At 67.5% G+C, this 54,502-nt stretch carries 61 protein-coding genes and 2 pseudogenes (2 of these 63 only partly in view); 38 read left to right on the top strand and 25 right to left on the bottom strand.

The genetic code is table 11. The annotated features are described in order from the left end of the window. On the top strand, positions 1–175 hold the end of the coding sequence (locus E0H75_RS28810; protein ID WP_131516812.1) for an MFS transporter. It extends 1,259 nt beyond the left edge of the window; only the last 175 of its 1,434 coding nucleotides appear in the window; its start codon lies beyond the left edge, outside the window; the stop codon is at positions 173–175. Here E0H75_RS28810 and E0H75_RS28815 read toward each other — a convergent pair. Continuing rightward, on the bottom strand, positions 150–728 hold the full coding sequence (locus E0H75_RS28815; protein WP_131516813.1) for a dienelactone hydrolase family protein: 579 nt from the start codon (positions 726–728) through the stop codon (positions 150–152). The two genes, E0H75_RS28810 and E0H75_RS28815, sit on opposite strands and share 26 nt — an antisense overlap. A gap of 58 nt (positions 729–786) precedes the next feature. Here E0H75_RS28815 and E0H75_RS28820 point away from each other — a divergent pair, with 58 nt between their 5' ends. Both E0H75_RS28820 and E0H75_RS28825 read left to right on the top strand, forming a co-directional pair. Beyond that, the gene (locus E0H75_RS28820) at positions 787–1,365 is read left to right on the top strand and encodes an ArsR/SmtB family transcription factor (RefSeq protein ID WP_131516814.1); all 579 of its coding nucleotides are present in this window, start codon (positions 787–789) and stop codon (positions 1,363–1,365) included. A 1-nt stretch (position 1,366) separates the two neighbouring features. Beyond that, a complete protein-coding gene (locus E0H75_RS28825; protein WP_165554089.1) occupies positions 1,367–2,620 on the top strand; it encodes an acyl-CoA thioesterase/bile acid-CoA:amino acid N-acyltransferase family protein in 1,254 nt (417 codons plus the stop codon). On the opposite strand, the gene E0H75_RS28830 is transcribed toward E0H75_RS28825, so the two are convergent. Further along, positions 2,606–3,442: a helix-turn-helix transcriptional regulator gene (locus E0H75_RS28830; protein WP_131516816.1), complete on the bottom strand. Its 837-nt coding sequence runs from the start codon at positions 3,440–3,442 to the stop codon at positions 2,606–2,608. The two genes, E0H75_RS28825 and E0H75_RS28830, sit on opposite strands and share 15 nt — an antisense overlap. A gap of 70 nt (positions 3,443–3,512) precedes the next feature. Here E0H75_RS28830 and E0H75_RS28835 point away from each other — a divergent pair, with 70 nt between their 5' ends. From E0H75_RS28835 to E0H75_RS28860, 6 genes are all read left to right on the top strand, one after another. After that, complete coding sequence (locus tag E0H75_RS28835; protein WP_131516817.1) at positions 3,513–4,322, top strand: phytanoyl-CoA dioxygenase family protein; 810 nt, start codon at positions 3,513–3,515, stop codon at positions 4,320–4,322. A 22-nt stretch (positions 4,323–4,344) separates the two neighbouring features. Further along, positions 4,345–4,659, top strand: a complete 315-nt coding sequence (locus E0H75_RS43240; protein WP_165554091.1) for a hypothetical protein — start codon at positions 4,345–4,347, stop codon at positions 4,657–4,659. 76 nt (positions 4,660–4,735) lie between these two features. Beyond that, the gene (locus E0H75_RS28845; RefSeq protein WP_131516819.1) at positions 4,736–5,233 is read left to right on the top strand and encodes a sigma-70 family RNA polymerase sigma factor; all 498 of its coding nucleotides are present in this window, start codon (positions 4,736–4,738) and stop codon (positions 5,231–5,233) included. Beyond that, a complete protein-coding gene (locus tag E0H75_RS28850; RefSeq protein WP_131516820.1) occupies positions 5,230–5,892 on the top strand; it encodes a hypothetical protein in 663 nt (220 codons plus the stop codon). The genes E0H75_RS28845 and E0H75_RS28850 overlap by 4 nt, the downstream gene beginning before the upstream one ends. Positions 5,893–5,923: 31 nt before the next feature. Next, positions 5,924–6,403, top strand: coding sequence for a pyridoxamine 5'-phosphate oxidase family protein (locus E0H75_RS28855; RefSeq protein ID WP_202873218.1), 480 nt, complete (start codon positions 5,924–5,926; stop codon positions 6,401–6,403). Continuing rightward, positions 6,400–7,083, top strand: coding sequence for a DsbA family oxidoreductase (locus tag E0H75_RS28860; RefSeq protein WP_131516821.1), 684 nt, complete (start codon positions 6,400–6,402; stop codon positions 7,081–7,083). Before E0H75_RS28855 ends, E0H75_RS28860 begins: the two co-directional genes overlap by 4 nt. Here the strand turns inward: E0H75_RS28860 and E0H75_RS28865 are convergent. Then, the gene (locus E0H75_RS28865; RefSeq protein ID WP_131516822.1) at positions 7,049–7,945 is read right to left on the bottom strand and encodes a LysR family transcriptional regulator; all 897 of its coding nucleotides are present in this window, start codon (positions 7,943–7,945) and stop codon (positions 7,049–7,051) included. The two genes, E0H75_RS28860 and E0H75_RS28865, sit on opposite strands and share 35 nt — an antisense overlap. Between E0H75_RS28865 and E0H75_RS28870 the strand changes: the two genes are divergently transcribed. Next, on the top strand, positions 7,931–8,641 hold the full coding sequence (locus E0H75_RS28870) for a hypothetical protein (protein ID WP_131516823.1): 711 nt from the start codon (positions 7,931–7,933) through the stop codon (positions 8,639–8,641). The two genes, E0H75_RS28865 and E0H75_RS28870, sit on opposite strands and share 15 nt — an antisense overlap. Positions 8,642–8,683: 42 nt before the next feature. Continuing rightward, a complete protein-coding gene (locus E0H75_RS28875; protein WP_131516824.1) occupies positions 8,684–9,076 on the top strand; it encodes a MerR family transcriptional regulator in 393 nt (130 codons plus the stop codon). On the opposite strand, the gene E0H75_RS28880 is transcribed toward E0H75_RS28875, so the two are convergent. Together E0H75_RS28880 and E0H75_RS43245 are read right to left on the bottom strand one after the other, a co-directional pair. Next, positions 9,064–10,035: an aldo/keto reductase gene (locus E0H75_RS28880; RefSeq protein WP_131516825.1), complete on the bottom strand. Its 972-nt coding sequence runs from the start codon at positions 10,033–10,035 to the stop codon at positions 9,064–9,066. The two genes, E0H75_RS28875 and E0H75_RS28880, sit on opposite strands and share 13 nt — an antisense overlap. 49 nt (positions 10,036–10,084) lie before the next feature. After that, positions 10,085–10,225 (bottom strand): hypothetical protein, encoded by a 141-nt coding sequence (locus E0H75_RS43245; protein ID WP_165554093.1) that lies wholly within the window; start codon positions 10,223–10,225, stop codon positions 10,085–10,087. 432 nt (positions 10,226–10,657) lie between these two features. Here E0H75_RS43245 and E0H75_RS28885 point away from each other — a divergent pair, with 432 nt between their 5' ends. Further along, positions 10,658–11,116, top strand: coding sequence for a peptidoglycan-binding domain-containing protein (locus E0H75_RS28885; protein WP_131516826.1), 459 nt, complete (start codon positions 10,658–10,660; stop codon positions 11,114–11,116). Between the two features lie 202 nt (positions 11,117–11,318). After that, positions 11,319–11,732, top strand: coding sequence for a VOC family protein (locus E0H75_RS28890; RefSeq protein WP_131516827.1), 414 nt, complete (start codon positions 11,319–11,321; stop codon positions 11,730–11,732). Here the strand turns inward: E0H75_RS28890 and E0H75_RS28895 are convergent. Further along, positions 11,729–13,540, bottom strand: a complete 1,812-nt coding sequence (locus E0H75_RS28895) for an AfsR/SARP family transcriptional regulator (protein WP_131516828.1) — start codon at positions 13,538–13,540, stop codon at positions 11,729–11,731. The genes E0H75_RS28890 and E0H75_RS28895 overlap by 4 nt on opposite strands. 99 nt (positions 13,541–13,639) lie before the next feature. Between E0H75_RS28895 and E0H75_RS28900 the strand changes: the two genes are divergently transcribed. Further along, entirely contained in the window at positions 13,640–16,399 is a 2,760-nt protein-coding gene (locus E0H75_RS28900; protein ID WP_165554095.1) for an AfsR/SARP family transcriptional regulator, read from the top strand. Here the strand turns inward: E0H75_RS28900 and E0H75_RS28905 are convergent. From E0H75_RS28905 to E0H75_RS28925, 5 genes and pseudogenes are all read right to left on the bottom strand, one after another. Further along, positions 16,335–17,921 carry an alpha/beta hydrolase gene (locus E0H75_RS28905; protein ID WP_131516830.1) on the bottom strand — a complete coding sequence of 529 codons (1,587 nt, stop codon included), beginning with the start codon at positions 17,919–17,921 and terminating at the stop codon, positions 16,335–16,337. The two genes, E0H75_RS28900 and E0H75_RS28905, sit on opposite strands and share 65 nt — an antisense overlap. Before the next feature lie 157 nt (positions 17,922–18,078). Continuing rightward, complete coding sequence (locus E0H75_RS28910) at positions 18,079–19,035, bottom strand: calcium/sodium antiporter (RefSeq protein ID WP_202873219.1); 957 nt, start codon at positions 19,033–19,035, stop codon at positions 18,079–18,081. A gap of 63 nt (positions 19,036–19,098) precedes the next feature. After that, positions 19,099–19,185 (bottom strand): annotated as a pseudogene (locus E0H75_RS45080) (acyl-CoA dehydrogenase family protein); the annotation flags it as partial. Between the two features lie 548 nt (positions 19,186–19,733). Further along, a complete protein-coding gene (locus tag E0H75_RS28920; RefSeq protein WP_131516832.1) occupies positions 19,734–20,255 on the bottom strand; it encodes a type 1 glutamine amidotransferase domain-containing protein in 522 nt (173 codons plus the stop codon). Positions 20,256–20,959: 704 nt separating this feature from the next. Next, the gene (locus tag E0H75_RS28925) at positions 20,960–21,523 is read right to left on the bottom strand and encodes a CGNR zinc finger domain-containing protein (protein WP_131516833.1); all 564 of its coding nucleotides are present in this window, start codon (positions 21,521–21,523) and stop codon (positions 20,960–20,962) included. 65 nt (positions 21,524–21,588) lie between these two features. Here E0H75_RS28925 and E0H75_RS28930 point away from each other — a divergent pair, with 65 nt between their 5' ends. The 6 genes from E0H75_RS28930 to E0H75_RS28955 all read left to right on the top strand — a co-directional run bounded on the left by E0H75_RS28930 (position 21,589) and on the right by E0H75_RS28955 (position 26,646). Then, entirely contained in the window at positions 21,589–22,974 is a 1,386-nt protein-coding gene (locus tag E0H75_RS28930) for an MFS transporter (protein ID WP_131516834.1), read from the top strand. A gap of 9 nt (positions 22,975–22,983) precedes the next feature. Then, on the top strand, positions 22,984–23,355 hold the full coding sequence (locus E0H75_RS28935) for an endonuclease/exonuclease/phosphatase family protein (RefSeq protein ID WP_131516835.1): 372 nt from the start codon (positions 22,984–22,986) through the stop codon (positions 23,353–23,355). Positions 23,356–23,427: 72 nt separating this feature from the next. Further along, positions 23,428–23,613: an alpha/beta fold hydrolase gene (locus tag E0H75_RS28940; RefSeq protein ID WP_131516836.1), complete on the top strand. Its 186-nt coding sequence runs from the start codon at positions 23,428–23,430 to the stop codon at positions 23,611–23,613. Positions 23,614–24,062: 449 nt separating this feature from the next. Then, the gene (locus tag E0H75_RS28945; RefSeq protein WP_131516837.1) at positions 24,063–25,058 is read left to right on the top strand and encodes an NADP-dependent oxidoreductase; all 996 of its coding nucleotides are present in this window, start codon (positions 24,063–24,065) and stop codon (positions 25,056–25,058) included. A gap of 37 nt (positions 25,059–25,095) precedes the next feature. Further along, on the top strand, positions 25,096–25,962 hold the full coding sequence (locus E0H75_RS28950; RefSeq protein WP_131516838.1) for an alpha/beta fold hydrolase: 867 nt from the start codon (positions 25,096–25,098) through the stop codon (positions 25,960–25,962). An 81-nt stretch (positions 25,963–26,043) separates the two neighbouring features. Further along, positions 26,044–26,646, top strand: a complete 603-nt coding sequence (locus E0H75_RS28955) for a TetR/AcrR family transcriptional regulator (RefSeq protein WP_131516839.1) — start codon at positions 26,044–26,046, stop codon at positions 26,644–26,646. A gap of 98 nt (positions 26,647–26,744) precedes the next feature. Here the strand turns inward: E0H75_RS28955 and E0H75_RS28960 are convergent, their stop codons facing one another. The 5 genes from E0H75_RS28960 to E0H75_RS28980 all read right to left on the bottom strand — a co-directional run bounded on the left by E0H75_RS28960 (position 26,745) and on the right by E0H75_RS28980 (position 29,493). Further along, positions 26,745–27,035: an ANTAR domain-containing protein gene (locus tag E0H75_RS28960; RefSeq protein ID WP_165554097.1), complete on the bottom strand. Its 291-nt coding sequence runs from the start codon at positions 27,033–27,035 to the stop codon at positions 26,745–26,747. 188 nt (positions 27,036–27,223) lie between these two features. Then, positions 27,224–27,457, bottom strand: a complete 234-nt coding sequence (locus tag E0H75_RS28965; RefSeq protein ID WP_131516842.1) for a hypothetical protein — start codon at positions 27,455–27,457, stop codon at positions 27,224–27,226. 322 nt (positions 27,458–27,779) lie between these two features. After that, entirely contained in the window at positions 27,780–28,082 is a 303-nt protein-coding gene (locus tag E0H75_RS43720; protein ID WP_202873220.1) for a hypothetical protein, read from the bottom strand. A 330-nt stretch (positions 28,083–28,412) separates the two neighbouring features. Continuing rightward, positions 28,413–28,628, bottom strand: a complete 216-nt coding sequence (locus E0H75_RS28975) for a DUF3072 domain-containing protein (protein WP_131516843.1) — start codon at positions 28,626–28,628, stop codon at positions 28,413–28,415. Between the two features lie 412 nt (positions 28,629–29,040). Continuing rightward, positions 29,041–29,493, bottom strand: coding sequence for an SRPBCC family protein (locus E0H75_RS28980; RefSeq protein ID WP_131516844.1), 453 nt, complete (start codon positions 29,491–29,493; stop codon positions 29,041–29,043). Positions 29,494–30,041: 548 nt separating this feature from the next. Between E0H75_RS28980 and E0H75_RS28985 the strand changes: the two genes are divergently transcribed. From E0H75_RS28985 to E0H75_RS29015, 6 genes are all read left to right on the top strand, one after another. Continuing rightward, positions 30,042–30,578 (top strand): hemerythrin domain-containing protein, encoded by a 537-nt coding sequence (locus tag E0H75_RS28985; RefSeq protein ID WP_238163334.1) that lies wholly within the window; start codon positions 30,042–30,044, stop codon positions 30,576–30,578. Positions 30,579–30,888: 310 nt separating this feature from the next. After that, entirely contained in the window at positions 30,889–31,329 is a 441-nt protein-coding gene (locus tag E0H75_RS28990; protein WP_202873221.1) for a DUF2243 domain-containing protein, read from the top strand. Continuing rightward, on the top strand, positions 31,307–32,221 hold the full coding sequence (locus E0H75_RS28995) for a cytochrome c oxidase assembly protein (protein ID WP_131516848.1): 915 nt from the start codon (positions 31,307–31,309) through the stop codon (positions 32,219–32,221). Before E0H75_RS28990 ends, E0H75_RS28995 begins: the two co-directional genes overlap by 23 nt. Before the next feature lie 536 nt (positions 32,222–32,757). Further along, entirely contained in the window at positions 32,758–33,147 is a 390-nt protein-coding gene (locus E0H75_RS29005) for a GAF domain-containing protein (protein ID WP_238163335.1), read from the top strand. A 240-nt stretch (positions 33,148–33,387) separates the two neighbouring features. After that, on the top strand, positions 33,388–34,758 hold the full coding sequence (locus E0H75_RS29010) for a cytochrome P450 (RefSeq protein WP_131516849.1): 1,371 nt from the start codon (positions 33,388–33,390) through the stop codon (positions 34,756–34,758). Next, positions 34,755–34,946: a hypothetical protein gene (locus tag E0H75_RS29015; protein ID WP_131516851.1), complete on the top strand. Its 192-nt coding sequence runs from the start codon at positions 34,755–34,757 to the stop codon at positions 34,944–34,946. Before E0H75_RS29010 ends, E0H75_RS29015 begins: the two co-directional genes overlap by 4 nt. 344 nt (positions 34,947–35,290) lie before the next feature. Here E0H75_RS29015 and E0H75_RS29020 read toward each other — a convergent pair whose 3' ends face one another. After that, on the bottom strand, positions 35,291–35,740 hold the full coding sequence (locus tag E0H75_RS29020) for a hypothetical protein (RefSeq protein WP_131516852.1): 450 nt from the start codon (positions 35,738–35,740) through the stop codon (positions 35,291–35,293). 302 nt (positions 35,741–36,042) lie between these two features. Between E0H75_RS29020 and E0H75_RS29025 the strand changes: the two genes are divergently transcribed. Further along, entirely contained in the window at positions 36,043–36,309 is a 267-nt protein-coding gene (locus E0H75_RS29025; protein ID WP_272948936.1) for an SDR family oxidoreductase, read from the top strand. Continuing rightward, positions 36,306–37,229: a hypothetical protein gene (locus E0H75_RS29030; protein ID WP_131516853.1), complete on the top strand. Its 924-nt coding sequence runs from the start codon at positions 36,306–36,308 to the stop codon at positions 37,227–37,229. Before E0H75_RS29025 ends, E0H75_RS29030 begins: the two co-directional genes overlap by 4 nt. Positions 37,230–37,409: 180 nt before the next feature. Here E0H75_RS29030 and E0H75_RS29035 read toward each other — a convergent pair whose 3' ends face one another. Then, entirely contained in the window at positions 37,410–38,174 is a 765-nt protein-coding gene (locus tag E0H75_RS29035) for a GAF and ANTAR domain-containing protein (RefSeq protein ID WP_165554099.1), read from the bottom strand. Between the two features lie 757 nt (positions 38,175–38,931). On the opposite strand from E0H75_RS29035, the gene E0H75_RS44315 reads away from it, so the two are divergent. The 3 genes and pseudogenes from E0H75_RS44315 to E0H75_RS45090 all read left to right on the top strand — a co-directional run. Continuing rightward, a complete protein-coding gene (locus E0H75_RS44315; RefSeq protein WP_238163336.1) occupies positions 38,932–39,126 on the top strand; it encodes a hypothetical protein in 195 nt (64 codons plus the stop codon). After that, positions 39,078–39,359 (top strand): hypothetical protein, encoded by a 282-nt coding sequence (locus E0H75_RS45085; protein ID WP_420323306.1) that lies wholly within the window; start codon positions 39,078–39,080, stop codon positions 39,357–39,359. Before E0H75_RS44315 ends, E0H75_RS45085 begins: the two co-directional genes overlap by 49 nt. Then, positions 39,326–39,466: pseudogene (locus tag E0H75_RS45090) on the top strand (Fpg/Nei family DNA glycosylase); the annotation flags it as partial. The gene E0H75_RS45085 and the pseudogene E0H75_RS45090, both read left to right, overlap by 34 nt. 426 nt (positions 39,467–39,892) lie before the next feature. Here the strand turns inward: E0H75_RS45090 and E0H75_RS29050 are convergent. Beyond that, complete coding sequence (locus E0H75_RS29050) at positions 39,893–41,056, bottom strand: acyl-CoA dehydrogenase family protein (protein WP_131516858.1); 1,164 nt, start codon at positions 41,054–41,056, stop codon at positions 39,893–39,895. Between the two features lie 123 nt (positions 41,057–41,179). Here E0H75_RS29050 and E0H75_RS29055 point away from each other — a divergent pair, with 123 nt between their 5' ends. Next, positions 41,180–42,517 (top strand): UDP-glucose dehydrogenase family protein, encoded by a 1,338-nt coding sequence (locus E0H75_RS29055; protein WP_202873222.1) that lies wholly within the window; start codon positions 41,180–41,182, stop codon positions 42,515–42,517. A 3-nt stretch (positions 42,518–42,520) separates the two neighbouring features. Here E0H75_RS29055 and E0H75_RS29060 read toward each other — a convergent pair whose 3' ends face one another. The 3 genes from E0H75_RS29060 to E0H75_RS29070 form a co-directional block, all read right to left on the bottom strand. Continuing rightward, entirely contained in the window at positions 42,521–43,741 is a 1,221-nt protein-coding gene (locus tag E0H75_RS29060) for an MFS transporter (protein ID WP_131516860.1), read from the bottom strand. Between the two features lie 75 nt (positions 43,742–43,816). Next, positions 43,817–44,350, bottom strand: coding sequence for a 5-(carboxyamino)imidazole ribonucleotide mutase (gene purE, locus E0H75_RS29065; protein ID WP_131516861.1), 534 nt, complete (start codon positions 44,348–44,350; stop codon positions 43,817–43,819). A gap of 14 nt (positions 44,351–44,364) precedes the next feature. Further along, the gene (locus tag E0H75_RS29070) at positions 44,365–45,537 is read right to left on the bottom strand and encodes a 5-(carboxyamino)imidazole ribonucleotide synthase (protein WP_238163337.1); all 1,173 of its coding nucleotides are present in this window, start codon (positions 45,535–45,537) and stop codon (positions 44,365–44,367) included. A 142-nt stretch (positions 45,538–45,679) separates the two neighbouring features. Here E0H75_RS29070 and E0H75_RS29075 point away from each other — a divergent pair, with 142 nt between their 5' ends. Together E0H75_RS29075 and E0H75_RS29080 are read left to right on the top strand one after the other, a co-directional pair. Continuing rightward, the gene (locus E0H75_RS29075) at positions 45,680–46,234 is read left to right on the top strand and encodes a GtrA family protein (protein ID WP_131516863.1); all 555 of its coding nucleotides are present in this window, start codon (positions 45,680–45,682) and stop codon (positions 46,232–46,234) included. A gap of 54 nt (positions 46,235–46,288) precedes the next feature. After that, positions 46,289–47,500 carry a GNAT family N-acetyltransferase gene (locus tag E0H75_RS29080; RefSeq protein WP_131516864.1) on the top strand — a complete coding sequence of 404 codons (1,212 nt, stop codon included), beginning with the start codon at positions 46,289–46,291 and terminating at the stop codon, positions 47,498–47,500. Between the two features lie 18 nt (positions 47,501–47,518). Here E0H75_RS29080 and E0H75_RS29085 read toward each other — a convergent pair whose 3' ends face one another. After that, on the bottom strand, positions 47,519–48,142 hold the full coding sequence (locus E0H75_RS29085; protein ID WP_131516865.1) for a PH domain-containing protein: 624 nt from the start codon (positions 48,140–48,142) through the stop codon (positions 47,519–47,521). 143 nt (positions 48,143–48,285) lie between these two features. Here E0H75_RS29085 and E0H75_RS29090 point away from each other — a divergent pair, with 143 nt between their 5' ends. Genes E0H75_RS29090 through E0H75_RS29100 form a run of 4 tightly spaced genes read left to right on the top strand, consistent with a single transcriptional unit; the run spans position 48,286 to position 51,290 of the window. Further along, the gene (locus tag E0H75_RS29090) at positions 48,286–49,680 is read left to right on the top strand and encodes an OFA family MFS transporter (protein ID WP_202873223.1); all 1,395 of its coding nucleotides are present in this window, start codon (positions 48,286–48,288) and stop codon (positions 49,678–49,680) included. Next, on the top strand, positions 49,677–49,784 hold the full coding sequence (locus E0H75_RS45095; protein ID WP_420323307.1) for an MFS transporter small subunit: 108 nt from the start codon (positions 49,677–49,679) through the stop codon (positions 49,782–49,784). Before E0H75_RS29090 ends, E0H75_RS45095 begins: the two co-directional genes overlap by 4 nt. A gap of 52 nt (positions 49,785–49,836) precedes the next feature. After that, positions 49,837–50,745, top strand: coding sequence for a helix-turn-helix transcriptional regulator (locus tag E0H75_RS29095; protein ID WP_131516867.1), 909 nt, complete (start codon positions 49,837–49,839; stop codon positions 50,743–50,745). Further along, a complete protein-coding gene (locus E0H75_RS29100; protein ID WP_131516868.1) occupies positions 50,745–51,290 on the top strand; it encodes an MOSC domain-containing protein in 546 nt (181 codons plus the stop codon). The genes E0H75_RS29095 and E0H75_RS29100 overlap by 1 nt, the downstream gene beginning before the upstream one ends. On the opposite strand, the gene E0H75_RS29105 is transcribed toward E0H75_RS29100, so the two are convergent. Together E0H75_RS29105 and E0H75_RS29110 are read right to left on the bottom strand one after the other, a co-directional pair. Further along, a complete protein-coding gene (locus E0H75_RS29105; RefSeq protein ID WP_131516869.1) occupies positions 51,276–52,082 on the bottom strand; it encodes a biotin--[acetyl-CoA-carboxylase] ligase in 807 nt (268 codons plus the stop codon). The two genes, E0H75_RS29100 and E0H75_RS29105, sit on opposite strands and share 15 nt — an antisense overlap. Further along, positions 52,082–54,502: the 3' portion of a phosphoenolpyruvate carboxylase gene (locus tag E0H75_RS29110; protein WP_131516871.1), read on the bottom strand. It continues 219 nt past the right edge of the window; only the last 2,421 of its 2,640 coding nucleotides appear in the window; the start codon falls outside the window, past its right edge — the gene reads right to left on this strand; its stop codon occupies positions 52,082–52,084. Before E0H75_RS29110 ends, E0H75_RS29105 begins: the two co-directional genes overlap by 1 nt.

The raw sequence follows: 54,502 nt of genomic DNA on the forward strand, positions 1-54,502 counted from the left end.
GGTCGCGGGCGTGATCCTGGCCCAGCTCACCATCACCCTCGGCGGCTACACGCTGCCGTCCCAGACCGGCTTCCGCGTGGTCCTGATCATCGGCGCCGGTGCGGCCCTGTCAGCCCTCGCCATCGCCTCGTTCATCCCGGCCCGCGGTGTCAGCGGATCGCTTCGAGGAAGGTGAGCACCCGGCTCGTCATCAGCTTCGCCGCGGCTTCGTCGTACCCCGGCAGCGAGGAGTCCGCGAACAGGTGCACCTTGCCGGGGTAGAGGAAGAGCTCCGCCTGATCGGTGGCGGCGACCAGGGCGCGGGCAGCGTCCAGGTCGCCGCCCTCCTCGCTGAAGAACGGGTCCTCGTCCATCCCGTGGATCTGGACCGGAACACCGTCCGGCCAGGTCCCGAACTCGGACACCGGCACGCAGGCGTCGAAGAAGAGCGCGCCCTTCGCACCCGGACGCGTCTGCGCCAACTGCTGCGCCGCCATCACCCCGAGCGAGAAGCCCGCGTAGACGAGGCCTTCGCCGAGCCCCTGGGCGGCCTGCACCCCGCGCTCGTTGACCACGCCGAAGCCGGTCTCGCGGGCATAACCCATGCCCTCGTCCAGCGTCGCGTACGTCCGCCCCTCGTACATGTCGGGCAGGTGGACGGTGTGACCCGCCTGCCGTAGCTCGTCGGCGAAGGCCTTCACCCCGTCGGTGAGTCCCTGCGCGTGGTGGTACAGCACGACCTCGGCCATGATCCGCTCCAATGATCCAGATATATCGAACAATCCGTGATGCTAGTCTAATCCGATCATGTCGATCAACAGCCCGGTCCCGGATTACGAGCTCGAGGACACGATCGAGCTGACCACTGCCGAGCAGGTCCGGGCGATCAGCGACCCGCTGCGGACGACGATCCTCGGCCTGTTGCACGAGCGCGCCGCGACCGTGACCGAGCTGGCCACCGCGGTCAAACGCCCGAAGAGCACCGTGGCCCATCACGTGAAGGTGCTCGCGGACGCCGGGATCCTGAAGGTCGTCCGGACCCGGCGGGTCCGGGCCATCGAGGAGCGGTTCTACGGCCGGGCCGCGCGGATGTTCTACGTCGGCCTCGGCCGGCGGATGGACGGGGTCGAGTTGCCGCCGGACTTCAACGACTTCGAGGTCGCCGCCGAGGAGTCCAGAACGGCGTACGACGCGGGTCAGTTGCGGTCGTTCATCCGCCATGCCCGGATCCCGGAGGAGCGCGCGGCGGAGTTCTGGCGTGGGGTCGACCGGCTGATTCACAGCTTCGACAAACTGCCGCGCTCCGGCGACACCACCTATGGCTTCACCGTCGGCCTCTACCCCATCATCGATTACCCGACCCTCCCCCCACCGCCCGAGGACTGACATGCTCCGCCGCGTGATGCTCCTGGCCACAGCCGCCTGCCTGCTGACCAGTGGGTGTACGTCGGGAACGACCGACCACGCGACGATCCAGGTCGACCACGCGACCGCGTTGGCGGATCAGCCTGTCCATCTGACGATCAGCGGACTTTCGCCGCACGCCAGCGTGCAGGTCGGTGCGCAGGCTCCCGCTCGCGACGGCAAGACCTGGCGAGCCGAGGCGACGTTCACGGCCGACGACCACGGTTCGATCGATCTCGACCGGGCCGCCCCGACGGCCGGCAGCTATCAGGGCGTCGACGGGATGGGACTGTTCTGGTCGATGAACCCACCCGACGGCAATCCGGACGCCCAGGCCTACACCCCGCCGGCCGAGGACGGCCACCCGGTCGAGCACGTGGAGATCCGAGTCCTCCAGAAGGGCAAGACTCGTGCGAGCGCCCAGCTGACCAGGCAGTGGCTGGCCGCCGGTGTCACGACCAGGACCCTCACCCTGGCGGCCGACAAGGTGAGCGGGGTGTACGTCGCTCCACCACCCGATGCCTCCAAGCATCCCGCCGTCCTCGTGTTCGGTGGGTCCGAAGGCGGGCTGGGCGTCCAGTCCGTCGCGGCCCTGTTGGCCTCGCATGGGTATCCCACCCTCGCGATCGCGTACTTCCATGCACCGGGGTTGCCGCAGGACCTTCACGACATCCCGCTGGAGTACTTCGCGACCGCTGCCCGCTGGCTGGCCCGACAGCCCCGAGTGGACCCAGCACACCTGATCGCACTGAGCGCGTCCCGTGGCACCGAGGCGGCACTGTTGCTGAGCGAGCACTTCCCCGGCCTGGTGCACGGCGCAGTCCTCTATGCACCGACCGACGTGGTGGTCGGATCGTTCCCTGAGAGAGGCGGCGCAGCGTGGACCCTGGGTGGCAAAGAACTGCAGCGCGACGCCCGGATTCCGGTCGACCATGTCAGCGGCCCGGTGCTCGCGATCGCCGGCGCGGACGACCAGCTCTGGCCGTCGATGACGGCGGCGCCACGGATCGCGCAGGAGCTCGATGACGCCCACAACCGCTTCCCGCATCGCGCGTTGATCTACCCGCAGGCCGGTCACGGTGTCAGCGGAGCGCCGTACCTGCCGATAGGGACGAAAGAGGTGCATCCGGTGACGCGCACACTCATCTCGCTGGGCGGCACTCGCGTGGGCAACGAGGCCGCGCTCCGGAAAGGGTGGACCGCGGTCCTCGCCCTGCTCGAGTCACTGACACCATGAGGCCCGGTACGCCGTGGGGGTGGTGCCGGTGTGGTGGCGGAAGACCCGGGCGAAGTGCTGGCTGGAGCTGAAGCCGAGGGTGAGGGCCAGCGCGGTGATGGTCAGGTCGCTGGATTCGAGGAGTTGCCGGGCGCGGTCGATGCGGCGTTCGTTGAGGTAGCGGTGCGGCGGCTGGCCGAGGTGGTCGGCGAACAGTTCGGCCAGGTACGACGGCGCGAGGCCGACCCGGTCAGCGAGTCGGCGGAGCGTCCAGTGTTCGTGGAACTCCTGCTCCAGCAGGCGTTTCACGGTCCGCACCGCCGGGTGCATCGCCAGTTGTGGTGCGGCGGTCGGCGCCATCGCCCGCGCGACCGACAGCACCAGGTGGTCGACCGCCAGCGCCAGCCCGGTGTCGTTGTACTCGTAGCGGGTGGTGAGTTCGCGGACGAGTTGCGCGAAGGCGTGCGCGACCTCTCCTGCCTCACGATGCGCGACGGCTGCGGGCCATTCCAGGGTCAGCGCGGGCTGGCGTCGTACGACGGGATCGAGGTCGATGGCAGCGAAATAGAAGTGGTGATTACCCGAACGACCAGCCAGGTGATGCACGAGACCCGGAGGTACGGCGAACAGGTGGCCGGGCTGGAGGAGGTAGCTCTGGTCACCCGCCACCCAGCGCGTCACGCCGTGCAACTGCAGGTAGATCTCCCACACCGGATGCTGATGCGGCTCGATCAGGAACTGCTCCGGGACCCACTGCTCACCGGCGTGCACGAGACCGCTGACAGGATCGTGTACGTCGGCGTGGAAGCCCGCGCGCAGCCCGTGAGGCTGGGTCAGAGACACCTGAAGATTGTGTCCAGTTGCCTGAACAACGGCAACGCGGCGAACAGCCCCGATTTCCTACGGTTCCGGCATGACAGAACTTCCCGGGCCTGACGACCTCGCCTTCTACCGTGAGCACGGCTACTGGATCTCGCCGGTGATCGTGCCGCCCGACGTACTCGATGCGGCCGAGCGCGGCATGGAGCGCTTCTACGCCGGCGACCACGACCACATCCTCCCCGACCTGCCGGCGACGCGTGGCTGGCAGCCGTCGGACGGCGACGTACTGCGGAAGAACGACTACTCCTCACTCCGCGTCGACGAACTCGCGGCGCTGGTCCGGCACCCGGCGATCGGTGCGACGGCCGCCGCGCTGTCCGGTGCGGACGGGATCCGGCTGTGGCACGACCAACTGCTCAGGAAGCCGGTGGGCGGCTCGGCTCGAGTCGGGTGGCACACAGACCGGCAGTACTGGCAGTCATGTACGTCGGACGACATGCTCACCGCGTGGGTCGGGTTCCACGACGTCGACGAGGTCAACGGAGGGGTGTCATTCCTGCCTGGCAGTCACCGCTGGGACATCACCGGCCTCGACTTCTTCTCTCAGGACGCCGATGCCCTTGAGGCCTCGATCGTCGCGCAGGGCTTTGACCTGACTCCCGTCGTACCCCGGATGCGCCGCGGCCAGGTCAGCTTCCACCACTGCCGCACGGTCCACGGCAGTTCCGCCAACCGCGGTACGTCGCCCCGCCGCTCGCTGGCCATCCACCTCCAACCCACCACCAACCGCTGGCGCCCCGGCGCAAGCCACCCGAACGACACCCTGGTCCCCAACAACCCCACCCCCGACTACACCGACCCCACAATCCAGCCGTTGCTCTGGCCAACCGATCAGCGATAGCCCCCAACGGCGGACCGGAGTTGTGCTGACCACGTCTGCGGACTTCGACGCGGAGGCGATCCGCACACTGTGGGCGTCGTCGGTGGCCGGCCGGACCACCGCGGCCGACGAGGTGGCGCTGCGGCAGCTCCTGTGGCGGGTCGTCTTCGACGACCACCTCCAGGAGCTCGGCCAGTACGTGACGCGACCGCCCGCCGCGCCGCGGGCTCCGGCTCCCGTTCGCAAGCCGGTCCGGCGCACGCTGCGGGCTAGGGTCAAGCAGCGTGTACGGCGCAATGCCGCCGTACGGCGTCTGGCCCGGTCACGCGCGTGGCGGACGATGAAGAATCGTGAGTGAGTTGTGTGACACCCCCAACGCCCGGCGGCCGCTATTCGTCTGGGCAGGTGACAGGACCGCGGGGAGGAAGGTGCCGATGGCCGACTGGGAACGCGTCTTCAGGGAACTGGTGGCGGTGCGAGGCGCATCACTACGCGCTTACGCGTACCTGCTGACGGGAGAGTCCGCCGCGGCGGCCGACCTCGTGCAGGACGCACTGCTGCGGGTCTTCAGCCGGCTGCGGGTCAGCGGTGACGTCGAGCAACTGGAGGGGTACGTGCGGCGCGCGATGCTCAACCAGTACGTCGACGGCCGCCGGCGCGCACGGCTGTGGCGGGCCAATCGACACCTGCTGGTGGACCCGGTCGAGCACCACGACGACGATCAGGCCGTCGCCGACGAAGTCCGCCAGGCGCTCGCCACTCTGTCCCCCAAGCAGCGCGCCTGTGTGGTGCTGCGGTACTACGAGGACCTGACCGTCCTCGAGATCGCGGACCAGCTCGACTGCGCCGAGGGCACGGTGAAGCGCCATCTCGCCGACGCCCGGGCCAAACTCGCCACCCAGCTCGCCGTACCCGAGGAGACGACGCGATGACCTCCGACGACCTGCGACACCTCTTCAAGACCGTGGCCGCCGAGGGCAGCGACAAGGTCCGGCTCGACGAGCACCGCCTGCTCCCCCGGATCCGTCAGCGGCGCCGCCGGCGGATGGCCGTCACCGGCCTGAGCGGCCTGGTCAGTGCCGCGGTGATCGCCGTGGGCGCGTACGCCGTACTGCCCGGTGGAAGCGGCCAGGCCCCGGTGGCCGGCTCGCCCTCGCCCTCGCCCTTGCCGACGAAGCCGACGGCAGCGGTGGGCGACGGACCCAAGTGCGGCGGGAAGATCGACGCGAGCTTCCCACTCGGCCGCAGCTCGGGGCGCGAAGGTCTGGTACTGCCGGACCAGACCATCCCGAAGTCCGCGGACGGCTGGGGCGGAGAACTGCGGCTCGAGGTCGGGGACCCGCGGCAGGTCGACCGGATCGACGCGTGGATCGGCGCGAAGTCGACGTTCGTCGTGACCCGGAACCACGTGGTGATCGGCGACGCGACCGTCACCGTCGAGAAGCCGGTGACGTCGCAAGCCCTGACGGCGTCCATCAGCCTTCGCCACTGCGGAGCGACTGTTCCCGCCGCCGGGCGCGTCGACCTGTACGGACAGCTGTTCCCGGGTCAGCATCCGATCACCTTCCTGTCCCTGCAGCTGTCCGATTGAGAAACGGACCATGGTCCGTTAGATTCGGGACATGGAACTGCAGGCGGGACTCGAGGTGGTCAAAGAGCTCGGTGGTCAGGATTACTGGCTGGCTGTGCTTGTCGTTCGTGGGCGGTCCGGGGAGCCGGCTGTTTCGGTGGTGAATGCCGGCGTACTGCCGCATCCGCTCACCGGGGAGCCGGTCGTCGCCCTCGTCGCGCGGGGCCGGACGGCCAAACTCACCTATCTGCGCCGGGATCCGAACGCGACGCTCGTGTTCCGGGCGGGCTGGCGGTGGATCGCCGTCAGCGGGCCGGTCGAGCTCGCCGGGCCCGATGACGCGCTGCCAGGTCTCGACGCGGAGCAGTTGCGGGTGCTGTTGCGCGACGTCTACCACGCGGCGGGTGGCCAGCATCCGGATCTCGACGAGTACGACCGCGAGATGGTCGCGGACCGGCGTACGGCGGTCCTGCTCAAGCCTGAGCGGTTCACCAACAACCCATCTGGTGCCGACCACGTGGAGGACGAATGATCGCGCCGGGGACAATCCAGGTCTGGTCGGATTTGCTGTGTCCGTTCGCGTTTGTAGCCGTTCATCGGCTCCGGGCGGCGCGGGAGCGGCTCGGTCTCGACGACCAGGTGCACATCGATCACCACACGTTCGCGCTCGAGTTGTTCAACGGACCGCACTCGAGGCCAGGCACCGACAGCGAGGCCGTCGGGCTCGGGCAGGTGGCGCCGGAGCTCGGGTTCCGGCTGTGGACGCAGCCTGAATGGACGTATCCGTCGACCGTGATGCTCGCGGCCGAGGCTGTGCACGCGGCGAAGGAGCAGGGTCTGCGCGAGTCGGAGGATCTCGACTACGCCTTGCGCTGCGCCTTCTGGCAGGAGTCGCTGTCGATCGGGCACCGCCAGGTGATCCTCGACGTCGCCAAGGGGGCCGGCTCGGTCGACGTGACCGCACTCGCCGAGGCCCTCGACGACGGTCGCGCCCGAGCCACCGTCATGGCCGACCACGCCGTCGCCATCACCGACGCCATCCAAGGCAGCCCTCACCTGTTCCTCCCCGACGGCACCAACATCCACAACCCCGGCATCACCGTCCACTGGGAGGGCCCGTACGCCTCCGGCTACCCCATCGCCCACAACACGGACCTCACGTGGCCCGACCAACTCCTCACCCAGGCCGTCGCCGCGTCTCGGGGTGAGTGACGTACTCGCGGAAGCGGCCGGCGGCTGGGGATGCGGCGGGGCCGGTGGGGAGGACCAGGTCTACTCGGCGGACGAGGTCCGGGCCGGCTAGCGGGACCAGGCGTACGGCAGAGGTGTCGAGGGCCAGCCCTTCGGGGATGAGGGCGATGCCGACGCCGGCCGAGACGAGGTCGAGGAGCATGGTCCACTCGTTCACCTCGCACACGACGTCCCGCTCGACGCCTGCCTCCTCGAAGGCGGCGTTGAGCACCTGACGGATCGCCCACTCGGGAGGCGTTTCGACGAAGCGCTCCGTGGCGAGATCGGTGAGCTTGACGGCGTCGGTTGAGCTGAGCAAATGAGTCGGCGTACAGGCGAGCACCAGCGGCTCGGCAACGAGCGGAACGACCTCGAGACCGGGGACCCGGTCCGACACCAGTGACACCAGCGCACAGTCAAGGTGGCCGTCGGCAACCATCTCCACCATCGCCAGCGCGGAAAGCTGCTGCACGCGGATCCGCACCGCCGGGTGATCGACGGCGAACGCGGCCAGCCAGGACGAGACCGGCAGCGTGTGCCCGGCAGTCTGCAGGGCGCCGATCCGCAATTCGCCGGCCAGCACGCCCTGCGTGTCCTGCACCGCTTGCCGCGCGTTGACCGCCGCCTCCAACGCCAGCCGCGCCGCCGGCAGCATCGCGAGTCCCTCGGCCGTCAGCCGGACCGGACGAGTGCCGCGCACGAAGAGCGGCGCACCGACTTCCTTCTCCAGCGCCCGGATCGACGTCGACAGACCGGACTGCACGATGTGCTCACGCTCCGCAGCCCGGGTGAAACTCCGCTCCTCCGCGAGCGCGACGAAGTGCCGCAGATGCCGAAACTCCATCCTCCGACTCCGCTGCGGACGTCGTACACGGTCTTCGGCGCATTGATGATCGTGCTGCTCCTGCTGGTCCTGTCGACGCCGGAGACGGTGGACATCGAGGCCCGAGGCAACGATCGGCCGGCCCGGTTCGCGCTGCGTCCCGGCGCGGGTGCGGCCTTCGGATCCGCTGCTGCCGTGGGGTTCTTCGCCTTCGCGGTGATGGGGTTGTTCTCGTCACTCGGCGCGATCATCGTCCGCGGTCAGCTCGGCATCACGTCGTACTTCGTCGCGGGGCTGGCTCCGTTCACGGCCTTCGCGGCCTCGGCCCTTGCGCAACTCGCCCTGCTCCGCGCGAGTCAGGCCGTCGCGCTCGTGACTGGCACCATCACTTTCCCGATCGGGCTCGCCCTCACCGCGGTCTCGCTCTACCACCCGATGCTCTGGCTGGCGCTCGTCGCGGCGGCCTTGAGCGGTGGCGGCGCCGGCCTGCTCTTCAAGAGCGCGGTCGCCGAAACCGTCGGTGCGGCCGCCCCGGCGTCACGCGCCGGCGTACTGGCGACGTTCTTCGTCATCGCCTACCTCGGCATGGGCCTCCCGTCGATCGCGTTCAGCATCGTGATCCGCCACGTCGCCCTGCAGCCCGCGATGATCGGCTTCGCCGCCGTCCTGTCCCTCGGGGCGATCGCCGCCGTCGTCACCGCACGCCGGCACAAGTGATCGCTTGACCTGGACCGCACTCCAGATCGGATGATGGACCGCATGACGTCATACGCACCGGCCGAGGCGTCCGAGCGCACCGGCCTCAGCCTGGACACCTTGCGCTACTACGAACGCCTCGGCCTCTTCGGCCCGGTACGGCGTACGACCGGGGGCAAGCGGATCTACAGCGACCACGACGTGGCCTGGCTGCGGCTGCTGATCTGCCTGCGCCAGGCCGGCCTGGGGATCACCGACCTGCAGCGGTTCATGGGCAGCCTGCGGAACCGCACAAACGGCAACGCGGGCGTGGTCGAGCTGCTCGAGAGTCACCGCGACCGGCTGCGCGAGGAGATCGCGAAGATGAACGTCGCGCTAGGTGTACTGGACGACAAGCTCGACTACTACCGTACGGCGGACGCTCGTGAAGCCACCGCGTCCGCTCAGAGGAAGTAGGGGTAGGGCAGCTCCGGCCGGCTGGCGGTGTCCAGCCGCTCCAGCTGTTCCGGCGTCAGCGACCATCCGACCGCGCCGAGGAGATCGTCGAGGTACTTCGGCAGCCGCGGACCGATGATGGGCGCGGTGACGCCGGGTTGCTGCAGCAGCCAGCGGACAGCCACCTGCGGCATCGTCCGTCCGGCGTCCTTCGCGACGGCTTCCAGCTCGTCGATCACACCCCAGGTGTGGTCGTTGGCGTACCGCTCCCAGGCATGCGTTCCAGGCCCCGCGGCCTTGCTGCCCGGGGGCGGCGCCGTCATGCCACGCCGGAAGGCGCCCGACAACCAGCCGGAACGCAGCGGGGACCAGGTGATCACACCGAGGCCCTCGTTCCGGCAGACCGGAAGCAGTTCCCACTCAGGACTCCGGTCGAGCAGGGTGTAGAGCGGCTGCAGACTGGCGAAGGACTCCCAGCCGTTCTGCCGGCAGAGCTCGATCGCCTTCTGCAGATGCCAGGCGTGGAAGTTGCTGGCGCCGAGGTAGCGGACCTTGCCGGATTTCACCAGAGTGTCGAGGGTCGACAGCGTCTCGGTGAGCGGCGTGCTGTCGTCCCATCGATGCAGCTGGTAGAGATCGATGTAGTCCGTCCCGAGACGGCGCAGGCTCGCGTCGACGGCATCGAGGATGTGCTTGCGGGACAGGCCGCGGTCGTTCGGCTGGGAGCCCATCGGGCCCCAGACCTTCGTCGCGATGACGAGGTCCTCCCGCCGCTGTGTCTTCAGCCAGCCGCCGAGCACTTCCTCCGACCGCCCGGCGCCGTACACATCGGCGGTGTCGATGAACGTTCCACCGGCGTCCGTGAACTTGTTCAGGACCTCCGCGCTGTCCTGCTCGTCCGTCTGGCCGCCGAACATCATCGCGCCGAGACACAGTTCACTGACCTTCAGCCCGGTTGCTCCGAGGTTTCTGTAATCCATGTCCCGACGCTAAGACCTGGAGTGCACACCAGCTCAAGTCCTTTTCTCCTCACATCGCTGGTGCCTGGCGGCGCCGGTACAGCCACATCCCGCCGAACGCGAGGCCGGCACCGGCGAGTGCGGAAGCGCCTGCTTGCACTGCCTCGGCGCCGCTGTCGTCCGACAGACTTGCAGCGGGCTGTGACGGCACGACAGGTGCCACCTCGGGGGCCGCACCGCACCTGGGGTGCGGCGGGTAGTAGCAGTCCGAAGTCGTTGTGGGTCCGGAGCCTGACCCCGGTTGCGGGTCTCGCACCAGTGCCGACACCTCGGTCGCGGTGAATGCCCCAGCGCCCACGGCGAGTGCGGATGCTGCGATGGCTGAGTACATGCGGTTCATGACATCTCCCCTGAAGACCGGCGGCCGGCTGGCCGCTCACTTCCACAGTCGTCGCGCGGGCGGGCCGCCACATCGACATCGCCCCCTCAGATCACCGGCTCAACCCCCTCAGATCCACCGATCGGGGGACGGCGGATCGGCCGGGTGATCGGCCGGTTGGTGGATCGTGGTGGCGGCCGGACGGGCGCACTGTTGCTTCATCGGGACGGATCAGCCGGACCAACAGCAGAAAGAAGAACCGAAATGCCCAGCACGACCGCAGCCGGCAGGCCGAAGGCCTGGATCATCGCTACCGTCGCCGCCAGCTGCCTCGCGGTGGCGGGTATCGCCACCGCCGCCGTCATCGGCTTCCAGGGCCCCGCGCAGGCAAGCGCCGCGACCCCGCCGGCCGGCTCCAGCTCGTCCGGCCAGTACCAGCCGGGCGCCGGCGACCACGGCCTGACGCCGGCGAACACCCCGAAGACCCCGACGACTCCGGTTGTGGTCCCGTCGGCTGCCGTGAAGTCACTGCAGCAGCAGCTCGCGCAGCTCAATTACTACGACGGGCCGATCACGGGGGTTGAGAACGCGAACACCGTGCACGCCATCCAGTACCTGCAGCGCGACGCGCACCTGTCCCAGACCGGCCAGCTGAACAGCGCGACCCGGGCCGCGCTGAACTCGATGCTGGTCCACGGCAACAACCAGATGGCCGGCAACTGACCACACCCAAAGACTTGCGGCCCGCACCAGGCGGGCCGCAAGTCTTTGCATCTGAAGAACTTCAACGCATTCAGATTCTGAGTGCCGTTCCAGCGCACCGAGGATGGCTTCGAGCTCACGTTCGGCACCAACCATCTCGGACCCGTCCACAGAAGGCGACGTAGGATCCAGCCGGTTGGCAGCAGTGAACCGAGGAGAGCCCATGACCGATCGACCGAGCACCGACGAGGACCGCAGTACGTCGTCCTTACCTGTGCCGGTGATCGACGCAGTGGCCTTCGACGCATCGGACCCGGACGCACTCAGCCGCTTCTGGCAGTCGCTCCTCGGCGGCGAACTGCGCCCGGCCGAGGACGGCGTCATCGAGCTGCACGGCGCCGCCGTCCGCCTCGACTTCGTCCAGGTCCCGGAGGCCAAGCAGGCGAAGAACCGCCAGCACCTGGACCTCTACGTCCCACCCGCCACCCGCAACCAGTCCATCGAGCACGCCGTGGCACTGGGCGCCTCCCGAGCCGACGACATCTACGACGGCGGCCTCTGGCAATGCCTACGAGACCCCGAAGGCAACGAATTCTGCCTCGTCTGGGGCGCAGGAACCCCCTCGACCAGCGACTAGAGGTCCTCGGCGGCGTAGCTGCGGAGTAGGGCGTGCATTTCGAAGTGGTTGGAGCCGTGGCTGATGAGGAGGTGTTCGTCGACGAGTCGGCGGAGGCTGCGGGCCGCGTCGGGCTCGTCGGTTCCCGCAAGTGCGGCGGCGGTGCGGACGCTGATGTCTGATCCGGTGTGTTGACCGAGCATCCGGAACAGTTGAGCGGTGTCGCTGTCGAGCGCGTGGTAGGACCAGGAGAAGACCGCTCGAAGGCTGGTAGTGGGGTCATCCGGTGAGTCGAACGCGTCGAGTCGGGGTCGACTGGCAGTGAGCTGGTCGATCAGGTCGCCGGTCGTCGCCCACGGCTGCCTTGCCAGCTGCTCACCTGCGATCGCGAGCGCCAACGGCAGGTGCCCACACAGCCGTGCGAGCTCAGCCAGGTCAGCTGCGCGCCGATGGTGCGGCGTCTCGCCGAGAGAGGCGGTCAGTACGTCGACCGCCTCCTTCGACGGCATCATGCCCAGCTCGATGGTTCGGTGACAGCCAAGGCGATTCAGGTCACGGAGGCGGTTGCGGCTGGTGATCAGGACCGGTGCGCGGACGCCGGCAAGCCCCGGGAGCAACGGACGAATCTGGTCGACGTCGCGGACGTTGTCCAGGACCACCAGGGTGCGTTTTCCGGACAGGCGGCCGTGCAGTGCGCGGGTGCGCGCCGTACCCGAACGGGGGATCTGGTCCGCGGTAAAGCCAAGGCTGTGCAGAAGTGCGTCCAGTGCCGCCATCGGCTCGAGGGGATCGGTCCTGCTGAAACCGCGGAGGTCCAGAAACAGCTGGCCGTCACTGAACTCATGACGGGCCCGATGTGCCCATCGCAGGGCCGTGGCCGTCTTGCCCACGCCAGCGCCGCCGACGATCGTTGCGCACACGACCTGACCGGCTGGCAGCAGTTCGTCGAGGGTGGCAAGCTCGGCACTGCGGCCGACGAACCTGCGAACGGTCTGCGGAAGCTGCTGGGGCACGAACTGCGGAGGATGGCGCTCAGCGTCGGCCTGCAGCAGGCCGCTGTAGATCCCTTGCAGCTCCGGTCCCGGCTCGATTCCGAGCTCAGTCGCCAGCAGACCTCGAACGTCGGCATAGGCGGACAACGCCTCCGTCGGCCGTCCGGCGGAGATGAGTGCCTTGAGCAACTGTCCCCAGCCGGCTTCGTGCAGCGGGTGTCTGCCGGTGAGAACACGAAGTTCTGCGATCGACTCGGCTTGGCGACCGGCCGCCAGGTCCAGCTCGATGCGACGGCCGATCGCGGCCAGATACCGCTCGGTCAGGCGCGGGGCCACCTGATCGAGAAGCCAACCGCACTCAACGCCCTCGAAGGGATCACCCCGCCACAAATCCAGTGCCGCCGCCAGCAGGTCCCGCTCCACCATCGGATCGTCCGCTCGAGCCGCTTCCGAGAGCAGGCTGTCGAAGTGGGCGATGTCGAGGTCTTCGACGTCGCAGCGCAGCCGGTACCCGCCTGGACCACTCTCGATGGCATCGAACGCGAGATCCTGCCGAAGCCGCACGACCAGGGTCTGAACCTTCTTCCGGGTGCCCGCTGGTGGCAGGTCCGGCCAGATCCGCCCGCCGAGTGTCTCCGCCAGCAGCGGCGCAGGTGCCGCCACGGCCAGGAGAGCGAGCAGGACTCGCCGACGGCCGCCGACGACCGCGATCGGCCGGCGACCGATCCGGACCTCCATCGGGCCCAGTAACCGAACACTCACCTCGTGCACGTTCAGGAACACTCCACGCCGATCGGCCGCCGACGGCTTGTCCACCTGCGGCACAGCATTGGCCATCCAAGCGCGCAACGCCTGCAATTCGCTGTCACATCTCGCCTGCCGCTGGAACCGCCCGGTCCTATGCTCAAGCTAAAGTCCGGCAACCGGAAGGGCGACGTGACGACTCTGGAGATCCGTGTCCTCGGCCCGTTCGAAGTTCTGAAAGACGGCCGGACGATCACACTGCCCCAAGGCCGGCTGCGCGCCATCGTCGCCACCTTGGCAGATGCGGCGGGCGAGGTCGTCTCGGTCGACACGCTGGCCACTGCGGTCTGGGGCGCAAGGCCACCCCTCGATGTCCGGGCGAGCTTGCAGACCTACATCGCCAGGCTGCGTCGGACGCTGGGACATCACCTCATCGTGACTGCGCCCCGTGGCTATCGACTGTGCGTTGAGCCGGACCAAGTCGACGCCTGGCTCTTCCTCCGGCTGTTGTCGGACCCCCCGCCCGCGCCGGAGACCGTGAAGACGCTCGACGACGCGTTGGCGCTCTGGCGAGGCACCCCCTTCACGGGCGTCGACTCACCCTGGCTCACGGAGACCCGGGCACCGCGTCTCACCGAGTGCTACCTGGGTGCCGTGGCAACGCGCGCTGATCTCAAGCTGGCCGCAGGTACGTCGTCAGACGTCGTGGCCGACCTGCGCGCGGTGACCCAGCAGTTCCCTCTGCACGAGCCGCTCTGGGCCCGACTGATCGCCGCTCTGCAGTCAACCGGTCAGACTGCGGCCGCCATCGCCTGCTACGAGGAGGTTCACGAGCGGATCGCGGCTGAGCTCGGCGTCGATCCGGGAACTGCGCTCCAGCAGGCGCGGGTGGGTTTGTCTGCTGACGGGACGACGGCTTCACGGATCCGACTGACCCGTGACACCGCGGACTTCGTCGGCAGGACTGAGGTGCTGGCAGCACTCGACGGACTGCTCCCTCAGGGAGCCGACGAGTCTCCAGTCGTCGTCCTTGACGGTGCACCAGGTGTCGGAAAGACGACCACCGCGATCCACTGGGCGCACAGCGTGGCCGAGCGGTTTCCAGATGGTCAGTTCTTCGTGGACCTTCGCGCCACCGGGCCCGGACCCGAACTCGAGCCGAGTACCGCCCTCGAGATGCTGCTGCGGGAGCTGGGCGTCGCACCGATGAACATCCCCGATGACGTGGATGCCCGCAGTGCCCTGTTGCGATCCTCGCTGGCCGACCGCCGCGTCCTTCTCCTGCTCGACAACGTTCGCAGCGCGGATCAGGTTCGTCCGTTGCTGCCGGGATCCGCGAGCATGGTCGTGGTCACCAGTCGCAACCAACTGCGCGGACTGGTCGCCAGAGACGGCGCGGATCGCCTTGGGCTGGAGGAGTTCAGCGCCGATGAGTCGATCACGTACCTCACTACGGCGTCGAAGCTGAGCCGGTCGCGATGGAACCTGCGGATGCTGTCCGACCTGGCCGACCTGTGCGGGCGACTCCCCCTTGCCTTGGCTGTCGCTGCCGAGCAACTGCAGCAGCGCATGGGCTACTGCGATCGCCGCCTGGTGGCGCAGCTCAGAGCGGCATCGCGTCGCATCGACGTACTGAGCAGCACCGGCGACGGCGGTCTCGACCGCGGCGTGCGTGCGGTGTTCCGCCGCTCGCTGGACTCACTCACACCGGAGCAGGCCAAGGCATTCGCGGTACTCGGTCTCCATCCAGGGCCTGATTTCAGCGTGGACTGTGCGGCGGCCATCGTCGGATCGACGGCCGGCCAGGTTCTGCCCGTCCTCGATCGACTAGTGGAGATTCACCTACTGGAACAGCGGCAGCCGCGACGGTACCAACTCCACGACCTGCTGCGCTTGTATGCGCACGAGCTCTCGGGCGAGGACCAGCCAGGTAGCGATGCTGCGCTGCATCGGTTGTTCGCCTGGTATGTCCACAGCGCCGCCAAGGCCCGGATGGTGATGGGCCAATGCACCCCGCTCGGAACGCTCGACGAACTGCCCGCGACAGTGATTCCCCGGGAGTTCGCGGACATCGAGGACGCACTCGCCTGGTTCGATGTCGAGCGGACCGCGTTGCTGGGCGCCGTCGAGGTGGCCACTGTTTCGGGGTACGACCCGTCCGTGTGGCAACTGGCTGACCAGCTGTCGAACTACCTCGCAGTACGAGCTGCCCACGACGATCTGACCCGAGTGCAACAGGTTGCGCTCCAGGCCGCACAGCGCCGCCGCGACATCGCCGCACAGGCCGTGGCGTGCAATGAACTCGGGTTGGCTTACAGCCTTGCCGACAAGCACGAGCGGGCTCGCGGCTACTTCAGGCAGGCCGCGCGCCTGTTCAGTTCGCTCGGCAACGACATCGGTCACGCGCGAGCGCTCGGCAGGCTTGGCGCCGCATTGCGCCGGTCGGGGCACATCGATCGGGCCATCGCCGTACAGCAATCCGCCGTCGAGATCTGCGACCGGGCCGGCGACACCGACGAATTGGTGCTCGCCCTCAACGAGCTGGCGCTCAGCTACCTGGCGGTGGACGATTTCGACCAGGCCGCGGTGGCTTGTCAGCAGGCCTTGAGCGCGCCGGAGACGAGTAACACACCTCATCTCCGGCCGTACGTCACGGACACGCTCGCCCAGGCGCTCACCGGCCTCGGGGAGATCGACGCTGCATTGCGTTGCTACCGACGTGCGATCGTGCAGGCCCGGGCGCAACGGGACAAGTGGTGTGAAACCGCGATCCTCAACAACCTCGGCCGGGCGCTGCGAACGGCCGGCCGAGGCGATGAGGCTCGAGCACACTGGCAGGAGGCACTCGAGAACATCGACACGATGGATCTCGTGCGTTCGAGAGAGGTCAGCCGTGAGGACCTGTTGACACAAATCCGGAGCCTCGGTGAACCACAGGCTGTGTCGACGTGACCGACGTCCGCGCGACCGCGGCGCCAGGGACGGGTTGTGGCAGGGGTGCACACGTCGTGTCTGCGCCACCGCCGGGCTTGCGCCGCGGCAGCGTGCCGTCCGTGAGATAGGCGGCCACCTGGTCGTCGAGGCAGGCGTTGCCGGACAGCGAACTGGCGTGGGAGGTGCCACCCGGCAGCGCGATCAGACTTGAGTGCGGGTACCTCCGACGTACCTCGAGGCTGCCTTCGAAGGGAGTCGGTGCATCGAGGGTCTGATCGATGAGCAGGACGCTGTCCACCTGGCTGCCGTCGATCTCGAGTGGCTTGTGCGCAGGGGCCGGCCAGAACAGGCACGGCGCGTTGTACCAGGCGTTCGCCCAGGTCTCGTACGGCGCCTTGGCGAAGGTCCTCCAGTTGTCGCGCTCCCAGGTCGACCACTTCTGCGGCCACTGCACGTCGGTGCACTGTACGGCGCTGTACACGGCGTAGAAGTTGTCGTTGCCGAGGCCGCCCGCACTCAGGTAGTGGTCGACCAGGTTCGACACGTCGCCGGCGTGCACATAGCGAGCGAACGTGTCACCCAGATCGGTCCAGGTCGACTGGAAGTACCCGGCGAGGAGGAAGATGTCGACCCACTCGTCGCCGCCGATCTTGCCGTCGGCCGGGTGGAACGTCAGCTTGGCCTCGGTCTCGTAGAACAGCCGCTCGACCGCCTTCTGCGTGCTGCCGAGGTGATACACGCTGTCGTACGTCGCCAGCCAGCCGAACCAGATCTTGATGTTCCGGTCGAAAGCCACGTCCTGGTTCAGGTTGGCCTGGTAGAAGACGTTGCGCGGGTCGACGTTGCTGTCGAGCACCATTCGCCGTACCCGCGCCGGGAACAGCGTGCTGTAGACCTGACCGAGGTAGGTGCCGTACGAGAAGCCGTAGTAGTTGATCCGATCCACGCCGAGGGCTGTCCGGATGCTGTCGATGTCCCTGGCGCTGTCGATCGTGGTCAGGTGCGACAGGATGGGACCGTTCGCCTTGCAGGCCTCCGCGTAGCCCTTCGCCCGGCCGAGCCAGGTCTGTACCGTGGACTTCAGCACCGGCAGATAGGTCGGCCGGTTGAAGCCGAAGTAGTTCGGGTCGCACGACAGCGCTGGTTGCGACGAGCCGACGCCCCGCGGATCGAACCCGATCCAGTCGTAGTAGCCGCCCGCTCCGTTCGGCACCGCTTGTCCCAGGGTGGACAAGGCCAGCCCGGATCCTCCCGGCCCGCCCGGGTTGACCAGCATGACGCCCTGGGCCTGTGCGTCCGGAACAGTGTGCTTGATCCGGGACACGGCGATCTTGATCTTCGCGCCGCCCGGTTTCGCGTAGTCGAGCGGCACGGGCACCAGAGCGCACTCGGCTCCGGTGTCTCGCAGTCCCGGGTTGTCGCAGGTCGTCCAGTCGATCGACGCCGCGGCTACGGCCGGCGGTGCCGTGGCAACCGGTGTGAGTCCTGCGGCGACAACCACCCCGGTCGCGAGCAGGCCCAACGCCCTCAGTCTTCTCATCGAGACCCCTCCAGTCCCTTCGCCGGCGGGCAGGAACGCCCGCCGCGCTTGCGTGGACCCGGCCGGCGTGACCGTTGGCTCACGACTCTGCAGTGACTATGGCAAGGGACCGTCTTCAAAACGCTGTCGGACGACCGCCGCGGCCGACGACCCGGCCTCAGGCGCGGGAGATGAGCAGCCAGGCGAGGTAGGCGACGTACGCGGCGACGAAGATGCCGCCCTCGGTTCGGGTGATGCGGCGGCCTGAGACGAGCACCGGTACGCAGGCGACCGCGGCGCCGACCATCAGCAGGAGATCGCTCTGCAGCACCTCGTCGGGCACCTCGACGACGCCGGGGGCCGCGAGGATGGTGACCCCGAGAATGATCGCGATGTTGTAGACGCTCGATCCGAGGAGGTTGCCCAGGGCAATGTCACGGTTCCCCCGGATCGTCGAGACGATCGTGGTCACCAGCTCGGGAGCCGACGTACCGATCGCGATGATCGTCAGTCCGATCACGGCATCGCTGACTCCGAACGCCTGCGCGGCGTCGACCGCACCGTCCACCAGCAGCGTCGCGCCGATCACGATGACCGCGATTCCCACCACCAGGCTCACCACAGCCACCCAGGGACGTGTCCTCGTCCCACCAGTATCGGCCTGGTACTCCGCCTGGACGGACGAGGACTCCTGGCGACTCGTGCGCAGAACCCCCACGGTGTAGCCGATCCCGAGCAGCAACAGCACGACACCATCCAGTGTGCCGAGGGTGCCGTCGAGCGCCACGACCAGCAGCACCACCGACACCGCGGCCATGCACGGAAGGTCGAACCGCACCGTCCGCGTGTCGAGCACGATGGGTGCGATCAGGGCACTCAGGCCGAGGATCAGCAGCAGGTTGACCAGGTTCGTGCCCACGATGTTGCCGGCCGCCAGACCGGCGCTGCCCTGCCGCGCGGCGTCGATGCCGATCGCCAACTCCGGCATGCTGGTGCCGAGCGACACCACCGTCACCCCGACGACGATCGGCGCGATCCCGAACCGCAGCGCCAGCCCGGTCCCGCCTCGAACCAGCAGCTCGGCGCCCCCCAACAGGCCGACGAGACCGCCGACGATCAGCAAGGCGCTCGACACCGCCCCACCGTCTCACGCCCCCACCACCCGGCCAACCATTGCCGCTGCGTGATTGTCGAGGGGTCAGCCGAGGCCCTTCAAAAGCTGGCGGGCCATGACGATGCGCTGGACCTGGTTGGTGCCTTCGTAGATCTGGGTGATCTTGGCGTCGCTTGCCGGCCAGATCGGCGCTCTCCGCCGATCTGCTCCCTGACCTGCACTTTCATGCTCATCGGCTGTCATCGCTGATCGAGGTTTGCCAGCGTCCGACGGAGCAGCGACGGAGCAGGCCAAACACTCAATGAGGCGAGTCTTCGACCCCGAACAGGTCGCCGGCCACGGACAAGCTCTTGTTGGTGAAACCTGCTGATTGTCTCGTCGGCGAGAGCCGGTGAGCGAGGCCCCCACAGCCCACGATTCAACCCATCCCTTGGAAGCACGGCGATGTCGATCTGGGGGAACGATTCAAGCGTTGGCGGCTGACACACACACTCAATGAGGCGGACGCCCCAGCCGACAAGGACACGGCGATGACCAGGCCGAAGGTGGCGATCGGCTCGGGATACATAGGACCGCCACCCAGCCGGCGGTACTTCCATCGGCACTCGTCATAGTCGTAGTACGTGTCTACGCCACCAACTGTGATCACGATCGTCTCCAGCAAAACGCGACCCGTCAGCACCGCTCGCTGCTGGACGGCGATACTTCGGTACTCGCTTTCAACCGAGCGCCTTGAGCACTGCGTCGGCGAACGCGGCCAGGTCGTCCGGGTTCCGGCTGGTGATCAGGTTGTCGTCGGTCACGACTTCCTGGTCGACCCAGGTCGCGCCGGCGTTGCGCAGATCGGTCTGCAGGCTGGGCCAGGACGTCACCGTGCGTCCGCGCACCACGTCGGCCTCGATCAGGGTCCACGGGGCGTGGCAGATCGCTGCCACCGGTTTGCCGGAGCCGGCGAAATCCTTGACGAAGGCAACGGCTTTCTCGTCGCGACGCAACGCGTCCGGATTGGCCACGCCACCTGGTAGGACGAGTGCGACGAAGTCGTCGACCGCGACGTCACCGACAACCTCGTCGACGGGCAACTTCTCAGCCGCCGTGAGGTGATCGAACGTCTGCACCTCACCGCTGCTCGGGCTCACCAGGACCGGCACGTGTCCGGCGTCTTTCACAGCCTTCCACGGCTCGGTCAACTCGACCCGCTCGATTCCCTCGGCGGCTACCAGAAATGCGATCCTGCCCATAATGTCCTCCTCCGATTCAGTTACTCCGTCGGCCAGTTACGAGCCCTGGGCCGGGTACTCCTGATCCCGCAACGGCTCCGAACTCGAGGCCGCCGGCGACTTCTTCAGCGAACAACTCAGTACCAGTGCCCGAAACGTCGACATCCGTGATTTCCTTCCGTTGCGGCACGACCCGGTGGTCATGGCCGCCCCGGTACCCGGCCGCACCGAACTCAGACCGAATCGGCCCGCCCGCCGGATGAATCGGAGCAGGCAATTCGAGCGCGATGGCCTAGCACAGCGGAGTCCAATCCGGTCACGGTCGGGTGATGCGCGACAAGCGGGTCGTCCTGCTCGATGGTGAAGGTGACTGTGAGCATCGGAGCCCGCAGGATCCGTTTCGTCGATTACCTGGTGAGCGACTGCTTCGTAGCGGGATTCCCCGCCCGCAGCGCGGGGTACTCGTGCACTAGGGAGTGGGCAACAGTCCACATGTCGTCAGCATCCACGACTTCGGACCGCGTACCAAGGCCTTCCATCTCGGGATGGAGTTGGTCGAAGGACACTCCCTGGCATCCGACGGCAGCGAACCGGAAGACTGGCGCGAGTACGGCACTACGTCTCGTCGCCGAAGCGCCGACGGTGTCGCCGCGCAGCCGCACTCGATCTCGCGCAATCGCCGTCAATCGTCCGGATTTCAGCGTGTCCGGCCGACGAGTCGGTGGTCAATGCTGTCTGCCGGCGCCGTGGTGCCGGGCCACGCGGGCACGGTTGCCGCAGGGCGGCCCGCACCAGGCCTGGTTGGTACGCCGCTGGAAGAACAACTGTCCACAACCGGGGGCGTCGCAGAGGGCGAGATCGGTCCGCGGAACCGCCAGGATCTCGCGTACCTCAACAGCGAGCCGTGCCAGCAGTACGGCGAACGGTCGTGGTGAGCCGATCATCTGGGATTCGACAACGCCGGGTTCCTCGCCCAGCACCGCGACCTCGGGACAGCTCAGCAAAGCATCGTTCACCACCCCCACATCCGCGCTCCGCCATTCATCGTGGCCTGCAGCGGACCGCAGCAGCCGCAGAGCCGGATCCCGGAGCAGGAGGAACGACTGCAGATCCTCGTCGGTCACCGCATCCGGCCGAGGCGCAGGCAGCGCCGCCGCATCGAGCCAGGACTCGAGATCGGCCACCGTCGTCACCAGCTCATGCTCGGTCCAGCCGCGCCGGATCACCGTGTTGGCGAAGTCGAGCGCCGGGTATCCCTCCAGCCACTCCCAGGTCGGTGTGCTGTCCACAGCTCCACCCTAGAGCAACCCGCTAACGGTTTGAACATACAAAACCGTTAATCTAGCGTCAAGGTATGGACACTCCACGCCGTCGGCTCATCGCCCTGTGCGCCGTGCAATTCGTCGACGTCATGGGCGTGACCGTCGTCGTCTCGGCCCTGCCGCGCATGATCGCCGACCTCGGCGGATCACCCGCGCAGGCAGGGCTCCTGGTGCCGGTGTACGCGGTCGGCTTCAGCAGCCTGCTGCTCCTGGCTGCAAGACTCGGCGACCAGTACGGGCACCGCCGGGGACTGATCGCCGGCCTGGTGCTCTTCGCAGCCGGCTCGGTCGTCGCCGCAGCCGCACCAGCCATGACCTTTCTGGTCACCGGACGAGCGCTCCAGGGCGTCGCCGCAGCCATCTCGGTACCGAACGCTCTCGTACTCCTCGCCAGGACTGCCGGCTCCGGAGCAGACCGCGACCGAGCACTGGGAATCTGGAACGCCACCGGCGGGCTGGCCGGCGCGGCCGGCCTTCTGATCGGTGGACTGACGACATCAGCGATGAGCTGGCGAGCCATCTTCTGGGGCAACCTTGTGCTGACCGCAATCCTGGTCGCGGCGCTCTTGGGTCTGGTGCAACGAGACGAGCCGCCGACGCGCACTTCGCCACGGATCGACCTACGCTCCGTCGTCCTCCAGGTGACAGCAGTGGCCGCGATCGTGGCTGCCGCCAACACATCAGCAAAGACCTGGCCGATCCCAACGGCCCTCGGACTGACCACAATCGTGACCACAGTCCTGCTGATACGTCGCGAGCGCCGTACGACACAGCCACTGGTCCCGGCCGACCTGTGGCGCCCTGGACTGGTTGCCGGACTGCTCGGATCGTTCGGCGTCACCGCAACTACCAGCTCGCTGGTAGTCATCGCGACGATCTATCTACAAGACACCGGCGGTTTCAGCCCGGCAGAAGCCGGTCTGATGATCCTGCCCTTCAGCGGAGCCGTCGCCATCGGGGCGGGTACGGCAGGACGGTTGATGTCTCGCAGACGTCCGCGCCAGCTCTTAGTGGGTGGGCTGTTGCTGATCCTCGCCGGTGCTGCCGTCGCGACAATCTGGTCGTCGACAGGCAGCCTGGCCACAGGCCTCGTGCTCGCCGGTCTGGGGAACGGCGCCGGCGCGGTAGCGGCCTACGGTCTCGGCACCGCGGTCCCTCCCGATCAGCAGGGCAGCGCGGCGGGTCTGCTGAACACCGCAGCACAGATCGGGACCGCGACGATGGTGGCAGCCACCGTTGCGATAGCCACCGTGACAGCGCAAGACCGCCGCCTCGACTACCGCTCCGGCTGGCTGACGGTCGTCGGCACGGCACTCGTCATCCTCCTCGCCGTCGTCGGCATCACCAGGACCGGTGGAGAGAAAGCGACTGCCGCGTCAGGCGATTCAGGTTGCGGGGGTCGGATACCGCGCCGGTGAGGAGGCTGCATGACCGACACAGTGCGCGTGGCGACCGTGAACATCTGGTGCCGGCATGGGGACTGGACAGCACGGCGCGAAGTACTGCGGGGAGGATTCCGGACCCTGCAGCCTGATCTCGTTGCCCTGCAGGAGACCGTGGTCACCGACGAGTCCAATCAGACCCTCGAGCTCTTCGGAGACGAGTACCACGTGCTGCACCAAGGCCGCCGTACTCCCGACGGCGTGGACTGCTCGATTTCGCCGGCCATCATGCACTCGGTTCCGGCCTGCGTGGCGAGCATGGCCTGGAGGGGAGGGAACTTCGCAGTGAAGTCCTTGCCGTTGCGCGACCACACCCCATCCCGGCGGCACACGGCCCCAACCCCGCTAGTTGACTGAACCCTTCGGCGCGCCATCGAAGCCATGTTCATCACACAGCGGCGGACCAATGAGGCGTTAGATTCCGTGCGAGTGCCCGTACTTGTGCTGTGGGGCAGCGACGATCCGCTGGTCGACCCCACGTCGCTCCTGCAGCACGCCAGGCGGCCGAACTGGACACCCCGACCCATCGACGACGTTGGCCACCTGCTTCCCGTCGAGGCGCCCGACCTCTGCGCGCAGGCAGTCGGCCAGTGGCTCGCCGGCATCGGAGCGTGAACGTCCCGTGGCGACAGTCTTGATACTCACGGAATCTGAACGTCCTGCAGCGCCCTTGCCAATTCTGCTGCGACCTAGGCGACAGCTTGACTAGTTCAGTGAATGAACCGTCGCACTTCAACTCGAAGCGCGCTCCGCCCTGCAGGCCCTGCGCACCGCAACTGCTCCACCGCCTTGGCCAGCTCCAGCCCAGTGGTCCGCTGAGGTCGGCCGACAGATCGCTACACCTCCAGTCTGATCCACTAGCGATCCGGCGCCGCCAGGGGGCATGTTCCACTGCGGCCCCGCTGCGTCCTGGAGTCGACGCCCGCAGTCGCGTTTCCCGTACAGCGACCGCCCACCGCAACTCCGAGCGGCTCCCTTGACATGTTAACTGAGTAGTCTCATTATTGAGTGAGCTCAGATTCAGGGATTCAGGACACATCAACGGAACGAGAAGGAAAGTGGCCATGCGAGGGTTCGTCGTCAGTCGCTACAAGGGGCCGCTGCAGGAGGCGGACGTCCCTGAGCCCGTGGTCGGAGAGCGCGACGTGCTCATCCAGGTCCAGGCTGCCGGGCTCAACATGCTCGACGAGAAGATCCGGGCGGGTGAGTTCAAGCAGATCCTTCCGTACAAGTTGCCGCAGATCCTCGGCAACGACGTCGCCGGAACGGTGATCGGCCTCGGCGCGAAGGTGCAGGGATTCCGGCTCGGCGACGAGGTGTTTGGCCGGCCCGACAAGGACCGTATCGGAACGTTCGCGGAGCGCATCGCGGTCGCCGAGGCCGACCTGGCGCTCAAGCCGGCATCGGTCAGCTTCGAGGAGGCGGCCTCGTTGCCGCTGGTGGCCTTGACGGCATGGCAGGCGCTCGTCGAGCGGGGCAACCTGCAGCCGGGGCAACGGGTTCTCATCCACGCCGGCGCGGGCGGAGTCGGGACAATCGCGATCCAGCTCGCCAAGCACCTTGGCGCCACGGTCGCCACCACGGTCAGCGCCGGCAACGTCGACTTCGTGCGCGAACTCGGGGCGGACCTCGTCGTCGACTACCGCAGCCAGGACTTCGGACAGCTCCTCGACGGGTACGACCTGGTCCTGGACAGCCTCGGCGGGAAGAACCTTGAGAAGTCGCTGCGCGTGCTGCGCCCCGGCGGCACGGCGATCGGGATTGCTGGCCCGCCTGACGCGGCGTTCGCTCGCGAGCTCGGTGCGAACCCGCTGCTCCGGCTGGTGATGACCGCCCTGAGCAGTCGCATCCGCCGCCTGGCCCGGCGCCTCGGCGTGACCTACGAGTTCCTCTTCATGCGCGCCAGCGGTGACCAGCTTCGCCAGATCACTGCGCTCATCGACGGCGGCGCGCTGCGGCCGATCGTCGGACGGGTCTTCGACTTCGACCAGACCGTGCAGGCAGTGCAGTCGCTGGCAAACGGCGGCATCCGCGGCAAGGCCGTCATCAGCAGGACCTGACAACCCACAGGCACCACCCACGAAACAGGAGAACACCATGAACACCAACAGCCACGCACAGGACGACGTCATCACCGCCTACAAAGATGCACCCGCCCGCACCGTCGACGCCGACGGCGTCACCTACGCGTACCGCGAGCTGGGACCGAAGGGCGGTATCCCTGTCGTCTTCTTCGTCCACCTCGCCGCAACCCTCGACAACTGGGACCCCCGGATCATCGACCCGATCGCGCAAGGCCGTCACGTCGTCGCCTTCGACAACCGCGGGGTCGGGGCGTCCACCGGCCAGGTTCCGGACAGTGTCGAGGCGATGGCCGACGACGCCTACATCTTCATCAAGGCGCTCGGCCTCGACAAGGTCGACATCTTCTCCTTCTCTCTCGGCGGCATGATCGCCCAGGCCCTCGTGGTGAAGCATCCCGAGCTGGTCCGCAAGCTCGTCCTCACTGGCACCGGACCTGCGGGTGGCAAGGACATCGACAAGGTCGCCGGCACCACCTACTACGACATCCTGCGCGCCACCCTGACCCGGTCGGACCCGAAGGAGTTCCTGTTCTTCAACCGCAGCGCTACCGGCAAGCCCGCCGCGCGCGCGTTCGTCAACCGGCTCAAAGAGCGCACCGCCGACCGCGACGCACCGATGAAGATCAAGGGGTTCCAGACGCAGCTCAAGGCGATCAAGAACTGGGGACGCTCCGCCCCCGCTGACCTGTCGAAGATCACCCAGCCCACCCTGATCGCCAACGGCGACAACGACCGCATGGTGCCCTCGATCCTCTCCGAGGATCTGCACCGGCGCATCAAGGACAGCCAGCTGATCATCTACCCCGACTCCGGTCATGGCGGCATCTTCCAGTTCCACGAGAAGTTCGCCCCCGTGGCGGTCGAGTTCCTCGCCCGATGACCACTCGTGGCCGTGGAAGAATGAACGGCGGCACATTCGAGCCCACAGCAGGAGCCCGGACAGCAGACAAGGACAGCAGCCATGCCACTCGCATCCCAACCAGTCGGACGGCGCGAGCGGAACAAGCAGCAGAAGCTCGACCGCATCACCGCCGCCGCCCGAGAGCTCTTCGCCGAGCGCGGCGTCGACGAGGTCACCACCCAGGAGATCGCCGACAAGGCCGACATCGGCGCGGGCACACTGTTTCTCTACGCCAAGACCAAGGGCGAGCTCCTCCTGCTCGTACAGAACTCCACCTACGCCGAAGCGCTCGCACAAGGCGCGTCGGCAGCCGAGAGCATCCCCGACATACTCGACGCGGTGATCGCGATCGTCCGCCCCGTCGTGGAGTGCAACCGCAAACAGATCGACAATGGGCGCACCTACCTGCGCGAGATCGTCTTCGGCGACCCCGAGGAGCCCCGCCACCGCGACGCGCTCGTCCTGACCGTCCAGACTGAAAAGGCGATCGCCGACGTGCTACAGCGAAACGAGCGGATCAACTCCGGCGACGCCGCGACGCTCGCGCACATCGTCTCCGCGATCATGTTTGTCAGCATGGCGGCGACAATCAACATCGCCAACCCGGTCGACGACATCGTGCAGGAGATCAGAGACCAGGTCCGGATTCTGCTGCCGAGGTAATTCCGAGGGGCCGCGGGGATGCGACCCCGGCAGACTGGCCCGCCCCTGCATTGAGGTCGGTACTCCGAGTTCCGGAAGGGTTCTCCGCCGTAGGGCCGTCAGATCGCTACGTGATTGCTACCGAGAGAGCCGTCGTCGGCCGACGTGAGTCTGTGCGGCAATTGCCGAAGGTTGTCCTCGACGTGGCGAAGAACATGCCCCTGGCAACCACTAGGCGTGCCACGGAGAATATCGAACACGAGGGCCGTCGCGAGCTCCGCGACTGATGCGTGGGTCTGATGAGCCCAGGCCGTCAGCAGGTGGGCCGCTTCGGATGCGGAGACGTCGAACCAGACCATGAGTACGTCGCGGGCCTGCTCGACGACTATCGGGGTATACACCTCATCCATCGCAGGGACATCCTCTGCAGGACAGCTGGCGGCTGGACACCGGCTGCTTCCCAACCGTCGGCCGTCTAATCTCGCGGCCATCGACAGTCCAGTACCCCACCCCAATCCCGCATCCCGCCAAGCAAACGGTGCCGGCTGATCCAGGTAGGCGCCGATCGGGGCCGGACGGGCTCGTCTCGCAGTTTGGCTCAGTCGGGAGGTTCGACCGGGCGGCCCTCATTTCCGTCGGTGACATCCTCGTCTTCAGGCGGACGTCGTACGTCGTTGCGCACGGGACCGGGCGCCTGCTGGCCTTCGTCGTGTTCGACGGTGTCGAAGTCCAGGCCGCCCTTGTCGAGTTCATCGTTCTCGAGGGCTTCGTTGAGTTCGGTGTCGCTGACGGTCTTGTGCTTGTCGTCGGGGTTGGGCCGGTCGAAGCTCATGGGTCGCCTCCAGATAGGTGGCCATCCAGTAACCCGGCCACCGCCTCCGCAATCATGGCCGTCAGTCGTGGACTGGTGTGGCGCGGCAGTGGTGTGCGGCGAGGATCTCGCGGCGGCGGTCGCCGCGCAGTGCCGGCGTCGTTCCGGTGGTAACAGTCTGTACGGGCTCGGCGTCTATGAGGCTCCTGTCTGAACCCGGCCTCGCGTTACCTCGTGACTCGCAGACCAAGCCACGCGGCGAGTCCAACGAGATCCTGGACCGACCCGCACTCGCTGAGAAGTGAGAGGCCGTTCGTTCACTGCAAGAACGCAGAGGACTTGCTCAGTCGGTGAGTATGAGGAGGGCGTTGCTGACGACCTCGGTGAGGGCAGGGTCGATCCAGTAGCCGCGCTTGGCCAGCGTCTGGGCGTCGATGCCGAGGGTCATCGCGATCACCAGTGGCTGGATTGGCGTCGCCGCCTGCGGGCCCCTCAGATGTGCGCCGAGCAGCTTGCCGCCGGAGGACGCGTCTGGAGACGGCGGCGGGACCAGGTAGTCGTCTTCGACCGAGGGCCGGAAGGGGTCCTCCCGGCGTATTCCCTCCGTCCATGGCGCCGCGAGACGTATCGGTGGCGTTCGTCGCATCCTTGCCGCCTGCCGCCAGTGCCCGTGTGAGGCGACCCGCCACAACGCCCGCCGCCGCCATCAGCAGGAACATGCCGGGCTTGCGCCGAGCGAACCTGCGGACCGGACCGCGTACCTGCGATCAATGCACTCGAGCGGTGCCAATCGGAATTTCCGGCCGTGGTGGCACAGGTGGTTCTTCGCCCAGCAGGAGAGCCGGCCGAACGGGTGAGTCGCGCGGATCCGGAGACCGGTGCGACGCCTGGACGACGAACTCACCCCAAGCGCTCAAGTCCACCACCACAAGCCGAACGCAACCCAGCAGCTCTGATACAGAAGACATGAAGAGGTCTAGGGCTGGTGGGGTGACTCAGGTGTGCCGCGGCCAGTGCGCGTCTGAAGTTCATCGATCAGACGCGAGGCCTCGGCCTTGCTCAAAGTGTCCGGGACGTCAACTCCCGCTTCTTGAGCAAGCGTGCCGAGGTACGACTGCTGCGGACCTGTCATCGGTTCGTCGCCGGTCGTCCACTTGTCGGGATCCTTCTCCGGCATCGGTTGCACAGTCATTGCCGCCTCCATACGCGAACATGCGATCGAATACAGGGCCCAGTACCCACTACCGCTACTCACATGCGTCCGCTGGAGGTCTTGGTCGATGTGGCCAGCGATGTCAGACGGGTGCGTATTCCTGATCCCGCAGCAGCCGGGCGAGATGGGCCGCTTTCGAGCACAGCCGTCCGCAGCGGATTCTGGAGGAAGCGATGACGAATGAGAGGTCAGGCGAGGTCGGCGATCTGCGGTTGGCGACAATCGTCGTCAACGCGCTCGACACGCACCGCGCCGCAGCGTTCTGGAGCAAGGCCGTCGAACTACCCGGCGGAGCACGACTTCATCGTGCTCCGCGACACCGAGGGCAACGAGTTCTGCGTCATCCATGTCGACTGAGAGCAGACTGCCAGGCTGGATGAAAGGTCACGGTTCAGCGCGGTACGTCGCCGCGCCAGGCGCCGGTCTCTTGACCTCGCTCTTCGATGAAAGTCTTGAACCGCTCCAGATCGCTCTTGACCCGCCCCTCGATCACGCCGAGCTTGTCACCTACCGTCTCCAGGAAACCGTCAGGGTCGATGTCCATCTGCGCTGTCACTCGGCTGGTCGTGTCACTCAGCTTGTGGAACGTGACAACACCGGCGTGCTCGGGGCCTGAATCTGACCTCCAGGCAACCCGCTCGTCGGGATGCTGCTCCGTGACCGTCGCGTCGAACTCACGGGTCGCTCCGCCGACCTTCACAACCCAGTGAATGTGCTTGTCATCGAGCTGCCGGATCTCCCGCACGCCCTCCATGAATCGCGGGAAGGACTCGAACTGGGTCCACTGGTTGTAGGCCACCGTGACTGGAACGTCGACGTCGATCGATTGCGTGAACGTACTCATTCGCTATACCTCCGGGGAATCCTGGACTCATGTTCGACGCCTCCAGTACCCAGGGAGCCAGACCTGACTCTGGAAACTCGTTCGGTGCTGCTGAGACTCCGGCGTCCTTGTTTCCCTCGATTGGCCGACATGCGATGACCTTCGTTGCGAGAGGTCACCGGGAGTTGTGGCGCGAGTTGCCGCCAGCACGGAATCGACAGCGGCCACCTGCATCGTTCCACTGGAAGCTGCCGCGGCACCGCTCGAGCAGTAAGACGTCGACCGTCCCCCGGACCTTCTGCGGGCGGACTAGTGGTCAGATGCGCCGCTCGGCAGCGAGACCTCCTCGTTGTCGGCCGGGAATTTGCCCGGGTCGCGAGTGATCGCCGCCCGCAGACCGCCGAGAAGACGGATGACTTTGCTGGCCGGGGCCGACCAGTATCGCCTGGCCTGCTAAGGAAACCAGACACACGAGACGCAGACACGGTGCCACGCTTTCGAGGCATAACGATGGGTACCTGCGCGGAATCACCACTAGGAACGAGGAGGAGCTGATGACTTCCATCGACGTGATCGACGTCCTGACCGCGGACCACAGAGAAGTCCAGGAACTTGCGAATCAGATCAGCGCAACTGCCTCCACGGACGAACGCAGGGAGTTGACCGACCAGCTGATCGCAGAACTGGTGCGGCACTCGGTCGCCGAGGAAATGTACGTCTACCCCGCGATGCGCGACCATCTTCCCGACGGCGAGAAGGCCGTCGAGCACGACACCGAGGAACACAAGGAGCTTGAGACTCTCATGAAGCAACTGGAGGGCGCGGACGCGGCGACGACGGCCTTCGAAGACACTCTCCGGAATTTGCAAGAGGTCCTGGTAGACCACGTGCAGGACGAGGAGACCGAGCAATTCCCGCAACTGCGGACGAGCATACCTGCCGCCAAGCTGATCGAACTGAAGGAGAAGGTCGAGACGGCGAAGAGGCTCGCACCCACCAGACCGCACCCGGCCGCACCGAACGCCGAACTCTTTCACAAGCTCGTCGGTCCCGGGGTGGGACTGGTCGATCGCCTCCGCGACAAACTCACCGGCCGCAACTCGTAGCGCCCTGCAGATCCTGCGGCCGGGAGAGCAACGTGCCCGCCTACCAAGTCCGTCGTACGGCTCGCCCGCACGCGGGTACCTGGTCACCAGTTCGGCGCAGGACGTTGCCGACAGCAACGCAACTGTGCGCCCGGAAGCCGTTGGCTACCGCGCCGATCGAGACAGGCCTGGTGGAAACGGTGATCTCGAGGGCGGGAGGAGTCCTCGTGCCTTCCGATCGGCTCGCCCTGGCCGAACTGCCAAGACGCCCATACGGACACCAGGAGATGACTGTGGCGGCCTCAACGTGACGGATTCCGGCAGGGTTGACGTGCGGTCGTCGGTGCTCGCGGCCGGGGTGATCGGCATCGCCGTGATGGCGGCGGTCGATGAGATCGTGTTCCACCAGGTGCTGGGATGGCATCACTTCTACGATCGGTCGACACTCACAATTGGCCTCTTGTCGGACGGCCTCCTCCACGCCGCCGAACTCGTTGCTCTGGTTGGTGGATTCGCCTGGTACGCCGATCTACGCCGCAGGCGTGTCATGGGCACAGTGGCCGGCTGGGGCGGGTTCTTGACGGGGGCAGGGCTGTTCCAACTGTTCGACGGTTTTGTCGATCACAAGATCCTGCGGCTGCATCAGGTCCGGTACGGCGTGAACCTGCTGATCTACGACGTGCTGTGGAACATCGCCGGCGGCCTGCTGGTGCTGGTCGGTCTGACGCTGGTATGGCGAGTACGGTCGCATGCACACTCTCGTGAGCCCTGACCACGTCGGCCGCGAGTCCGGCAGTCCAGGACTGGGTGTGTTCCCACTCGTCTTGGTCGGCCTTCTCGCCGTGGCATATCTCGTGGCCGCCGTACATGACAAGCGACGCTGGAGCCACCGCCGGACAGCGGCGTGGCTGGTCGGCTGCTGCTCACTGGCCGTCGCGGTGTCGCTGATGTTTGGCGACGGGACATCTGGCGTGCGCTTGCACATGACTCAGCATCTGCTGTTCGGCATGGTCGCTCCGCTTGGGCTGGTTCTGGGTGCCCCGGTGACCCTACTGTTGCGGATCTCCCCTCCGCGGGTACGGCGGACGATGTCGCGGCTGCTGCGGTCCCGGCCGTTGCACGTGCTGAGTCATCCCGCCGTGGCGGGATTGTTGAGTACCGGCACGCTGTATCTGATTCTCCTGACGCCGCTGTATTCAGCTGCCGAGAACCACCAACTTCTCCACCACAGCCTGCACTTGCACTACTTGGCCGCGGGCTATCTGTTCACCTGGTCCATCTGCGGACCTGATCCAGCGCCCCGTCGGCCCAGCGTGCGGGTGCGAACGACGGCGCTGATTCTGGCGGGCGCCGCTCACGCGGTGCTGGCGAAGCTGATGTATGCGCAGGCCGACGGTCGCGGCGCCGAACTTACCGGTGACGACGCCGCGGCGGTCCGGACCGCCGCGAAGTTGATGTACTACGGCGGCGACGTCGTAGAACTCCTCCTCGCGCTCGCCTTGTTCGTCACCTGGTATCACCACCGCAGCCGTCTCGCCGTGCCCGCTGTCGGGAAGGCACGCCCACGCGCTGGCAGCCGGTCGAAGGACCGTGAGCAACGCCGGCCGGGCCGTACGTCGCCGGCGCCCTACCACCCGCGTCGTCCACTCGGAGACGACCATTAAGGTTTGTGCGGTCTCGATAGGTCACCCACTGCAGAAGCCGCCATCAGCTCAGCGGGTACCGATCGGCCGATTCGCATGTCGTCAAACCTCGGGTGGCATCCGACTTGTCAACGATTCGGGGTGGAACGATGTTGATCCGCACTGCCCCGTTCCGGGAGCTCGACCGGCTCGCCCAACAGCTGACTAGCCAGGCATCACCAGGGACGTGGTCGCATCCGAGCCCAATGCCGATGGCCGACGAAGCGTTCGCGATCGCCGGCTGAGCCAAGGGCGTCCACCTCAGGAGCAGGCCGCCGACGCTGCCGTGTGGATCCGGGCCCGACTTGCCCAGCCAATGAGTCCGCACCCCAACGACTCGAGATTTTGCTGGCGCTCATCTCATCGCCACGCCACCTTCGGCTGAAGGATGGTGACGCAGGTCTCCACTGGACGAAATTCGCGCTTCAGGCGCTGAACTGCAGCTATCCGGCCTCCTGCTGCACGCTCGCGGATCCACGTCGGAGATCGCCGCGGTCACTGATGAGGTCGTAGCCGACGTGTACAACCTGCAGATCGACGCCGAGGCGGGTCCGCTGGTCGAGTGCTTCGGAACCCACGCCACAGTCCTGATCCGCGACACTACGACCGACGACCGCTGGCCAGCTTGGGCGGCGAAAGTGGCCGGCCTCGGGGTGGGCAGCGTGCTGGACGTCCCGTTGACAGTCAACGCCAGCAAGCAGTCAGTCGGCGTACTCGGCTTGTACAGCCCGCAGCCGGATGCGTTTGGCGACGACGAAGCGATCGCACACATTCTGGCCCGGCACGCGTCAGTCGCCGTCGCGACCGCGCGACGTGAAGTAACGATGGCCTGGGGTTCGCCGCCAGGGCCTCCACGAATCGCGGCGGCCCACGACCTTGGAAGGCTCTGCCGGTCATCGGACTGGTAACTCTCTCCGTCTACTACATCACTTATGACCCGTTCGAGACCGTGTGATGCCGCACTTCGTCAGCGAGCAGCTCGGCAGCGGCGTCAATGGCTACACGATCCTGTGGACCTCGTACGGCGCGGCCGCGTGGCTGACGCATGGCAGTCCGGCCTCAATGTCGGGTGGAAGTCCTGATCCAGCAGAGGCGCGACGTCGTTCTGCTGGCGTTTTGTACGCGGGTGTTGCGGACACTGGAGCGCTATGCCGACCGCGCTGCCTGTTGCCTCGCCGCTGGACACCGGACTCGCGCTGCAGGATGTCTTCCTGCCGCTTGTCGCCCAGGGCGCAATCCTCCGACGACCACGGCTCGGCACTCTCGCGGAGCAGTTGCATGCCGACGATCGAGCTCTCCGCCGCGTTCGGCACCTCCGACGTAAGTACGGCGAAGGCCCGGTGCTGTTCCGATTCCCGGGTCGCACGATCGCGCTGGTTCTCGCACCGGACGACGTCTGCCGACTGCTCGCCGAGACGCCCGAACCGTTCACGGCCGCGACAACGGATAAAGCCGGCGCGCTCCGGCACTTCCAGCCGCACTCGGTGCTCGTCAGCGATCCTCCGCTGCGCGCGCCTCGACGGGAGCTCAATGAGCAGGTGCTCGACACCCATCAGCCGGTGCACCGCCACGGCCACCGGATGCTCGAGGTGGTCCGCGAGGAGCTCGACACGATGACGGCGACCTTGAGCTGGGATGACTTCCGCGCCATCTGGTCACGCATTGCGCGGCGCATTGTTCTCGGCGACTCCGCGCGCGACGACACCGAGGTTTCCGCCCAGCTCGATCAGCTCCGCGCGGACGCCAACTGGGCCGGGTTCCACCGTCGCCGCGACGAGCTCAGGCACCACTTCCTGGCCGCGCTCGGGAGCTACGTCGACGAGGCCGAGCAGGGAAGTCTCGTCGAGATCGTCCATGACCTCGGCGCAGACCACGGCGGCGTTGACAGTGCGGACGCGAACCTGCGGCTCGGCGATCTCGATCCGGCCGGTCAGGTCCCACACTGGCTCTTCGCCTTCGACGCCGCGGGGATCGCACTCTGGCGACTGTTTGCCGTGCTCGCCACCCGCCCCGCCGCCCTGGAACAGATCGTCGCGGAAGGCAATCATCCCGAGGCCTCACCCCTGCTCGCCGAGGCCGGCGCAGCGGTCCAGGAGTCACTCCGGCTCTGGCCGACAACCCTCGTCGTACTGCGGGAGTCGGACGCCGACACCGAGTGGCGCGGTCGCATCGCACCCGCCGGCACAGAGTTCGCCATCGTCAGCTCGGTCTTTCACCGAGACGAGCAGGCGCTCGACTTCGCCCACAGGTTCGAGCCCATGATCTGGCTCGACGGCCGATCCGACGCCTCATGGCCGATCATTCCGTTCAGCGCCGGTCCGGCAGAGTGCCCCGGTCGCAACGTCGTACTCCTCACCACCAGCGCCGCGGTGAGCCACGTTTCCATGCGCTACAACCTCGACCTCGACCCAACCACACGCGCGAAGCTAGCCGGCCGAATGCCTACCACTCTCAACCACGCCACCATCCGCCTCGGCTTCTGGCGTCAAAACTGCACTGCGGAAGGAGATTCACCATGAGCACCACCCCCGTACCGCCCGTACCGCCCGTACCGCCGGTGCCACCCCTGCCCGACCCCACCGACCCCGACCGCTCGTTCCCCGGCCGAACCGACCCGGACCACGACACCACGCCGTACCCCGACCCACAACCAGACGAAGACCCCGACGAACAACTCCCACGCGACACCTCGTCTTCGACAAGGTGAAGAGGCTCTTCGGGCAACTCCCAGATCCCCGCGTGCTCGCGCCGCCAGTCGTCGCAGCATCGATTCGCGAGATCCGTCAGGACCTGTGCGGTGCCCGAGTCCAGCACGTGGCCTTAGGTCTCGCAGAGAGGTAGACGATCTGGAAGAGATCGCCATACGGCTCCAGATTGCCCGTCTCCGAGGCCGGATCAGGACGCGAGGGGCGCATACTCCAACTCGTCGCGTCCATCCGCTGGGGTGGCCGGATGATAGGTCAACGCGCCCTGTCTCCTTCACATTCGCCGGTCAGCGCCCACTGGTACCCGACGACTAACTCCCACAACGTCGGCCACCTCCGGTTTCGGCTATGCCGTTGTGGAGTCGTCGAGATCAGGTCGCTTCGTGGTGGTACGGGGGGACGACTGAGGGCGGTCCCGAGAGCGGGTGTCGTCGTTCTGCAGATCACACAGCACGGCCAGGTTGCCGTACGGTGTCAGGTCCCCTTCGCCAAGGCCTGCCAAACCGTACGACTCGAGGAATCGCAGCATGCCGTGCTCGAGGTGATCACCCAGCCGGGCGAGCCTGCGGGCGAGCTCCAGGTCACGCGACGTACCGCGCTGGGGATGATCGACCTCTTCGATAGCGGCCATCAACTGCCCACAGGTAGCGTGCGCACCCAACGGCGAGCCGCCGGCCCGGGTATTGACGATCAGCGCCAACGCGAAGGCCTCAGGAGTGATCACCCGGCTCCACCGCAGATCTTGGACGGCAATTCCGACCACGCTGCCGCGCAGGTCTGCTGCGAGGTCACGCATCAGCGCAATGCTGGGACCGTTCCACCACACGATCTGCCACCGTCTGGCAGGGTTGCCGCGAACGGGATTCCAGTGCGATCCGACCGCCACACCAGAGGCGACGGTCAACTGGTGAGCGAATCGTGCGACCAAGCGGCCCTCGCGACGCAGATGCTCGAGACGACAAGGCGTGGTGCCCATCAGGAGCTCCAACCAGGGAACCGCTGGCCACGCGAAGCCAACTGCCGGACCTCTTGCCAGCGGTGCATTGAACGGTACGCGAACACCATCGTTGGCTCAACCCGATCCGATCGAGCTGAGATATGAGTCTTGACGAACCTCTCACCGGAGGCATCCGGGTGAATTCCGTTGCTCCAGGCCCCATCTGGACCCCGCTCATCCCAGCCACGATGCCGGCCGAGAAGGTCGGCGACTTCGGTGCCGACACCCCGCTCGGGCGTGCCGGACAGCCCGCCGAGCTCGCGCCACTCTACGTGTTCCTCGCCTCCGGGCCTCAATCCGCAGATGGATGCCGTTCACTCGCACGGGTGATCCAGCGGCCGGCAACGACAGCGATGCTGACAGCATGACTGCCGTCCTGCCCACATCGGAACTCGACCGAGGCGCTCCACGCTGGATGACGTGGGTCCCGTGGCTGGCCGTCGTTTGGGCCGCAGGCTACGGATGCGTGCGGCTGTGGTTCGCCCTAGGCCACGAACCAACGTGGAAGCTGCCTACCGCAGACTTGCTGGTCCCGGGCTGGGTCTCGGTCATTGCTTGTGTGGTCAGCGCGCTCCTGGTCCTGACGCCGGCACGGACCCGCGCGCTCATGGTGCTGACGTACGCCATCGCCGTCGGATGGACAGCCGCCTGCGCCTTGGCGCTCCTGGACGTCGTCGCCGGGGTCTTGCCCGGACTGGGTATCCCCTTCGACCTGGCTGGCATGCTCAGCCGTCTCGGCGGCCTGACCGGCGCCGTACTCCTTGCCGGTACGGCGCTGTCGCGGCAGCGGCAACTCGACGGATCTTGCCTGGGATGCAGCAACCGTCGCCGCACGGCAACATCCACACCGAAGTGGGCGATCGCCGCTGCCTGGATTGCCATCGCCGGTTGTGCAACGCGACTGGCAGCGCAGGCGGCCATCGGCTTCGACGCCGTGTCCTACGCACCCGGCCTGCAGATGATCCTCTTCGAGGCAGGCTTCTTACTCGCTGGTCTCGCGCTGCCGCTGCTGCTGGTCTACCGCCCCGGCCGTGTGTTCCCGCGATGGATGCTGCTACTGCCCGGCATCGGACTCGGCACGGGTATCAGCGCGTACTTCGGGGTCGGCTTGATTCAGATGACCGCAGCCGCTCTCCAAGGCAAACCGGTCTATGCAGAGATCGGCCTACCGACCAGCTTCTTCTGGGTAGCGGTGCCCGCATACCTCCTCTGGGGCCTCGGACTCGCAGTCGCCACCTACGGCTATGCCCAACGCACCCGGAAACCCTGCAAGCTCTGCGGTAGGTGAGAGCCGAAAGACACGAAGCGTTCTCGTGGGCCGGCAACGCACATCTTTACGCATCCCAATCAGCGCAAGAAGATGGTCAGCGGCGGCAACCGGTGCCCCCTAAGTCCTTGCCAGTCAAGGTCCCGTACCAGCGCGGCCCTACTCCAGCCTGGCGAGGGACGCCGGGTCCGAGTCACTCCATCATCCACGCGTGCTCGCGATCAGGCGTTCGGCCACCAATCGCAACTTCACGTTGCCGTCCTGGGACAGCCGGGTCAGAAACGCGAAGGCGCGATCGTCGCGCAGCTTGTAACGCTCCATCACTATGCCGACCGCAGTACCGATCGTGCCTCGGGTCCGGACGGCTTCCTGCAGATTATGAATCTCCCGGGCGTAGTCGATCGCCATGGCTGCCTGGTGCCGGAACAGCTGACCAATCGCACCCAGGTCACTGAAAGCACCGGGCTCGTGAGCGTACAGATTCAAGGCCCCACGTGACTTCGGAGCATCGAACAGCCGGATCCCCGCCTGGGCGCCGATACCCGCGGCCACCGCGCTCGCCGCGTACCGCGGGAAGCGCTGGTCCCGGGCCAGATCGGGAGCCGCGATGTGAACAGTATCTGCCGCTGCGTGGTAGCAAGGGCCCTCACGCAGCTCGTACTGCGCGGCATCGATGCCCCACAGTAAGTCGTCGGTCGGAGCAATCGTCTCCAGTTGGCCGTCGCCATGGAGGATCGTGATGCTGGCGTAGTCGGTGTCGGGCAACGTTTCGACCGCAGCCACAGTGATGCGACTCAGCGTGTGATCGAGGTCCCCGGGCGTCAGCGTCCGCGCCATTCGCTGAGCCAGATCCAGAAGCCGGTCGTTGTTCACGGCGTGGCCGGTACCCCGCATTCTGGTCCGGATGCGCGCCGATAACCTGCAGATGAGCTTCACCAGAAGCATTCCGCCGCTCGCGCCACGCATCTTTCCATGCTGGCGAGCCAGCATCCGAGCAGCTTCTCCAGCCATGGCACTCATCCGCAGAGCCCTGACGCGCACGACGGCACCTGGAGGGCAACGCACTTGCGGCACTGACGGCATGCGGCGACGATTTTGGGGCACCACCAACTCAAGGCGACATCGGCGCTCGAGAGTTGGTGTCGTTTGAGGTCCCCGGTGTTGAAACAGGCAGCACCGTGGACCGCCCAACCGCCGCGGCGGTTGTGATGCCGCTGGGCGCATTGACCGCCGCATGCCACGCCGACACCTGTCAGACGATCATGACGCGCAAACTGACCCGCCTACGCCTGATCAGCCGGCCAGCGAACTGAGGCCGCGCGGTGATCACGTGTGTGTAGTGAACTGCTCGCACAGCAGCATGCGACCCGACTACTCCATCGCTACCGTCAGTTCTCCGATCTGGTCTCGAATCTGTGCCGGATCCGCAACCAGGCCGTACGTCAGCACCGCGGCGATGATGGCCGGAACACGGAGAGCAACGCGAGTTCGAGCCGTGCCGCCGATCAGGCCTCGGCGTCATCATGGCTTGGGAGACGAAGCCGATCAGGGATAGTCATCGTTGAGGTCGACCGATTGAGTCTGGGTGCTGGCGGGATCAGATCCTCCGAGCCCCGGCCTGACGAGCTGCACTGCCGAGGAGGTCAAATGTCCGGAAAGTCGGCGAACGTCAAGAACGAGAAGTAGTACGAGGCGCTCGAGGACAAGGGGACGTCGAAGGAGCGTGAGCGAAGACCACCACCGCGTCCAGTACGTCGATGTGCTCGATGCCGGCGTACTCAACGGCATCAGTGTCCGGCGGCTACGTGGCGTGCTGCGAGACGCGAGTTCGGGCGGCCATGGCGGCACGGCAAGCAACTGTTCGTTCCGGTGGTGGGCTCGCGCGGCGGCGCCGCCGTACTGCTGCACTTCGGCATGACCGGGTCATTGCACTGGGCAACCAGTCCGCACCGCCACGACCGGATCGTTTCGGTTTCGGTTTCGGTTTCGGTTTCGGTTTCGGTTTCGGCGATGGTGAACTGCGCTACCGCGACATGCGCAAGCTCCACGGACGCGGCTTCGCTCGCGATGAGAACGCCCTACAGCGCGAACTCGACCAACTCGGCCCGGATGCTGCAGACCTGTCAGCCACGGAGCTCAGGAGCCGGTTGAGCGGACTGCGCCGGCAGATCAAACCCGCACTCGTGGACCAGTCGGTGATCGCCGGCCTCGGCAATCTCCTGGCCGACGAGATCCTGTGGCGCGCTACATTCACCGGCGCCGATCATGCACCGATCTGCACGGCCAGGACTTCGCCCGCCTCCACGCCAGGATGCGCACCGTCCTACGGAAGTCCATCGAGCAAGGCCGCGTGCCACCGCGCAAGAGACTCGAAAGCCAGATTCTCGAGTGCCGAGCCTTGGTTGTGCAGCCCGTCACCGATCGTGACGCTGATCTCGACCGGAACAGGCTTCAAGAACCGGATGCGGTGTGCAAGTCACCCAGGCTTGTCCGTCGGTTCAGGCGTGACCGAGTACGGATCGGCGTCCCGGAACGCCTCGACCTGCTGCTGCAGCGAATCCAAGTGCGTGCCGGACGGAGCAGTCACGGAGCAGGAGCGACTCAGCGCTTCTTGAGCCCTCGCCGACCGAGTCGCTCAAGTCCGATTGGATGACCTGAAATGCTTCTGAGCAGCGGAAACAGAGTTAGCTGAGGCCCTTGAGCAACTGGCGGGCCATGACGATGCGCTGGACCTGGTTGGTGCCTTCGTAGATCTGGGTGATCTTCGCGTCGCGCATCATGCGTTCGACCGGGTAGTCGTGGGTGTAGCCGTAGCCGCCGAGGAGTTGGACGGCGTCGGTGGTGACGGCCATGGCTACGTCGGAGGCGAAGCACTTGGCGGCGGCACCGAAGTAGGTGAGGTCGGCGGCGTTGCGCTCGGAGCGGCCGGCCGCAGAGTACGTGAGCTGGCGGGCCGCCTCGATCTTCATGCCCATGTCGGCGAGCATGAACTGCAGGCCCTGGAACTCCGCGATCGCCTTGCCGAACTGCTTGCGCTCCTTGACGTATCCGAGCGCGTAGTCCAGCGCGCCCTGCGCAATCCCGAGCGCCTGCGCGGCGATCGTCACCCGGGTGTGGTCCAGCGTCGCCATCGCGGTGGCGAACCCGGTCCCCGGCTCGCCGATCATCCGGTCGGCGGGGATCCGGACGTTGTCGAGGTACACCTCACGCGTCGGCGACCCCTTGATGCCGAGCTTCTTCTCCGGCGCACCGAACGACACACCGTCGTCGGACTTCTCGACGACAAACGCCGAGATCCCGCGGGACCGCGCGTCCGCATCGGTCACCGCGAACACGGTGTAGTAGTCGCTGACCCCGGCGTTCGTGATCCACCGCTTCACGCCGTTCAGTACATACGAGTCACCGTCGAGCACCGCACGGGTCTTCATCGAGACGGCGTCCGATCCGGCCTCGGGCTCGGACAGGCAGTACGAGAACATCGCGTCGCCCGCGGCCACCGGCGGCAGGTAGCGCTGCTTGACCTGGTCCGACGCGGACAGCAGCAGCGGCAGCGAGCCGAGCTTGTTCACCGCCGGGATCAGTGAGGTCGAGGCGCAGGCCCGGGCGACCTCCTCGATCACGATCACCGTCGCGAGCGCGTCCGCCCCGGCGCCGCCGTACTCCTCCGGGATGTGCGGCGCGTGGAAGTCCGACGCCTTCAGCGCGTCGTACGACGCCTTCGGGAACTCGGCCAGCTCGTCCACGTCACCCGCGTGCGGGGCGACCTTGGCGTCGCAGACGTCGCGGACCGCGGCCCGGATCGCCTCGTGCTCCTCGGACAGCGCGTACAGGTCGAATGAGTTACTCACGAGTCACACAGTACGACGAACAACCCGCTCCGGGAGGGCGTCGTACGGGAAAGTGACCAACAGCGCACGGGCTGGACATGAGCCCGTCATCGCGCGATAACCACGATGGGTAGAGTCCCCGGCATGAGTGAAGCGACCTCCCGCCCCCTGCGGATCGCCGTGATCGGCACCAACTACCTCGGCGCGAACACCGCCGCCGGGATGGCCGAGTTCGGTTTCGACGTGATCGGGGTCGAGATCGACGAACACCGGCTGAAGCTGCTGAACGACGGCAAGGCGCCGCTGTACGAACCAGGGCTGGACCCGCTGCTGAAGAAGCACACCGAGTCCGGCCGGCTGCGGTTCACCAAGGACTACCAGCTGATCGCGGACTGGGCCGACGTCCACTTCATCTGCGTCGGTACGCCGCAACTCGAGGGCAGCGAGGCGGCCGACCTGGCGCAGGTGAACTCGGTCGTCGACATGCTGGCGCCGTTGCTCACCCGGCCGACCCTGGTGGTCGGGCGCTCGACCGTCCCGGTCGGTACGTCGAAGCTGGTCGAGCAACGCTTCCACGCCGAGTCCCCGGCCGGTACGGCGGTCGAGATCGCCTGGCAGCCCGAGTTCCTCCGGGAGGCGCACGGCGTCGACGACACGCTGCACCCGGACCGGCTGGTGTTCGGCGTCCAGTCCGCGACCGCGGAAGCCCGCCTGCGCGAGGTTTTCGCCACCCCGATCGGCGAGGGTACGCCGGTCGTGGTCTGCAACCTGCCGACCGCCGAGCTGGTGAAGGGCGGCGCGAACGCCTTCCTGGCCACGAAGATCTCGTTCATCAACGCGCTCGCCGAGCTGGCCGACGCGACCGGTGCCGACGTCACCCAGCTCGCCGACGCGCTCGGCCACGACAAGCGGATCGGCCGCGGCATGCTGAACGCCGGCCCCGGGTACGGCGGCGGCTGCCTGCCGAAGGACCTGCGCGCGTTCATGCACCGCGCCGGCGAGCTCGGCGTCGAAGAAGTGATCACGTTCCTGCGTGAGGTCGACGACATCAACCAGCACCGCCGGGCCCGGATCGTCGACGTCACCCACGAGCTGCTCGGCGGCGAGTGGGTCGGCCGGAACGTCACCGTCCTCGGCGCCGCGTTCAAGGCCGGGACTGACGACGTACGCGACTCGCCGGCCCTCGATGTGGCCGGGCGGATCCAACTGCACGGCGCGAACGTCACGGTCTACGACCCGGAGGCGATGGAGAACGCCCGCAAGGTCCGTCCGACCCTGCGGTACGCCGCCTCCGCCACCGAGGCGTGCGAGGGCGCTCACGCCGTACTGCACCTGACGGAGTGGCCCGAGTTCCGTGAGCTCGACCCGGCCGCCTTGCGGGGAGTCGTCACCGCGCCGGCGATCATCGACGCCCGCCTCCTCCTCGACGCGGCAAAGTGGCGCGCCGCGGGCTGGATCTACCGCGCGCCGGGCAAGCCGTAGCCGCTAGGTGACGGTGGCGGCGCGGAGGACGGGGCGGGTCAGTACGACGAGACCGGTGATGGCCGCGGCGATGGAGATGCCGAGGCAGACACCGTTGATGCCCACCGAGTCCAGGTCGGCGAGGCTGCCGAGCACCGGGTTCATCACCACGAGCGCGAGGCTCTGGCAGAGCACCACGACGGACTGCAGGCGGGACTGGTAGTCCCGCTCGACCGAGTTCATCAGCAGCGGCAGCACGTGGCCGGTGAACGTGCCGACGCCGATCCCGCTCAATACGCCGGCAGCGAAGGCCAGCGGCAACGGATCGAGGAACGAGAGGCCGAGCAGACCCGCGGCCGCCACCAGCAGTCCGAGTGCGGCGAAGATGCCCGGCCGGGGAAACGCGCCGCGCAACAGGATGCGCAACGCGATCACCCCCACTCCGAGACTCCGGCTCGCCACCAGCAGGCCCGCGGTCGCGGCGTCCCAGTCGTGCGACCGGGCCAGCAGCGGGAAGAGCAACGCGTCCAGCGGCATCAGCAGACCGGCCGCGACCGTCATCGTGATCAGCAGTGCACGGGTCAGCGGCCGGCCGAAGGCGACCTTGATCCCGTCCACGATTGACCGGAACATGCCGGTCTGCATCCGCCGGGGTGGGCTGATCGTGTTCCGGAGCAGCAGCAGTACGCCGATCATCACGCCGAAGGTGATGGCGTCGAACCCCGCCGCCGCGGTGAGCCCGGACCAGCGGACCAGGACACCGCCGACCGCCGTACCGGTCACGGCGAAGACCACGCCGGTGACCTGGAAGCTGGCCAGCGCGCGCGGCACCTGCTCCGGCGGGACGAGCAGCCGGGGCATCGAGCGCGACGACGGCAGGAAGAACGCGTCGATCACGCCGACGATCAGCGCCAGCCCGAGCAGCAGCCAGATCGGCTCGCCGACGGCCAGAGTGGCCGGCACCAGCGCCACCGTCAGCAGGAACATCGCGGCACAACTGGCCAGCAGCACGCGCGGGGCGCCGAACCGGTCGCCGACCGCACCGCCGACCAGCAGCAGGGCGGCCCGCGGCGCGGCGGCCAGGAGTAGGACAAGTCCGGCGATACGGCCACCGTGTTGGCTGGCCGACCATCCGATGGCGAACGTCATCGTCAGGTCGCCGAGGAGGGACACGGCAGCTCCGAACAGCCAGATCCAGTAACGGACCGGGATGCGCTGCGTATCCGGTTCAGCGGGCGGAGTCACGATCGACGACCTTAGACGACATGGGTTAGGATCTCACGATCTACCCTGCCCGACCTGTGGAAAACAATTACATCGTCAGGATTTACGGAGCTCTGTCGCCCCGTCACGCACCGTAGCGCCCTTGGCCCGGGCCAGGTCGGCCAGGGACTCCTGGAAGGCGATCATCCGGTCCCGCAACTTCTCGTCGGACGCGGCCAGGATCCGGACCGCCAGCAGGCCCGCGTTCCGGGCGTTCCCGATCGACACGGTCGCCACCGGGACTCCGGCCGGCATCTGCACGATCGACAGCAGCGAGTCCATCCCGTCCAGGTACTTGAGCGGCACCGGTACGCCGATCACCGGCAGCGGAGTCACCGACGCGAGCATGCCGGGCAGATGCGCGGCCCCGCCGGCGCCGGCGATCAGCACCTTCAGGCCGCGCTCGTGCGCTGACCGTCCGTAGTCGATCATCTCGGCCGGCATCCGGTGCGCCGACACGACGTCTGCCTCAAAGGGCACGTCGAATTCCGCGCAGACCTCGGCGGCGGCCTTCATCGTCGGCCAGTCCGAGTCCGACCCCATCACGATTCCCACGCTGCGCCTGATGATGGACTCGCTCCGCTCGTTCATGGTGCCGCAATCCCTTACTCGTCGATGGTTCCGGTCAGGTACGCCGCCGCGTGCCGGGCGCGCCCCCGGGTCTCCTCGAGGTCGTCGCCGTACGCCGTGACGTGGCCGACCTTGCGTCCGGGCTTCACCGACTTCCCGTAGAAGTGGACCTTCAGCCCGGGGTCGCGGGCCAGGCAATGCAGTAGCCCTCGGTGCATGTCCTCGACGTCGCCGCCGAGCACGTTGACCATCACGGTGTACCGCGCTCGTGCGGCGGGCGACCCGAGTGGCAGGTCCAGCACCGCGCGCAGGTGGTTCTCGAACTGGGAGGTGACCGCGCCGTCGATCGACCAGTGGCCGGTGTTGTGCGGGCGCATCGCCAACTCGTTGACCAGCAGGCGGCCGTCGCGGGCCTCGAACATCTCGACCGCGAGGATCCCGACCACGCCGAGCTCGCCGGCGATCTTCAGCGCGGTCTGCTGCGCCTGCGCGGCCTTGTCCGGCGCGAGACCGGGAGCGGGCGCGGTGACTTCGACACAGATGCCGTTCTTCTGCACCGACTCGACGATCGGGTAGGCGACCGCCTGGCCATGCGGCGAACGGGCGACGATCGCCGACAGTTCGCGGACGAAGTCCACCTTCTCCTCGGCCAGGATCGGTACGCCGCTGCCGAACGCGGCCGCGACCGCCTCGTCGTCCGGGCCGTCCACGAACCAGACGCCCTTGCCGTCGTAGCCGCCGCGGGTGGTCTTGAGGATGATCGGGAATCCGCCGACCCGCTTGGCGAAATCGGCGACGTCGGCCGGCGTCTCCACCACCTGGTGAGCCGGCGACGGCGCGTCGAAAGTGTCCAGCCGCCGGCGCATGACCGCCTTGTCCTGGGCGTGCACGAGAGCGTCCGGACCGGGGTGGACATCGACCCCGTCGGCCTCGAGCGTGTGCAGCAGATCCGTCGGCACGTGCTCGTGGTCGAACGTGACCACGTCACACTCCGCGGCGAACCGGCGTACCGTCTCGGGGTGCTTGTAGTCGCCGACGGGTGCGTCCGCGACCGCCTGGGCCGCCGACACCGTCGGGCCCTCGGCCAGCACCCGGAGCTGGATGCCGAGCGCGACCGCCGTCTCCTGCGTCATCCGGGCCAACTGTCCACCGCCGACCATGCCGACCACTGGTGTTCCGGCCGGGAGGTCCTTCCGATCGAACTTCACAGGTTGGAGCCTAATGTCCATACAACAGCTGCACGCAGGCGGCTACCGCGGCACGCGGGCGATTTCGGAACCGGACCGTTCGCCGGGTACCGTGGGAAGCTGCCCTCCCGTCGCGGTGTGATCACAGAAGGTTCCGGAGACCTTGAAGCTCGTCACCAAGCTCTACGGCCAGGTCGAGCACCTGGTCCACGAAGTGGCCAAGTTCGGTCTTGTCGGTCTGCTCGGTCTGGTCGTCGATCTGCCGATCTACAACTGGCTGGTCTTCAACAACCCGCTGGTTCTCGCCGACTCCGGCGAGGGCATGCTGCACCACAAGCCGCTGACCGCGAAGCTGATCTCGACCACGATGGCGACCGTCGCGACGTACTTCGGGAACCGGTACTGGACCTGGAAGCACCGCGAGCGCAGCGGGCTGCACCGCGAGTACGTGCTGTTCTTCGTGCTGAACGGGATCGGCCTGCTGATCGCGGCCGGCTGCCTGGCCTTCTCCCGCTACGTGCTCGACATGCACAGCTGGCTGTCCGACAACATCGCCGCGAACTTCGTCGGCCTCGGACTCGGCACGCTCTTCCGCTTCTGGTCGTACCGCAAGTTCGTCTTCCGCGAGGAGCTCGAACTCGACGAGGCCGACCACACCCCGGACTCCCCCGCCGAGCTCGACCCAGAAACCACCGGCGACCTACCAGCCGTCCGCTGATCTCGCGCACGAAAGGCCGTTGGTTCCGCCGGTCGCTCGTGTGAGGATGCGGACGTGACCGACTTTGACGTGCGGGCGGCTGTGGCCGGGGAGTACGACGACGTACAGGGCGTGTTCGGCGGGGCGATGATGTTTGATCCGTCGCCGGACGATGTGAGCCGGCGGCTGTTCGAGCCGGAGCGCGCGCTGGTCGCGACGGACGGGGCGGCCATCATCGGCACCACGAGAGCGCTGACCCGTGACCTGTCCGTGCCGGGTGCAGTGGTGCCGGCCGCACACGTCACCGGGGTCGGGGTGCGACCGATTCATCGGCGCCGGGGCGTGATGGCAGAGTTGATCGTTCGCCAACTGCGTGAGGTGCCGGAAGCGATCGCGGTGCTGTGGGCCAGCGAGCCTGGCATCTACGGACGGTTCGGGTACGGCGCTGCCGCCTGGGGTACGTCGTACGAGATCGACCTGCGCCGGGTCGGGCCGCCGGACGTCCGGATCCGTCCCGGCGAGATCACCGAGCTGACCGCGGACGATGCCATCAAGGAACTGGCGCCGATCCTGCGGAGCCTGCAGGAGCGGCGACCCGGTGTGTCCGGCCGGTCGGAGCTCCGCTGGGAGGGGCACCTCCAGGACAAGAAGGACGACCGCGACGGCCGGACGGCCCGGCAGATCGTGGTCCACCGCGACGAGACCGGCACCGTCGACGGGTACGCGCTGTGGCGCGGCAAGCTCGAGTGGAGCCACGCCGGTCCGGCCAACCAGGTGATGCTGGAGGAGCTCGTCTCGCTCACCCCAGCGGCGTACAAGGCGCTGTGGCATTACGTGCTGACGCTCGATCTGGCCGCCACGCTCGGGTACGGGTACGCCGCCATGGACGAGCCACTGCAGCAACTCGTCGTCACACCGACCGCGCTGAACCGGCGGGTGAACGAATCGCTGTGGGTGAGGGTGACGGACGTCGTCCGTGCCCTCGGGCAGCGCCGGTACGCCGTACCGGTGGACCTCGTGCTCGATGTGACCGACGAGCTGATGCCGGCGAACGCCGGACGCTTCCGGCTGACCGCTGACGGCCCGAAGGTGCTGTGCGAGCGGACCGAGGACGCTGCCGACCTGAGTCTGTCGGTGACCGAGCTCGGCGCGACGTACCTCGGCGGTCGTCCGCTCGCCGAATTCGCCGCGACCGGCCGAGTCACCGAGCAGACCCCGGGCGCGATCGACTCCGCGACCGCCGCGTTCGCCTGGCCAGTTCTCCCGGTCAGCCTCGAGATCTTCTGAACAGCGCCAAGGGCAGGTCTAGCGGTCGCCGTCGTCGGAGCTGAACAGCGTCTCGCCGTCGTCGGACTTCGACCGCTGGTCCTCCTGCTGCGGCCGGCGGCGCATGTGCTCGGGCGGATCCTCGTCGGACAGGATGCCGTCGCCGGGTCGGCCCTCCGGCCCGCCGAAGAGCAGGTCGGACATCTGCAGATGGACGTGCTCGACGTGCGGTACGTCCGGCAGCACCACCTGACCGCGCTCGCCGGCGGACTCGATGTGCAGCGTGCCGCAGCCGAGGATCCGGTCGACCAGACCGTGCTCGTACGAGACGTCGTTGATCCGCATCAGCGGGATGTCCCGGCCGGTCCGGGTCAGGATGCCGTGCCGGGTGATCAGCCGCCGGTTCGTCACCGTGTACGTCGAGAAGAACCAGTTCAGGAAGGGCTTCAGCGCGAACGCCACCAGGATCACCACGCCGACCGCGAGGATCGCGATCCGCCCCGGCGTCTGCAGCGACCCCGACGGCACGATCGCGGCCAGGAACCCGCCCGCACCCGCCACCACCAGCAGCAGGAACACCGGGAAGATCAGCGCCTTCCAGTGCGTCCGGGTGCTGACGACGACGTACTCGTCCTCACCCAACAACTTCGCCGAGATCGCCATGCTCCCAGTGTCACAGTTCCCGGGTTCGGTTGTCCCGCGCCGACACGATCGGGTGTGGAAGTGGTTTAACACTTCACAAAATGCATACAGTCAGCCAAGATGCGCGAGGGGTAACAACTGGGGGGCCGAGAGAAGGAGCCGTGATGGGCATCTTGTCGGTACTCGATCGGGAGCACACCGTCGCACCACCGGGATACAGCCGCTGGCTGATCCCGCCGGCTGCACTGGCGGTCCACCTGTGTATCGGCCAGGCGTACGCGACCAGCGTGTACAAGACGTCGATGGTCAAGCACTTCGACACCAGCCAGACCGCGGTCGGCGTGGTGTTCAGCATCGCGATCGTGATGCTGGGCCTGTCCGCGGCCGTCGGCGGCACCTGGGTGGAGCGCAATGGCCCACGCAAGGCGATGTTCGTCGCCGCCTGCTTCTGGGCCGCTGGGTTCCTGGTCGGCGCCCTCGGCATCGGCACCGGGCAACTCTGGCTGGTCTACCTCGGGTACGGCTTCATCGGCGGCATCGGACTCGGGATCGGGTACATCTCGCCGGTGTCCACGCTGATCAAGTGGTTCCCGGACCGCCCGGGATTGGCGACCGGCCTGGCGATCATGGGCTTCGGCGGCGGCGCGCTGGTCGCGAGCCCGCTGTCGCGTCAGTTGCTGAGCCTGTACGACTCGGGCTACGACCCGGACGTCAGTACGTCGGTCGCCGGTGGCGGCGCGCTGGTCGGGCTGTTCCTCACCCTCGGCATCGTCTACTTCGCGATCATGATGTTCGGCGTCTTCACCATCCGGGTGCCGGCCGAGGGCTGGGTCCCCGACGGCTTCGACCCGGCGACGGTCAAGCAGAAGACGATGGTGACCACCGCGAACGTGTCCGCCGCGAACGCGATCAAGACCCCGCAGTTCTGGCTGCTCTGGGTGGTCCTGTTCTGCAACGTCACCGCGGGCATCGGCATCCTCGAGCAGGCCAGCCCGATGATCCAGGACTTCTTCCGCGGTGACGACGGCAAGTCGAGCGTCGCGGTCGCCGCGGCGGCCGGCTTCGTCGGGCTGCTGTCGATCTTCAACATGGCCGGCCGGTTCGGCTGGTCGACCACGTCGGACGTGATCGGCCGCAAGCCCATCTACATGATGTATCTGGGCGTCGGCATCATCGCCTACTTCCTGCTGGCCACCGTCGGGCCGAACAGCACGGTGATCTTCGTCCTGCTGGCCGCGGTCATCATCTCCTTCTACGGCGGTGGTTTCGCGACCGTACCGGCGTACCTGCGGGATCTGTTCGGCACCTATCAGGTGGGCGCGATCCACGGCCGGCTGCTGACCGCGTGGTCGGCGGCGGGCATCGCCGGGCCGCTGATCATCAACGGCTTCCTGGACCGGGAGGGCAAGCCCGGCACGCTGACGGCCGAGGCGTACCGGCCGGCGCTGTTCACGATGGTCGGGGTCCTGGCCGTCGGGTTCGTCGCCAACCTGCTGATCCGCGCGGTCGCCGACAAGTACCACGAAAGCTCCGAGACGACCGTGGAGGCATCACGATGAACCAGACCCCACGCCTGGTGGTCTCCTGGCTGCTGGTCGCCGTGCTGCTCGGCTACGGCGTGATCGAGACCCTGATCACCGCAGTCAAGATCTTCACCAGCTGAAAACAGCGATTTCGATCAAGTACGACGGAGCGGGCGGCGGCACGATGGTGGCATGACCACTGACGTGTTCGCCGCCTTCGTCGACGTACTGGCCGAGGCGCTGGACGAGCCTGGGGCGAAGGCCTCCGACCTGGCTGCCCGAGTGCGGCTGTCGCGGTCGCACCTTGACCGGGTGGTGGCGACTGCGGCGGGCGAGCGGCCGGGGGCGTTCCGGCGCCGGATCCTGCTGGAGCGGGCGGCGTACCGGCTGCTGACCGGGCCGGGGCACATCCTCGACGTCGCGGTCGAGGCCGGGTACGGATCCCACGAGGCGTTCACGCGTGCCTTCGGCCGGGCGTACGGCGTCCCGCCGGCGGCCTGGCGTGGCCGCCCGGACCGGATCCGCATCGACGCGCCCAGTGGCATCCATTTCCATCCACCGAACGGCCTGCGGGTGCCGGCCAGGGACAAGGTGAGCTCCATGGATCTTCTCCGCACGATCGTCGACCACCACGTCTGGCTCCTGGGCAGGATGCTCGACGAGGCCGCGACGCTGACCGACGAGCAACTGGACACCAGGATCGAGATCTCGGTCGAGGGCATCGACGCCGATCCGACCCTCCGCTCCCTGCTCTCCCGGCTGATCGGTCAGCTCGGCATGTGGCACGCGGCGCTGGCCGGGCAGGAGTACGACTTCTCCGTCGAGCAGGGCGAGAGCGTGCAGAGCATGCGCCGCCGCCTCGACGAGGTCGGGCCGGCGTTCGCAGCCGAGATCGGCGAACTGTGTGCGCAGGACCGCCTGGACGAACTGATCGTCTGCCCCGGCGAGAACGTCGAGGTCTACACGGCCGGCGCGATGATCGCCCATGTCATCACGTTCGCGTCGTACCGCCGTACTCTCGTCGCCGGTGCCCTGCACGACGCCGGCCGCGACGACTTCGACGGCGGCGACCCGATCCGCTGGATCACCCAGGCACGCTGATGTCCGCGCGGCTCCTGGCGGTCAACGTCGTCCACGAACTCATCCGCGGTCCGACCCGCTGGACGGCGATCGACAAGCGCCCGGTCATCGGTCCGGTCGCAGTCACCGAACTCGGGCTGGCCGGGGACGAGCAGTGCGACACCAGGTACCACGGCGGCCCGGACAAGGCCCTCTACGCGTACGCCGAGGAGGACGCCGACTGGTGGTCCGTCGAGCTGGACCGCGAGATCCCACCAGGCCTGTTCGGCGAGAACCTCACCACCTCCGGCCTCGACATCACCGGCGCCCTGATCGGCGAACGCTGGCGCATCGGCGGCCCGAAGACCGGCATCCTCGTCGAGGTCCGGTCACCCCGCGACCCGTGCGGCAACCTGTCCGCCCGGATGGGAATCCCGAAGTTCCATCGCAGCTTCGTAGCCACCGGCCGCGTCGGCGCCTACCTCAAAGTGCTCTCCACCGGCACAGTCCGAGCCGGCAACCGCATCACCGTCGTCCACCGCCCGAGCAGTGGCCGAACGGTCGGCGAGGTCTCAACCCGCGCGTAGGTGGGTGACGTCGCCGGCGGCGAGTGGGCGCGGGCCGTCTGCTGTGTCGACGATGAGGCGGCCGTCGGCGGCGAGGTCGCGGGCGGTGCCTTCGAGGTGGGTGCCGTCGGGGAGTTCGACGCGGACGGACCGGCCCAGGGTGGCGGAGAGCTCGTGGTACTCCGGGAGGATCGTGTCCGGGTCGCCGTCCGCGGCGACCCACGCCTGGTAGCGCGTGGACAGCTCACGCAGTACGGCGGCCAGGACGGTAGCGCGATCGGTCGTCGCGGCGCCCTCAAGGGCAAGGGATGTCGCGGCCGGATGGGGCTTCTCGGCCTCGCGCAGGGTCACGTTGAGGCCGATGCCGACCACAGCGGCCGGGCCTTCGACTCGCTCGAGCAGGATGCCCGCAAGCTTCCGGTCCTCGACCAGTACGTCGTTCGGCCACTTCACCAGCGCCGGGACCTCGCCAACCCGTCGCACGGCGGCGGTCACGGCCAACGACACCAGCAGACCCAGCCAAGGCCAGCGTGCCGGGCTCACACCCGTTGGGCGCAGCAGAGCCGACATCAGCACCGCGGACCGGGCCGGAGTGGTCCACGTGCGCCCCAGCCGCCCGCGACCGGACGACTGGTGCTCGGCAGCGACCACGAGCCCCTCAGCGGCCCCCGCACTCGCAGCCGCCGCGACAACAGCGTTCGTCGACTCCGTCTCAGCCAGTACGTCGATCTGCGTCCAGAACGAGCCGGGTCGTACCAGCCGCCCACTCAGAAAGCGCGCATCGAGGGGCGGCCGATCCAGGTCGCTGAACATCAGCCGGTGTTCTGCAGGCCGGCGGCGACGCCCGAGACGGTCAGCAACAGCAGCCGCCTGGTGCGGACGATCTGGCCCTCGTCGAGCGAGTCATCGGTCCGCAGCGTCCGGAGCGCCCGCAACTGCAGGTAGCTGAGGGCGTCGACGTACGGGTTCCGCAGCTCGACCGCTCGGCCCAGCACGCGGCGTCCCGCCAGCAGACGGTCCTGGTCGAGCACTCGTAGCACCCACTCCGTGGTCAGCTCGTGCTCGTCCAGCATCAGCTGGGTCAGGTCGGGCCGGTCGCCCAGCTCCAGGTAGCGGCCGAGGATGCGCCGGTCGGTCTTCGCCAGCGACATCTCCGCGTTCTCCAGCATCACCTGGAACAGCGGCCAGTTCTGGTTCGCATCCCGCAGTACGGCGACGTCCCCGACGGCCGACAGCGCGGAGCCGAGGCCGTACCAACCCGGGGCGTTCACGCGCGCCTGCGACCAGGCGAACACCCACGGGATCGCTCGCAGGTCCTCCAGCGACGACACCGCCACGCCGCGACGGGCCGGACGCGAGCCGAGAGGCAGCTGACCGAGCTCCTCCAACGGAGTCACCCGGCCGAACCAGTCCGCGAAGCCATCCGCCTTCACCAGCCGGTGGTACGTCGTACGCGCCGCCTCGTCGAGCGTCTTCTCCATCACGGCGAACCGGTCCGCCGCCACAGCCGCCCGCTCCTCGACAGCAGGCGTGGACGCGAGCAGCGTCGCCGCGGTCACCTGCTCGATGTGCCGCTGCGCGATCGGAGCGTTGCCGTAGCGAGCCGGGATCGCCTCACCCTGCTCGGTGAGCTTGAACCGGCCGGCCACCGATCCAGGAGCCTGCGCCAGTACGGCGCGGTTGGCCGGACCGCCGCCACGGCCGAGTGCACCACCACGACCGTGGAACAGCGTCAGCCGGATCGCGTTGCGCTGCGCCCATGCGGTGATCCGAGCCTGGGCGTCGTACAGCGCCAGCGTCGCCGACACCGGTCCGACGTCCTTGGCGGAGTCGGAGTACCCGAGCATGACCTCGAAGCGCCGGTCGTTGGCGGTGAGCCGGTGCCGGACCCGGGTCAGCTGGATCGCGTTGTCCAGCACCTCCACCGAGTTCTGCAGGTCCTCACCGGTCTCGAACAGCGGTACGACGTCCAGCTCGATCGGGCGACCGTCCATCGCGGCGTCCGCAAGCTCGTAGACCGCTGCGAGGTCACCGGCGTTCCGGGTGAACGAGACGACGTACCGGCGGCAGGCCTCGGGGCCGAAGCGCTGCTGGATCTGACCGATCACCCGCAGCGTCGCCAGCACCTCCTCGGTCTGGTCGGACAGCTCGCCGCCACCCAGCACCTCCTCCAGGGCCTTGGTGTGGACCGACGAGTGCTGACGAACCTCCAGCTCGGCCAGGTGGAAGCCGAACGACGTCACCTGCCAGATCAGTTGCTGCAGATCGCCGTACGCCTGCCGCGGGGCGCCCGCGGTGACCAGCGAGTCCTGCAGCACCTTGAGCTCGTGCTGGAAGTCGGACGCCCGCGGGTAGCCGAAGTCCGCGTCGCGAGCGCGGGTCGCGGCCAGTCGGCGCGCAGCGAGAAGCAGAAGCTGCCGGTGAGGCTCGGCAGGTGAGCGCGTCTCGATGTCCGCGATCAGATCGGGGTTGACCGCCCGCGCGTCCTCCAGGATGCGGCGGACCGGAGCGGACGGCGGCGTGGTCGCTGCGTCGAGCGTCAGGGCCCGGCCGAGCTCGTCCGTGGCCTGCTCGAGCGCCCGAAGCACGTGGTCGGCCTGGATCTGCATCGCCTCGCGGGTGATCGCGGCGGTGACGTTCGGGTTGCCGTCGCGGTCGCCGCCGATCCACGAGCCGAGCCGGACGAACGGCGCGACCACCGGCGGTCTGGTCCCGGCCGAGTCGCCGGCCAGCGCGTCGTCGAGGCGGCGGTAGACGTTGCCCACGACATCGAACAGCGTCTCCTCGAACACCGCCATCGCGGACCGCACCTCGTCCAGCGGCGACGGCCGGCTGGTGCGCAGTTGCGACGTACGCCAGAGGATGTCGACCTGCTCGATCAGGCGACGCCGGTTCTCGGCCAGTTCGCTGTCGCCGGCGCGCGGGTCGCTCCGCTCCTCCAGCAACGACGAGATGCGCCGGATCGTCGCCAGTACGGCGCGGCGGCGGGCCTCGGTCGGGTGCGCGGTCAGCACCGGGCGGAACTCCAACCCGTTCAGCAACGCGCGGGCCTGCTGCTCACCGCTGTCCCGGGAGATCTGCTCCACTGCCTGGGCCAGCTCGGACACCGCCGGCCTGTCACTCGCGCGGTCGCGCTCGCGCAGGACGCGAGCCCGGTGCAGCTCCTCGCTCAGGTTGGTGAGGTGGAAGTAGCAGGTGAAGGCCCGCGCCACGTCCTCGGCCCGCTCGTGTGG

It is taken from the genome of Kribbella capetownensis, assembly GCF_004331485.1.
Classification (GTDB): Bacteria; Actinomycetota; Actinomycetes; order Propionibacteriales; family Kribbellaceae; genus Kribbella; species Kribbella capetownensis.

Bases quoted from the DNA above. Each gene is read 5' to 3' on its own strand.
- E0H75_RS28815 (WP_131516813.1), bottom strand. From the start codon at position 728: ATGGCCGAGGTCGTGCTGTACCACCACGCGCAGGGACTCACCGACGGG.
- E0H75_RS28820 (WP_131516814.1), top strand. From the start codon at position 787: ATGTCGATCAACAGCCCGGTCCCGGATTACGAGCTCGAGGACACGATC.
- E0H75_RS28825 (WP_165554089.1), top strand. From the start codon at position 1,367: ATGCTCCGCCGCGTGATGCTCCTGGCCACAGCCGCCTGCCTGCTGACC.
- E0H75_RS28835 (WP_131516817.1), top strand. From the start codon at position 3,513: ATGACAGAACTTCCCGGGCCTGACGACCTCGCCTTCTACCGTGAGCAC.
- E0H75_RS28845 (WP_131516819.1), top strand. From the start codon at position 4,736: ATGGCCGACTGGGAACGCGTCTTCAGGGAACTGGTGGCGGTGCGAGGC.
- E0H75_RS28850 (WP_131516820.1), top strand. From the start codon at position 5,230: ATGACCTCCGACGACCTGCGACACCTCTTCAAGACCGTGGCCGCCGAG.
- E0H75_RS28855 (WP_202873218.1), top strand. From the start codon at position 5,924: ATGGAACTGCAGGCGGGACTCGAGGTGGTCAAAGAGCTCGGTGGTCAG.
- E0H75_RS28860 (WP_131516821.1), top strand. From the start codon at position 6,400: ATGATCGCGCCGGGGACAATCCAGGTCTGGTCGGATTTGCTGTGTCCG.
- E0H75_RS28870 (WP_131516823.1), top strand. From the start codon at position 7,931: ATGCCGAAACTCCATCCTCCGACTCCGCTGCGGACGTCGTACACGGTC.
- E0H75_RS28865 (WP_131516822.1), bottom strand. From the start codon at position 7,945: ATGGAGTTTCGGCATCTGCGGCACTTCGTCGCGCTCGCGGAGGAGCGG.
- E0H75_RS28875 (WP_131516824.1), top strand. From the start codon at position 8,684: ATGACGTCATACGCACCGGCCGAGGCGTCCGAGCGCACCGGCCTCAGC.
- E0H75_RS28880 (WP_131516825.1), bottom strand. From the start codon at position 10,035: ATGGATTACAGAAACCTCGGAGCAACCGGGCTGAAGGTCAGTGAACTG.
- E0H75_RS28885 (WP_131516826.1), top strand. From the start codon at position 10,658: ATGCCCAGCACGACCGCAGCCGGCAGGCCGAAGGCCTGGATCATCGCT.
- E0H75_RS28890 (WP_131516827.1), top strand. From the start codon at position 11,319: ATGACCGATCGACCGAGCACCGACGAGGACCGCAGTACGTCGTCCTTA.
- E0H75_RS28895 (WP_131516828.1), bottom strand. From the start codon at position 13,540: ATGGCCAATGCTGTGCCGCAGGTGGACAAGCCGTCGGCGGCCGATCGG.
- E0H75_RS28905 (WP_131516830.1), bottom strand. From the start codon at position 17,921: ATGAGAAGACTGAGGGCGTTGGGCCTGCTCGCGACCGGGGTGGTTGTC.
- E0H75_RS28920 (WP_131516832.1), bottom strand. From the start codon at position 20,255: ATGGGCAGGATCGCATTTCTGGTAGCCGCCGAGGGAATCGAGCGGGTC.
- E0H75_RS28930 (WP_131516834.1), top strand. From the start codon at position 21,589: ATGGACACTCCACGCCGTCGGCTCATCGCCCTGTGCGCCGTGCAATTC.
- E0H75_RS28935 (WP_131516835.1), top strand. From the start codon at position 22,984: ATGACCGACACAGTGCGCGTGGCGACCGTGAACATCTGGTGCCGGCAT.
- E0H75_RS28945 (WP_131516837.1), top strand. From the start codon at position 24,063: ATGCGAGGGTTCGTCGTCAGTCGCTACAAGGGGCCGCTGCAGGAGGCG.
- E0H75_RS28950 (WP_131516838.1), top strand. From the start codon at position 25,096: ATGAACACCAACAGCCACGCACAGGACGACGTCATCACCGCCTACAAA.
- E0H75_RS28955 (WP_131516839.1), top strand. From the start codon at position 26,044: ATGCCACTCGCATCCCAACCAGTCGGACGGCGCGAGCGGAACAAGCAG.
- E0H75_RS28960 (WP_165554097.1), bottom strand. From the start codon at position 27,035: ATGGATGAGGTGTATACCCCGATAGTCGTCGAGCAGGCCCGCGACGTA.
- E0H75_RS28965 (WP_131516842.1), bottom strand. From the start codon at position 27,457: ATGAGCTTCGACCGGCCCAACCCCGACGACAAGCACAAGACCGTCAGC.
- E0H75_RS43720 (WP_202873220.1), bottom strand. From the start codon at position 28,082: ATGCGACGAACGCCACCGATACGTCTCGCGGCGCCATGGACGGAGGGA.
- E0H75_RS28975 (WP_131516843.1), bottom strand. From the start codon at position 28,628: ATGACTGTGCAACCGATGCCGGAGAAGGATCCCGACAAGTGGACGACC.
- E0H75_RS28980 (WP_131516844.1), bottom strand. From the start codon at position 29,493: ATGAGTACGTTCACGCAATCGATCGACGTCGACGTTCCAGTCACGGTG.
- E0H75_RS28995 (WP_131516848.1), top strand. From the start codon at position 31,307: ATGCACACTCTCGTGAGCCCTGACCACGTCGGCCGCGAGTCCGGCAGT.
- E0H75_RS29010 (WP_131516849.1), top strand. From the start codon at position 33,388: ATGCCGACCGCGCTGCCTGTTGCCTCGCCGCTGGACACCGGACTCGCG.
- E0H75_RS29015 (WP_131516851.1), top strand. From the start codon at position 34,755: ATGAGCACCACCCCCGTACCGCCCGTACCGCCCGTACCGCCGGTGCCA.
- E0H75_RS29020 (WP_131516852.1), bottom strand. From the start codon at position 35,740: ATGCGTGACCTCGCAGCAGACCTGCGCGGCAGCGTGGTCGGAATTGCC.
- E0H75_RS29025 (WP_272948936.1), top strand. From the start codon at position 36,043: ATGAGTCTTGACGAACCTCTCACCGGAGGCATCCGGGTGAATTCCGTT.
- E0H75_RS29030 (WP_131516853.1), top strand. From the start codon at position 36,306: ATGACTGCCGTCCTGCCCACATCGGAACTCGACCGAGGCGCTCCACGC.
- E0H75_RS29035 (WP_165554099.1), bottom strand. From the start codon at position 38,174: ATGCGTGGCGCGAGCGGCGGAATGCTTCTGGTGAAGCTCATCTGCAGG.
- E0H75_RS29055 (WP_202873222.1), top strand. From the start codon at position 41,180: ATGAGTGAAGCGACCTCCCGCCCCCTGCGGATCGCCGTGATCGGCACC.
- purE (WP_131516861.1), bottom strand. From the start codon at position 44,350: ATGAACGAGCGGAGCGAGTCCATCATCAGGCGCAGCGTGGGAATCGTG.
- E0H75_RS29085 (WP_131516865.1), bottom strand. From the start codon at position 48,142: ATGGCGATCTCGGCGAAGTTGTTGGGTGAGGACGAGTACGTCGTCGTC.
- E0H75_RS29090 (WP_202873223.1), top strand. From the start codon at position 48,286: ATGGGCATCTTGTCGGTACTCGATCGGGAGCACACCGTCGCACCACCG.
- E0H75_RS45095 (WP_420323307.1), top strand. From the start codon at position 49,677: ATGAACCAGACCCCACGCCTGGTGGTCTCCTGGCTGCTGGTCGCCGTG.
- E0H75_RS29095 (WP_131516867.1), top strand. From the start codon at position 49,837: ATGACCACTGACGTGTTCGCCGCCTTCGTCGACGTACTGGCCGAGGCG.
- E0H75_RS29100 (WP_131516868.1), top strand. From the start codon at position 50,745: ATGTCCGCGCGGCTCCTGGCGGTCAACGTCGTCCACGAACTCATCCGC.
- E0H75_RS29105 (WP_131516869.1), bottom strand. From the start codon at position 52,082: ATGTTCAGCGACCTGGATCGGCCGCCCCTCGATGCGCGCTTTCTGAGT.